The sequence below is a fragment of the Mumia quercus genome (genome assembly GCF_025506335.1).
GTDB classification, from domain to species: Bacteria; Actinomycetota; Actinomycetes; order Propionibacteriales; family Nocardioidaceae; genus Mumia; species Mumia quercus.
In genome coordinates this window covers 55596-111907 of sequence record NZ_JANZYO010000003.1, presented here as the reverse complement: position 1 = coordinate 111907, position 56312 = coordinate 55596, and the positions used below count along the sequence as shown (strand labels likewise).

Sequence of the window (56312 nt, the reverse complement as noted above, 5' to 3'; positions counted from 1 at the left end):
GACAGCGTCTTCGGGCAGTCGCTGACCGACCTCGAGGTGATCGCGGTCGACGACGGCTCGACCGACTCGAGCCTCAAGATCCTGCGCGAGTACGCCACCCGGGAGCCGCGCCTGAGCGTGCTCCACCAGCAGAACGAGGGCCAGGGCTCGGCCCGCAACCACGGGGTGACGCGCGCGCGGGGGACTTTCCTGACCTTCGTCGACGCCGACGACACCATTCCCCCGGGCGCATTCGCGTACATGGTGCGCTCGCTCGAGAAGTCGGGCTCGGACTTCTCGGTGGGGTCTGTCCGCCGTACGAAGAACGGCCGCCTCAGCAACCCCTGGTGGGTCAAGATCGTGCACGGCCAGGACCGGATCGGCGTGACGATCGACGACTTCCCCGAGGCGTTGCTGGACGTCATCGCCGCCAACCGGATGTTCCGTCGGGAGTTCTGGCTCGACAAGGTCGGCGGCTTCGAGGCTGGGATCGCCTACGAGGACCACGTCCCGATGGTCGCCGCGTACGTCCGCGCCTCGACCTTCGACATCCTCAAGCGCCCGACCTACCACTGGCGGATGCGCGAGAACCGCACGTCCACCAGCCAGCAGAAGCACGTCCTCAAGAACCTCACCGACCGGATCACGGTCAAGGCGCAGGCCCAGGCGATCGTCTCGCAGGAGGCCTCGGCGTCGGTGTACGCCAGCTGGGTCGCCCGCGTCCTCGACACCGACCTGTCGCTCTTCATCTCCCACGCCGACGCCGCCACCGAGGAGTACCGACGTGTGCTCCAGGACGCGATGCGCATCTACGTCGACGAGGCGACGCCGGAGGCGTGGGCGCTGGTGCGTTTCCACCAGAAGGTCCGGACGTGGCTGGCCGCGGACGGCGCCTGGGACGCGATCGAGGACTTCGCCGCGTACCTGCGCGAGTGGGGCAACGTCCCGCCGACGAAGGTCGTGGACGGCCGGGTCTTCGCGGACGTGCCCCTCGCCGAGATCGTCGGCCGTGACGTCCCCCTCCACCTGAGGGAGCTCGGAGCGAACGAGACGGCGCTCCACGCCCGTCTCAAGCGCGCCCGGTGGGAGGGAGACTCCCTCGTGCTCGAGGGGTGGGCGTACGTGCCCGGCGTCGACCTCGCCGACGCCGTCCCGACCGTCCGCGTCGTGCTGCGCTCCGAGACCGGAGACGAGATCCCCCTCCCCGTCGAGCCGCTGGTCGACGTCGAGGCCACACGGACCGCCGACACCTTCAACGCGTCGTACGACACCTCGGCCTTCCGTGCCGTCGTGGATGCAGCAGCACTGCCCTCCGGCAGCCGGTGGACGCTCCAGATCACGGTCGACGCCCGCGGCGTCGTCCGCTCCGGCCCGGTCCACCAGCCGGTGCCGGGATCGTCGGCCGCCGGACACGCCTTGTCGGCCCGGCGCCTCGGCGACCTGCTCGTGGTCGCGCAGTGGGACCCGACCGACGGCTTCGTCCTCACCGCCGAGCCGCCTGTGGGCGAGCTCGTCGACGTGTTGGTCGACGGCCGCACGGTCGTGGGGACCGTGGCCAGCGACGCGCCGCTCACCCACGTCGTCGCGTCGTCGCCCGGTGCTGCCAAGGACGTGCAGACCCGCGTCTCGGAGACAGGGTCGGGCTACGCGTTCTCGCTGGAGCTCCCGCCGACGACCGCCGACGGGATCCCGTTCGCCGCGACCTGGTCTCTGCGCGTCGTCACCCCCGGTGGGCGCAAGCCGCTCGTCTGGGCGCAGCACCTGCCGGCCCGTGTCGGAGCGCGCGCGACGGGCTCGGTCGCCGCCGAGCGCTCGAGCCGGGGCGAGACCCTGCTGCGCGCCGACAGCCCGCGCGCCGACGTCCGCAGCGCCGAGCTCACCGAGGACGCGCTCACGCTCGTCGTCGAGACCGAGGGCGTGTCCGCCGCCGAGCTCGCGACGCTGAGACTCGCCAACGACCGCATCCTCTTCCACGCCGACGACGTCACGCCGGCGGGCGCGGACGCCTTCACCGTGCGCATCCCCGCCTCCTACCGGCCCTTCGGGGGCGCTGCGGTGCCGCTCGACCCGGGGCACTACGCGCTCCTGCTGACCTTGGACGACGGACGCGAGGCCAAGGTGTCGGCCACCGCCGCGTACCTCGAGTCCTGTCCCGTCGAGACCCGCACGGACGCTCTCGGCGTCCGGTTCACGGTCGCCAAGGACGGCGGCGCCCGTGCCACGGTCTTCGCGCCTCTGACCGACCTCGAGCGCTCGAAGTACGGGCAGCGTCAGCTGCGCACCTGGTACCAGGAGACCCCCCACGAGCCGGAGGACAGCGTCCTCCTGCAGTGCTACCGCGGCGAGTTCGCCACCGACAGCCAGCGCGCGATCCACGAGCGGCTCCGCGAGGTGAGGCCCGACCTCACGCTGTACTGGGGTGTGGCGAGCTGGTCCACCGAGGTGCCCGAGGGCGCGGTCCCGTTGCTGATCGGGTCGCGGGCGTGGTTCGAGGCGCTCGGCCGCTCGCGCTACCTCTGCAACAACATCGACTTCGACTCGTTCTTCCGCAAGGGCGCGCACCAGCGGTTCCTCGAGACGTTCCACGGCTACCCCTTCAAGTCCATGGGCCGCACGTTCTGGGAGGGCAAGAACCTCTCGGCCGGCCGGATCCGCCGCGAGATCGACCGCCGCAACGCCGAGTGGGACGCGATCCTCGTGCCCAGCGAGGAGTGCGCCGAGTTCTACCGCCGCGAGTACGACTACGCGGGCGAGATCCTGGTGACCGGCTACCCGCGCTCCGACGCGCTCGTCAACGCCGACGCCCCGGCCCGTCGGACCGAGGTCCTCGCCCGGCTGGGCATCGACCCGGCCAAGAAGGTCGTCCTCTACGCGCCGACGTACCGTGACGCCCTCACGACGCGCGTCTTCGCCGCGAAGCTCTTCGACGAGCTCGACCTCGCGCAGTTCTGCGCCGGTGTCGGCGAGGACGTCGTGCTCCTCCTGCGGGGCCACAACAACAACCAGCGCGAGCTCGACCGCGAGCGTCGCTTCGGTCAGGTGGTCGACGTCACCGACTACCCGGAGATCAACGACCTCGTCCTCGCGGCCGACGTGGCGATCCTCGACTACTCGTCGCTGCGCTTCGAGTGGGCGCTCACGGGCAAGCCCGCGGTGTTCTTCGTCCCCGACCTCGACACGTACTTCGAGGGCCGTCCTCCGCTGTTCGACTTCGCCCCCACGGCACCGGGTCCGCTCCTGCAGACCACGGCCGAGGTCGTCGATGCCGTCCGCGACGCCGACGGCGTCCGCATGGAGTACACCGAGGCCATCGAGGCGTTCAACGTACGGTTCAACCGGCTCCAGGACGGCCACGCCACCGAGCGCGTCGTCGAGGCGTTCTTCGAGCGATGACCGACGCGGCACGCCAGACCGGATCCGCGGACGCGACGACGGCGCCGGCGCGGCCCGTCAGGGTGCCGCTGTGGGACAACGCCCGGTGGATCGCGATCACCCTGGTCGTGGTCGGGCACGCGATCGAGGTGCCGAACCGCAGCGACCTCGCGTTCGGGCTGTACTTGGCCATCTACTCGTTCCACATGCCGTTGTTCGCCTTCATCTCGGGGCGCTTCTCGCACGGCGGGGCACTGACCTCCCGCGAGACCCGCGGGATCCTGACGCACATCGTCCTCCCGCTGGTCATCTTCCAGTGCGTGTGGACGCTCTTCGCGTGGTGGCGGCTCGGCGTGCTGCAGATCGACTTCATCACGCCTCGGTGGATTCTGTGGTTCCTGCTGGCGCTCGCGCTCTGGCGGCTGACACTGCCGCTCTTCGCGCTGATGAGGCACCCGTTCCTCGTCAGCGTGCTGGTGGCGTGCGTCGCGGGCTACTCCCCCGGCGCCGGCACGCTTGCGGCGACCAGCCGTACGCTCGTGTTCCTCCCGTTCTTCGTCGCCGGCTGGTGCCTCCACGAGCGCGGCGGACTGACCACGCTGCTTCACGTGCTGTCGAAGTGGTGGGTCCGCTGCCTGGCGGGGGTGCTGGTGGTGCTGGTCACCGTGCTGGCGGTCACGAGGGCCGACCTGATGCGCGAGCTGATGCTCCGCAAGTGGTTCCAGGGCGAGTGGAACTACGCCCGCCTGGGCAACGAGGAGTGGTGGGCCGGCTTCGAGCGGGCCGCCGTGATGGCGGTGTCCTTCGTCATGATCGCCGCTGTCCTCGCGCTCGTGCCACGCCGCCAGACGTTCTTCACGCCCTGGGGCGCGCGCACCATGAACGTCTACCTGCTGCACCTCTTCCCGATCGTCGTCGCCACCGACATGGGCCTCATCTCGGTGGACCGTGACAGCGTCGAGACGATCGTCGGGCTCGTCGTCATCGCGATCGTGTGGTCGGCGGTGCTCTCCACACGAGCGGTCGACGTCGTGTTCGGACCATTCACCCATCCACGTGCGCGGTGGCTCCTCCGCGACGAGGACGACGCACCGCCTGGCACCGGCCGCAGGAGCACGCGCGCGGGCTGACTGCGTGACGGGTGGCGGAGAACCCGCCGACGTGCAGGATGGCTGCATGACGGGGGACACTCTGGACACGATCGGCCTGCGGCGCGAGGTGCCTCAGGCCTCCGACCGCCTCGACTACCTGTCCGCCTACGAAGCAGCCGTGGCTGCGCTGGCCGTCGCGCTGACCGACGTGGTCGTCGTCGGCCGTGCGGACGCGACGGCGCTCGGCAACACGTTCGCCGAGCGGTACCCGGACGCGACCGTGCAGGTGCTCGCCAACGGGAAGCCGCCCGACGACACCACGGAGCAGGAACCGCTGCCGAACGTGCACGTCCACCGCTGGCATCGCACGGACGACCTTCCCCCGATCCTCTCCGCGCTGCCCCGTCCGCAGCTGCTCGTCCTGTCGCTGCGACGCAGGACGGCGGGCAAGGTGGGCGCGCTCCACCAGGTGCACGGGTACGTCGTTGCCGGCGGGGTCCTCGCTGTCGAGCACATCGACCGCTCTCGCAAGGACACCTCCACAGCGAGGTACGGGGACTCGGTGCGGGCCGTGCTCGAGGAAGCAGCCCGCCGCTCGACGCGTCCCCCGGCGAAGCACGGCTGGGTCACCTGGATCGACGCGCTGGCCCAGTCCCTGGAGGACGTCAGCTACCACGGGCAGCTCGCGCTGGTGACCAAGCGCGAGACGGTGCGGCGCATGCTGCACACCGCCGAGACCGCTGGGGTGCTGGAGGCACGTTATGGGGACGACAGCCCGCTGGCCGTGCTGGACTCCAGGCCGGGGTTCACCTTCGAGAGCACGGCGGTCGTCACCTCCCACGGGCGGGGCCCCGCGATCGCGCACGGCCCCTTCGCGATCCCCCCGCTCGAGATTCGGCACTACACGCGCGCGCTCTCGTACCCGCGGCAGCTGCTCTCCTACGACGACTACTGGCTCCCCGACAGCTTCCGTCACCAGCACGCTCCTCGGCTGAAGCACCGCGGTCTGCTGCGCGCCAACCCCGACCTGGCGCTGGAGCGCGAGACCTGGCGGCCGTCGCAGACGCGTCGTTGGGACGGGCCGGTGTACTACCTCGACACCGAGTTCCCCGGGCACTTCGGCCACGTGGGCACCGAGGTCATCTCCCGGATGTGGGGGTGGGAGCGCGCCCGTGAGGAGTTCCCCGACATCCGTCCGCTCGTCAGTCTGCGGGACGAGCAGACGGCAGTCCCGTCGTTCGTGCGTGCGCTCTTCGACGCCTACGGCATCCCCTCGTCGTCGCTGGTCGTGCAGCAGGGAGACGAGGCGCTCGAGCTCGCGGACGTGGTCACGGCCGACCCCGAGTTCGAGAACCCGCTGTACGCCGCCCCCGCCATCGCCCAGACCTGGGAGCGGATCCGCGCCTCGTTCGCCTCGGTGGAGCCGCCCGTACGAGCGGAGCGGATCTTCGTCACGCGGCGGTCGAAGCGCCTGTGCCTGCAGGCGCCGCAGGTCGAGAAGTTCTTCGCCGACCACGGGTTCGCCATCGTCAGTCCGGAGAAGTACTCCTACGGCGAGCAGGTCCAGCTGTTCGCCCAGGCCCGCATCGTCGCGGGCTACGGCGGCAGCGGGATGTTCACGATGATGCACGCTCCCGACGCCCGGGTGATCCTCATCTCCGGCGACGGCTACTCCGCGCAGAACGAGGCGCTCATCGCGGCGGTGAACGGAAACGACGTGCACTACTTCTGGGGGAAGACGCAGCGGACCGAGCCGGACCCCAACCAGCGACGCATCCCGTTCGGAGACGACTTCACCTTCAACCTGCGACGCTACCGCCGGGCGCTGCGACGACTTCTCAAGTAGGTTCGCTGCCTCGCTATCCTGACTCGATGCACAAGATTCTCGTGACCGGTGGCGCCGGGTTCATCGGGTCCAACTTCGTGGAGCACCTCGTCCGCGAGACCGATGCCTCGGTCAGCGTGCTCGACAAGCTCACCTACGCCGCCAACCGCGAGGCCATCGACGCCCTGCCCGAGGGACGGGTGCGTCTCGTCGTCGGTGACGTCGCCGATGCCGGCACCGTCGACCCGCTGGTGGCCGAGCACGACGCCGTCGTCCACTTCGCCGCGGAGTCGCACAACGACAACTCGTTGAACGATCCGAGCCCCTTCGTGCACACGAACCTCGTCGGCACCTTCACCCTCCTGGAGGCGGTGCGGCGCCACGGCACCCGCTTCCACCACGTCTCCACCGACGAGGTCTACGGCGACCTCGCGCTCGACGATCCCGAGCGCTTCACCGAGTCGACGCCGTACAACCCGTCCAGCCCGTACTCCTCCACGAAGGCCGGCTCCGACCTCCTCGTACGCGCGTGGGTGCGGTCGTTCGGCGTGGCGGCCACCCTGAGCAACTGCTCCAACAACTACGGCCCGTACCAGCACGTCGAGAAGTTCATCCCCCGCCAGATCACCAACGTCCTCGACGGGCGTCGCCCCAAGCTGTACGGCCAGGGCCTCAACGTCCGTGACTGGATCCACACCGAGGACCACTCGCGGGCGGTGCGCACGATCCTGGAGGACGGCAAGATCGGCGAGACCTACCTCATCGGCGCGGACGGCGAGAAGAACAACCGGGAGGTCGTCGAGACGATCCTGGAGATCATGGGGCAGCCGACCGACGCGTACGACCTCGTCACCGACCGGCCCGGGCACGACCTGCGGTACGCGATCGACTCCACCAAGCTCCGGACCGAGCTGGGCTGGGAGCCGCGGTTCACCGACTTCCGCGCAGGCCTGGAGGCCACCGTCGCGTGGTACCGCGACCACGAAGAGTGGTGGCGTCCGATGAAGGACTCCGTCGAGGCGCGCTACGCCGAGGCTGGACAGTGAGCTCGGGCCTGACCGTCCGTCCGACGTCCATCGAGGGCCTGCTCGTCGTCGAGCTCCCCCTCCACGGCGACACCCGTGGGTGGTTCAAGGAGAACTGGCAGCGCGAGAAGATGCTGGCGCTCGGGCTGCCCGACTTCGGACCTGTCCAGAACAACGTCTCCTACAACGCCAGCGCCGGCGCCACACGCGGGATCCACGCCGAGCCGTGGGACAAGTTCGTCTCGCTGATGACCGGCAAGGCGTTCGGCGCGTGGGTCGACCTACGGCCCGGCCCCGGCTTCGGGACCACCGTCACCGTCGAGCTCGACCCGGGAGTCGCGGTCTTCGTGCCGCGCGGCGTCGGCAACTCCTACCAAGCGCTCGAGGACGGGACGACCTACGCGTACCTGGTCAACGAGCACTGGCGTCCGGACGTCGTCTACACGGCGGTGGCGCTCGACGACCCGGCGCTCGGCATCGACTGGCCGATCCCGATCTCCGACGCGGAGGTCTCCGACAAGGACCGCGCCAACCCGCTCCTCGCCGACGTCACCCCGATGGAGCCACGGCGCACGCTGATCCTCGGGGCGTACGGCCAGCTGGGGCGGGCGCTGCGCGCGGTGCTTCCCGACGCCGACGCCGTCGACCTCGACACCTTCGACATGACCGACCCGGCCGCGTACGAAGCGGTGGACTGGACGCGGTACGACACCGTCGTCAACGCGGCCGCCTACACGGCGGTCGACGTCGCAGAGACCGAGGAGGGGCGGGTCGCCGCGTGGGCGGCCAACGCCACCGCGCTCGTGCACCTCGCGACGACCGCGGCGCGGCACCGGCTGACCGTCGTCCACGTCTCGAGCGACTACGTCTTCGACGGCACGCGAGAGGTCCACGACGAGACCGAGCCGTTCTCGCCGCTCGGCGTCTACGGTCAGAGCAAGGCGGCCGGTGACGCCGTGGTCTCGACGATCGCGCGGCACTACGTCGTCCGCACGAGCTGGGTCATCGGCGACGGCGGCAACTTCGTCCGGACGATGGCGCGCCTGGCCAAGGACGGGGTCAGCCCGTCGGTCGTCGACGACCAGTACGGGCGCCTCACGTTCACCGACGAGCTCGCCCGAGGCATCGTCCACCTCCTCACGAGCCGCGCTCCGTACGGGACCTACAACCTCAGCGGCGCGGGCACCCCCACGTCCTGGTACGAGATCGCGCGCGACGTGTTCGCCCGGTGCGGCCGCGACCCGGAGGACGTCACGCCGACGTCGACCGAGGCGTACGGCGAGGGCAAGGACCTCGCTCCCCGACCGAGGCACTCGGTGCTCGACCTGACCAAGATCGAGGCCACCGGGTTCGTGCCGCGCCCGGTGAGCGAGTCGCTCGACTCCTACCTCGCGTGACCCGGGGATCGGGCAGCACGTCTGGTTAGAGTGAAGGACAGCCCGGCCACGGAGAGGGGGACCACGTGAGCCCGTCGGTGAAGTCGTTCGCCGTCGCCCGGGTCAAACCGTTGCTCAGCGACACCGCCTGGGCGTGGCTGCGCGACCCGCTGGGGCGTCGAGGTGCTCCCCCGCCGTCCTCGCCGGCCGCGCGGCTCTCGGACATGGACCTCACGCAGCTGGCGCAGCACTTCAAGACGGACAAGTGGGGCAGCCACCGCTACACCCCGCACTACGAGCGCCACTTCGCGCCGTGGCGCGACGAGGCGATCAACGTCCTCGAGATCGGCATCGGCGGTTACGCCCGCGAGGGCCGGGGCGGCAAGTCGCTGCGCATGTGGAAGCACTTCTTCCGCCACGCGCAGATCGTCGGCCTCGACATCCAGGACAAGTCGTTCGTCGACGCCCCGCGGATCAGGACGTACCAGGGCAGCCAGACCGACCCGGAGGTCCTGCAGCGGATCATCGACGAGACCGGGGAGCTGACGATCGTCATCGACGACGGCAGCCACCGCTCGGACCACATCCGCGACACCTTCGCGTACCTCTTCCCCCGGCTCGCCCACGGCGGCATCTACGCGATCGAGGACACCCAGACCTCCTACTGGCCCGAGCGCGGCGGCAGCGAGGACCTCGACGACCCCACGACGACGATGGCGCTGGTCAAGTCGCTCGTCGACGGCCTCCACCACGAGGAGTTCGTGGACGAGTCGTACGAGCCGACGTACACCGACCTGCACGTCGTGGCCGTCCACTGCTACCACAACCTCGTGATCATCGAGAAGGGCGACAACCGCGAGGGCACCCGCCGTCGCGCCATCCTCAAGAGCCGGTACGCCGACGGGTGATCGACTGGCGTACGGCATGGGACCAGGCGCTGTACGGCGACGCAGGGTTCTACCGGACCGAGTCGCCTGCCGCGCACTTCCGCACGTCGGTGCACGCGTCGACCGCCTTCGCAGCCGCCGTCCTCGCGTACGCGCGTCGCCACGACCTGCACGCCGTGGTGGACCTCGGCGCCGGCCGCGGCGAGCTGCTGACGGCCCTGGACGCGGCCGCGCCGGGCGAGCTGGCCCTGCTCGGGGTCGACCTGCGTCCCCGCCCTGCGGAGCTGCCCGAGCCGATCGGCTGGAGCGCCGAGATGCCCGCGCACGTCGACGGCCTGCTGTTCGCCAACGAGCTGCTCGACAACGTCCCGTGCGAGGTCGTCGAGCGCGACCAGGACGGAGCTCTCCGGACGGTGCTGGTCGACCCGGCGAGCGGTGCCGAGGAGCTGGGCGCTCCCGTGCGCGACCCGGAGGTCCTCGAGTGGCTGGCGGCCTGGTGGCCGCTCGACGAGCCCGGCGAGCGAGCCGAGGTCGGGCTCAGCCGGGACGCGGTCTGGCGTGAGGCGGTGTCGCGCCTCGAGCACGGCGCGGCGCTGGCGGTGGACTACGGGCACCTCCGGCAGGACCGCCCCCCGTACGGAAGCCTGCGCGCCTACCGAGGCGGCACGGAGGTCGAGGTCCGCCTCGACGGCACGTGCGACGTCACCGCGCACGTCGCCGTCGACGCCGTGGCCGCCGCGGTCGGTGGGACGCTCGCACGACAAGGCGGCGTCCTGCGCGATCTGGGCGTCGACGGGAGCCGTCCCCCGCTCTCCCTCGCGTCGACCGATCCTCAGGGCTACCTCCGCGCCCTCGCTGCGGCCTCGGAGGCGGCCGAGCTCACCGCCTCGGGCGGCCTCGGCGACTTCTGGTGGATCGAGACGCGCGTCGGGTGACGCTCGGACACGTCACGGCGCCCGGACGACGTCCAGGTCGCCGTCCGCGTACGCCCGGCGCAGCACCTTCTTGTCGAACTTGCCGACCGAGGTCCGCGGGACGGCCTCGATGAACGTCCACGCGTCAGGCAGCTGCCACTTCGCCACGGAGCCCGACAGGTGCTCGCGCAGCTCCTCCGGCGTGACGGTCGCGCCAGGGCGGACCACCACGGTTGCCAGCGGACGCTCCTGCCACTTCTCGTCAGGGATGCCGACGACGGCGGCCTCGACGACGTCGGGGTGGGCCATCAAGGCGTTCTCGAGATCGACCGACGATATCCACTCGCCGCCGGACTTGATGACGTCCTTCGCCCGGTCGGTGAGCGTGACGTAGCCGCGCGGGTCGATCGTGCCGACGTCGCCGGTGTGCAGCCACCCGTCACGAAACTTCTCGGGGTCGTCGTCGCGGTAGTACGCGCCGGTGATCCACGGCCCCCGCACCTCCAGCTCCCCGACCGCCACACCGTCCTGCGCGAGCGGCTCGGCCTGGTCGCCGACGATCCGCGCCTCGACGCCGCCGAGCACCCTGCCCTGGCACGCGCGGTAGCGCCATGCCTCGTCCTCGTCGACGCCCACCGGCGGGATTCCCGACGTCGCGACCGGTGAGGTCTCGGTCATCCCCCAGGCCTGCTGGACGCGGACGCCGTGGCGTTCCCACAGCGCCTGCTGCAGCGCCAACGGCACCGCGGAGCCTCCGCACAGCGCGAGCCGGATCGACGACAGGTCCGACGGATGCTCGTCGACCCACCCAAGGAGGTCGTTGAAGATCGTCGGGACTCCGCCAGCGAGAGTCGGCCGTGTCTCCTCGATGAGCCGTACGAGCGGCTCTGCCTGCAGCCACCGGTCCGGCATCACGAGCGACGCACCGACGAGGACCGCCGCGTACGGGAGCCCCCACGCGTTCGCGTGGAACATCGGCACGACCGGCAGCACCCGGTCGGACGGCCCGATGCCCGCGTTGTCGCCCATCGCCATGGACATCGAGTGGAGGTACGCCGAGCGGTGGCTGTAGACGACGCCCTTGGGGTTGCCGGTGGTGCCGCTGGTGTAGCACATGGCGGCGGCGTCACGCTCGTCGATCTCGGGCCATGCGAACGAGTCCGGCTCCACCGCGAGCGCCTCCTCGTACCGGACGACCTGCTTGCCCGAGGACTCCAATGGACCGAGGTCGACGGACTCCGAGCCGGGCCCGGCCACCAGCACGTGCGTGACGGTCTCGAAGGTCGGTAGCAGCGCGGCGAACGGCGTCAGCAACGAGGCATCGACGATCACGACCGTGTCCTCGGCGTGGTTGACGACGTAGGTGACCTGCTCCGGGAAGAGCCGGATGTTGATCGTGTGGAGGACCGCCCCCATGGACGGCACCGCGAGGTACGCCTCCAGGTGCTCGGCGTTGTTCCACATGAAGGTGCCGACGCGCTGGTCGCCGTCCACGCCCAGGCGGCGCAGCGCGTTCGCGAGGCGCGCCGCCCGCCGGCCGACCTCCCCGTACGTGCGCGACCGCGTCCCGTCGGCAGTCGCCGTCACCACCACCGCCTCGGCGTGGGCCGTCGTGCCGTACTGCATGATCCGCCCGAGTCCGAGCGGGACGTCCTGCATCGTGCTGCGCATCGCGACCTCCAAGCGTGTGGCCTGGAGCACAGTGTGCCTGAGGTGGCCCGGGGTCGACCAGGCCCGCGCGTTGGTTCCTCAGTGGTCACGCGCGCGACGTCGGTGACCACTCACGCACCAACGCGTCGCTCGGCGCTCCCTTAACACGTCCACCTTCGACTTGTCTGCGATTTTCACGAACTCAGGTTGCCGCCTCCCGGCGCGTCCGCGAACGTGAGGGACACCTCACGTGGCGACCCGACGACCCGACGTCGCTCGAGAACGGTTGACCACCAGCGAAAGGAAGATCCCTTGCGCTCGAATCGCCTCACCCCCTGGTCCAAGATCCTGGCCGCTGCCGCAGGGGCAGCACTGGCCGGGTCCCTCCTCGCCGCGAGCGGGACGTCAGCAGGCGCCGACCAGCGCGACGACGCCCTCGAGAAGGCGCTCGCCGCCGCCGCGGACGACGCGCCCGCGGCACTCCAGACCCCGTTCGAGGCCGCCGGCGGAGCCCGCTGGACGACCCACCCTGAGTCCTTGACGTTCTACCGCCAGCTCGACCGGTCCAGCGACCGCGTCGTGGTCCGCAACATCGGCCGTACGACGCAGGACCGCCCGCTCCAGCTCGTCTCGGTCGGGCAGCCTGCCCCGAAGAGCCAGACCGAGGCCGCCGACGGCTCGGTCGCCATGTTCGTCTGCTCGGTGCACGGCAACGAACCGTCCGGCCGCGAGGCGTGCATGAAGCTCGCCCGCGACCTCGCGACCAGCAAGGACGCCGCCGTCACCCGGTTCCTGTCCCGCACCACGGTGCTGTTCCTCAACGCCAACCCCGACGGATGGGTCGCCAACACGCGCGGCAACGCCGACGGTGTCGACGTCAACCGCGACTACCTCGCACTCGAGACGCCGGAGGCGCGCGCGGTGACCAAGGTGATCCGCGACTGGAACCCGGACATCCTCAACGACCTCCACGAGTACGGCCCGAGCCAGTACTACCGGACCGACCTCCTCCACCTGTGGCCCCGCAACCGCAACGTCGACGACACCATCCACAGCCTCAGCCAGGAGATGAGCGAGGAGTACTCCGCGGCGCAGGCTCGCGGCGAGGGCTTCACAGCAGGCATCTACGGCCACTACGTCAAGGACGGCGAGCCGTTCCTCCAGGTCGCCGGTGACGAGCAGGTCCGCATCCTGCGCAACTACGCCGGGCTCGTGAACGTAGTCGGGATGCTGAGCGAGACGGCGACCCGACCCCTGAACGACGACGAGGCGGCCGACGTCCGCGTGCTCAACAACCGCCGGGTCGACACGAACTACGCCAGCGCGGTCGGATCCACGCAGATGGTCGCAGAGAACCGCGAGACGCTGATCCGGGAGACCGCTGCGGCCGCGGAGCGGCAGGCCGAGCTGGGCGCGTCGCAGGGCGGCGTCGTCTACTTCGGCGGTCAGGACGACATGATCCCGACCGACCCGGACCAGGTCGAGCCGGAGCCGATGTGCGGCTACCGGATCACGCCGGAGGTCTTCCAGCAGGTCCGTCGGGCGCTCAACCTGCACGACCTCGCGTGGACCCGCAGCGCGGGCTCGTACGTGGTGAGCCTCGCGCAGCCCAACCGCGCGCTCGTGCCGCTGATGTTCGACGAGCGGTCGGAGTACCGCCTCGCCCAGGGCACTCCGCTCGAGAGCTGCTGACACAGCGCGGCGCCCGCGTCCACCGTCGTGGTGGACGCGGGCGCAGTCGGTCAGCGGACCCGCAGGACCACCTTCGCGCGCGACCCGCCGTACGACGACGAGCCGGCGTACACCACCCGGATCACGTGCTTACCGCGCTTCTTCAGCTTCGGCAGGCGCACCGTCACCCGGCCACGCTTGCTCACCGTCAGCGTCGCGTTCACGAGACGCTTCTTCCCGTCGAAGACGGTCACGCGTCCGGTCGGGCGCAGCGACGTGCCTCGGGGCGTCACCGTGGCGGTCAGCTTCGCCCGCTGCGTGCGCGTCACCGTCTTCTTCGCCAGGCGCGCCTTCGTGACCGTGCTCGCCTTGGTGATCCGCAGGCTCGCCCGCGCCGCGGCGGTGGTGGGCGAGTAGTCCGCCTTGTACGACGCCGTGATCGCGTGGGTGCCCACGGCGAGGCCGGCCGGGACGGTCACCGCCGCCCCGCCGCGAGACAGGCGGACCGTGCCGAGCGCGCGCGAACCCGCACGGAAGGTCACGCTGCCCCCGGCGTACGTCCCTCCGCGGGTCATCGCCACCGTCACGCGCGACTGCCTCCCGTACGTCGTGCGTGCCGGGCTGAGGGTCAGCCGGCCACCCACGGCCTGCGGCTGCTCCGCCAGGGTGACCTGCCAGCGGGCGGTCCCCAGCGCCGCCTTCGCCGGAACCCCGAGCACCCGAGACCCTGCAGAGGTGGCCGCGAGCTCGACCGAGCTGAAGAAGGAGAGGTGGTCACCGCCGCCGTAGATGACAGGGGCGGTGGCGATCACGACGCCGCGCTCGGTCCGGGCGGGCTGTCCTGGGTGCCGATAGGTTGCGTCGGCGCGCAGCGAGCCACCGTCTCCGCTCCGGATCCAGCTCACGTCGGAGAGCGTGACGTCCCGGCGCGGGCTGGCGTACCGGACCGTGCCTCCCGTCTGGACGTGGCCGACCCCCTTCACAAGATCGGTGAGCGGGTATCGCACCTTGGCCGGATCACTGGGATCGACCACCGCACCGGCCGACGGCGTGACGGTCCCTCCTTCGGCGACCACGGCCGCGCGGAGCGGGTCTGCACCCCAGGTCAGCGACGAGCCGACGGCGGCGTAGCGACGTGCCGGGAGGACCGCGACCCGCCCTGTGCCGGTCACGGTGGTTCCGCCCGCGACGAGCTTCCCCGTCACCGTGAGGGTCCCCGTGGGAAAGGGACCACGCAGGCTCCCCGCGTACTGCTGAGGCTTGGAGCCGGCGACGGCCTCGAGAGCGACCGTCTTGCCGGCCACGGAGGCGGTCATGGTCCCCGATGCCTCGTCACCGCCCACGGTGAAGGAGATCCACAGGTCGCCGTCGGAGAAGATCTCGCTCCAGCCGTTGTACGTCAGGGTCGTCGCGGCGTTCGCCGGCGGGGCCGCGACGAGGACGCCGAGGGCGAGAAGCGCAGACGTCAGCAGCGCGAGCAGGCGCCGAGACGACGTGGAGACAAGAGACAGCACAGACCCTCCAGACAGGTGTAGGTTGCGCGTCCCCCGACCGCGTCGTCATTGTGTCACCCCATGGGTCAGCCCAGGCGGCCTCGCTGGCGGGCGGTACGCCGCTAGGCTGATCGGCATGTCCGCGAGCGAGGCCGGAGGCGACCAGCCCAGCACCCCGACCCGGCTCACCGTCGGTGTCGGCGCGGGGGCTGCCGGGTTCGGGCACGAGCGTGGCGGTGGCGTCGACCTCGACACCACCGACATGGTGCTCAACGTCGGCCCGCAGCACCCGGCGACCCACGGCGTGCTCCGTCTGCGCCTGACCCTGGACGGAGAACGGATCGTCGGGTGCGAGCCGATCGTCGGCTACATGCACCGCGGCGTCGAGAAGCTCTTCGAGGTCCGCGACTACCGCCAGATCATCGTCCTTGCGAACCGGCACGACTGGTTGTCCGCGTTCTCCTCCGAGCTCGGTGTCGTGCTCGCTGTCGAGCGGATGCTCGGACTGGAGGTGCCCGAGCGCGCCACCTGGGCCCGTACGCTGCTGGCCGAGCTCAACCGCGTCCTCAACCACCTGCTGTTCCTCGGCTCCTATCCGCTGGAGCTCGGCGCGATCACGCCGCTGTTCTACGCCACCCGCGAGCGCGAGACGATCCAGGAGGTCATGGAGGAGGTCTCCGGCGGCCGGATGCACTACATGTTCAACCGTGTGGGCGGCCTCAAGGAGGATCTCCCCGCCGGATGGCTCGGGCGGGTCACCTCCGCCGTCGGCGCCGTACGCGGGCGGCTCGGCCAGATCGAGGACATGCTCCTCGACAACGAGATCTTCGCCGCCCGGACCAAGGGTGTGGGTGTGCTGAGCCCGGAGCTGGTCCACGCGTACGGGGTGTCGGGGCCCATCGCCCGTGCCTCGGGCGTCGACTTCGACCTGCGCCGGGACGAGCCGTACCTCGCGTACGCCGAGCTGGCCGCCGACAAGCACCTGCGCGTCGTGACGCGGACCGAGGGCGACAGCTACGCGCGGTTCGCGTGCCTGCTCGAGCAGGTGCGGGTCTCGCTCGACCTCGCCGACGCGTGCGTCGCGCGGATGCACGACCTGCCGGTCGGGCCCGTCAACGTCAAGCTGCCCAAGATCCTCAAAGCGCCCGAGGGGTCGACGTACGCCTGGACCGAGAACCCGCTCGGCATCAACGGCTACTACCTCGTGTCGCGCGGAGAGAAGACGCCGTGGCGGCTCAAGCTGCGCTCGGCCTCGTTCAACAACATCGCGGTCCTGCCCGAGGTCGTCCGCGGATGCGTCGTGGCGGACCTCATCTCGATCCTCGGCTCGATGTTCTTCGTCGTCGGCGACATCGACAAGTGAGTGTGGCATCCGTGGCGGTGCTCGGTGCGGGTTCAGTGCTCATATCCGGCACCAAACCCGCACGTTGTTGCCTGTGGACGGCGCTCCGCCCCCGCCATCTCGGCCGTCGCCTGCGTGTTCGGCGGGCCGCCCGGCACGGATCCCCCTAAGGTCGGGGGGTGGAAAGCGTGTGGGCCGTAAGCGACATCCATGGACACCGCAAGGAGCTGGAGGCGACGCTGACGGCCGCCGGTCTCCTCGACGACGGGCACTGGGCCGGCGGTGAGGCGCGGCTGTGGTTCCTCGGCGACTACGTCGACCGGGGCCCCGACGGAATCGGCGTGATCGAGCTGGCGATGCAGCTCCAAGAAGAGGCTCCGCGATCCGGCGGTCAGGTCTCCGCCTTGCTCGGGAACCACGAGATCCTCATGCTCGGCATGCAGCGGTACGGACCGACGCCGGTGCCGAGCGACTCCCGCTACAGCTTCGAGGTGAACTGGATCGGCAACGGCGGCGTCGTCCGCGACCTCGAGCGGCTGGAGCAGCGCCACCTCGACTGGCTGACGTCGCTTCCGGCGGTCGGCAGCGACGCGGACCACCTCCTGCTCCACTCCGACACCAGCGCCTACCTGCTGTGGGGCGAGCAGGTCGACGACATCAACGACGCGGTGCGGGCCGAGCTTCAGATGCCCGACCTGACGACGTGGTGGGAGATGTGGCGTCGCCTGACCTCGCGCTACGCCTTCGCGCGCGAGGACGGTGTCGAGACGGCGACGCGCATGCTCGACACCCTCGGCGGCCGTCGCATCGTGCACGGCCACACGATCGGCGCGCTCATCCGCGGCGGCTCGGTGACGCCCGAGGACGAGCCCGTGCTCTACGCGGACGGGCTCGCCCTCGACATCGACGGCGGCATCTACCTGGGCGGACCGTGCCAGCTCGTCCGCCTGGACGAGCAGGACTGATCCGTCCCGTCAGCCCAGCAGGCCCTGGTCCTCGAGGTACTCCTTGGCGACGTCGGCCGGCTTCTCCCGATCGACGTCGACCTTCGCGTTGAGCTCGGCAAGGTCCTCGGTGGTGAGGGCGGTCGAGAGCTCGTTGAGCGCGGTCGAGACGTCCGGGTTGTCCTCCAGCCACTGCGAGTTCACCGCAGGGATGAGGTTCTGGGCGGGCTGCAGGCCCTTGTCGTCCTCGAGGAGCACGAGCCCATCGTCCTCCAACGCGCCGTCGGTCGTGGCGACCTGCACCAGCTGAACCTCGCCGCCGGTCGCGGCGTCCTTGCCCTCACGGCTGCCGAAGCCGAGCGGGAGGACCTCGGTGATGTCGATCCCGTAGACCTCGCGCAGCCCCTTGGCGCAGTCCTGCCGGTCCTTGCAGTCCGGGGCAGCAGCCAGCTTCACCGGAAGCTTGGCGGCACCGAGGTCGGAGAGCGTGGTCAGGTCGTTCTTCTCGGCGAACTCCTTGGTGACCGCGTAGGCGTTCTGGTCGGTCGCTGCGGCAGGCTCGAGGAGGGTGACGCCCACGCTCTCGGCCAGGGTGTTGACCGCGTCGAGGGTCTGCTCGACGTTGTTGCTCGTCACCGGCTTGGCCGTGGGGCCGTTGGCCTGGGTGTTGAGGTAGTCGCCGATCCCGGCGAGATACTCGGGGACGACCTGCACCTTGTTGCTCGACAGCTGGTCCATGTAGACCGCCCGGGTGTCGACGAGCTTCTGGGTGACGTCGTAGCCCTCGTCCTCGAGCATCTGGCCGTAGAGCTCGGCCAAGATCTGCATCTCGGTGAAGTTCTGGCCGGACACGGTCACCGGTCCCTTTGCCCGGTCACCCGACTGCGGGTTGGGATCGTCGCCGCCACAGGCGGGCAGCGCGACCAGCGCGACCCCGCAGGCGAGAGTGGCTGCTACGCGGCGGACGCGGCGCAGTGTCGTGCTGTCCATGGAGTCCCTTTCGTTGTCACGACCCGGTGGTCGCGGTGTCTGTCGACGGTGACGCGATCTGCGGTGTGTGGACCAGACCATCATGGCCGCTCCCGCTGACACGGCGCATCGGGTCGACGGCGCGCTCCACGAGCGCCGCGATCCCCTCGAGCACAAGGGCACCCAGCGCGACGAGGATCGCGCCCCCGATGACGTAGCGGTACGTGTTGTTGCTGAACCCGTACGTGATGGTGTTGCCGAGTCCCGGACCGGCGACGAGTGCGGCGATCGTCGCGGTCGCCCACAGCTGGACGACCGCCAGCCGGACACCGTTGGCGACCAGGCGCGCAGCGAGGGGCAGCTCCACCTTGCCGAACACCTGCCACTCGCTCATCCCCGTGCCGCGTGCGGCCTCGACGACCTCCGGGTCCACCTCGCGGACACCCACGTACGCGTTCGTGATCACCGGCGGAAGTCCGAAGAGGACGAGCGCGATCAGCGTGGCCATCCCCGCACGCCCGTACGGGCCCAGGACGTCGGTCCCGACCGGTCCGAGCGACAAGAGCGCGAGCACCGCGAAGACCGGGATCGCACGCCCGACGTTGGAGACGTTGATGGCGAAGGTGCCGCCGCGCCCCCGGTGCCCCAGCCACAGGCCGAGCGGGAGCCCCACGAGGGCGACGACGAGCAGCGCGGTGACGGTGAGCAGCGCCTGCTCGACCAGCTGCTTGCCGAGGCCGTCGTTGCCGGACCAGCTCGCAGGGTCGAGGAGGAAGGCGACCGCCTCGCCGAGCTCGTTCATGTGGCCACCCCCCGCGTCCACGGTGTCACGAGCCGGGTGAACGCCACCAGGACCAGGTCCAGCAGCACCGCGAGCACCACGCACAAGACGCTGGTCGTGAGGACCTGCGCCTTGAAGCTGTCGTCGATCCCGTTGGCGAGCATGTTGCCGAGCCCTCCGTACGCCACGATCGTGCCGAGCGTCACCATGGCGACGGTCGAGACGGTCGCGACGCGCAGGCCGGCCATGACGATCGGGGTCGCCAAGGGCGCCTCGACTCGCGTCAGCAGCCGCAGCCGTCCGTACCCGAGACCGGTCGCTGCCTCGATCACCTCGTCGGGCACGGCATCGAGCCCGGCCAGGACGTTGCGGACGAGGATCGCGAGCGAGTAGAGCCCCAGGCCGACGATCACCGTGGTCGGGCTCAGCCCCGTTGCCTGGGCGAGGAGCGAGAACATCGCGAGCGACGGGATCGTGTACACGATGGTGGTGCTGCCCATCAGCAGCGAACGCATCCGCGGGCGGTTGCGGGCGAACAGCGCCAGAGCGACAGCCAGCACGAGTCCGAGCGCGACCGAGGTCACCGTGAGGTAGACGTGCTGCACCGTCGCGTCGACCAGCTCCGGCGCGTACTTCTCCACGTACTCGGGGCAGATCCACGCGTTCACGCTGCGCGCGTAGCACGGAGGGTCGGCCGCGAGGAGTGGGGACGGGGTCACGCCGGCGGCTAGGCTCACGACATGCACCGTACCGAGGACGCCATGATCGTGCTCGAGGGCGTGGGCAAGCGCTACGAGGACGGGTCCGTCGCCGTGCGCGACCTCTCGCTGTCAGTCCCGCGGGGGTCGCTCGTCGCTCTCGTCGGCCCCTCCGGCTGTGGCAAGTCCACGACCCTGAAGATGGTCAACCGGCTCATCGAGCCGACGTCGGGCCGCATCCTCCTCGACGGGCAGGACATCCTCAAGGCCGACCCGGTCTCGTTGCGGCGCGGGATCGGCTACGTCATCCAGCAGGTCGGGCTGTTCCCCCACCAGAGCGTCCGCGAGAACGTGGCAACGGTGCCGACGCTGCTGCACTGGGAACGCAAGAAGGCGCGGGCCCGTGCCGATGAGCTGCTCGACCTGGTCGGTCTCGACCCTGCCTCGTACGCCGACCGCTATCCGCACCAGCTCTCGGGCGGCCAGCGCCAGCGTGTGGGCGTGGCCCGGGCGCTCGCCGCCGACCCGCCGGTCCTCCTCATGGACGAGCCGTTCGGCGCGGTCGACCCGATCGTCCGCGGGCGGCTCCAGGACGAGTTCCTCCGCCTGCAGCAGGAGCTCGGCAAGACCGTCCTGCTGGTCACCCACGACATCGACGAGGCCGTACGTCTCGGTGACCGCGTCGCGGTGCTCGCCAACGGCGGCGACCTGCGTCAGTACGACTCCCCTGCCGCGGTCCTCGGAGCACCGGCCGACGACTTCGTCGCGGAGTTCGTCGGCGCCGACCGCGGTCTGCGACGTCTCGCCGTCACGCCGATCGACGTCGACGAGCTCGAGACGGCTCCTGTGGTCCGCGAGGACACGCCGCTCGACGAGGTCCGGCGCCGCGCCGCCGCCTCCGACGTGCCCTGGGCGATCGTCGTCGACGCGTCCGACCGTCTCGTCGGCTGGATCGGCGCCGAGCACCTGGCCTCGGCCGACACGCTGCGTGCGCGCCCCATGGAGGCCACGCTGCACCGCACCGCCACGCTCAAGGACGCATGGTCGGTCATGCTGCGCTACGACGCCGGCTGGGTCGCCGTCCTCGACGACGACCGGCGCTTCCTCGGCGTCCTCACGCCGGAGTCGCTCCACGCGGCACTGCGCCGGTCGGTGCGCACGACGGAGCCGTCCAGCATCGGGTGAGCGGGCTCAGGCCTGCTTCGCCTCGGGGAGCTCCTCGTCGTCGCCGGAGTCGGCGTCCTTGGCGTCCGCGGCAGCCTCGTCGGCCGCCTGCGCCCGCGCGGCCGCCGTGGCCTCCCAGCTGAGCAGGTCGACGATCGTGGGCACGTCCGCACCGTCCCACAGGGTCATGGTGCTGGGTGCGTCCTCGTCGTCGGTCTCGGAGCGGAGCGCCTCGACCTCGCGCTGCAGCTCCTCGCGCCGCGCGTCGGACTCGTCGGCACGCGCCTCGGCGAGACGCAGCGTCCCGTTGAGCTCGGTGATGCGACGGGTGGTGATCGAGAGCGTCTCGTTGACCGCCTCGATGAACTCCATGTTCTCGCGGGTCCGGTCGACCGTCATGTCGCGGTACGCCTGGGCCTGCTCGGCGCGGTCCTTGTACCACGCACGACGGGTGGCGAGCACCTCGTCGGCGATCACCCGCGCCGCCGCGACGCCCACGACCACCGCTGTCACCGACGCCGCTACGAGCACTCCCTGCGAAGCCGTGGCGACTGCGACGGCGACGAAGACTGCAGAAGCCGCCAGCATGGCGCTGGCGACGAGGAGGCGCACGGAGCGCTGGCGGCGGCGATCGTTCGACATGGAGAGAACCCTACGCTACGGCGAACGCGTTCCCGCTGACCGACACCAGGCGTTCAAGCCTTCGCGGCCTCGTCCGGATCGTCCTCGTCGTGGGGCACCTCGCAGGCGCGTTCGAGGGCCAGCGCGGCGGCCATCGCGAGGAGGGCGGCCACGGCCGCGGCCACCGACCGGACGACGCGCTCGCGAGGCAGCGCGAGCTCGAGATCTCCTGCGAAGGACAGCGCGAAACCGACGTAGTAGCCGGCGATCAGCGCGGTCACGATCGCCGACGCCTTGGCCAGCGCGAGCAACCTCAGCGCCCGCGACGGGTGCATCGTCCGACGCTGCCGGTGCAGCGCCTGGAATGTCGTCCACGCGAGCACGCCGAGGATCGCGGCAAGGAAGAGCATCGTGCCGGCAGCGACCCAGGACACCGTGGGAACCACGGCGTCGCGCCACTCGAGGAACGGACGCACCGCGCGTCCGACAGCCAGCCCGACGACGCCGAGGATGGCGAGCTGGACGGCTGACGACCGGCGGAGCGGACGGTGACCCATGGAGATCAGACGAGGATCTCGAGGTCCTCGCGCCGCGTGACGCCGGAGGTGTCGAGACCCTGCGCGAGGTCGACGACGTAGCCGTGGCCGGGGATCTCGCCCTCGAGGTCGAGCTCGAGCCACGGGATGAGCACGAACGCGCGCTCGTGCGCCCGCGGGTGCGGCAGCGTCAGGCGCTCGTCGTGCGCGACTCGGTTGCCCACGACGATGAGGTCGACGTCGAGCGTGCGCGGAGCGTTCTTCTCGCCGCGCTCGCGGCCGAAGGCGTCCTCGATCGCGAGGCAGCGGTCGAGGAGCGTGTGGACGGTCAGCGTCGTGTCGATGAGGACGACCGCGTTGAGGAAGTCGCGCGAGCCGGCAGGCGCACCGACCGGAGCCGTCTCGTACACCGACGACACGGCCACCACGGTGACCTCAGGAGTGTCGGCGAGCGCGGCGACAGCCCCCTGCACGTTGTTGAGCCGCTCCCCCAGGTTGGACCCGATCGCGATCACGGCCTGCCGGATCGGGCGCATGCCGCCGGTCATCGTGTCCGCGTCAGGGATGTGCGGGTTGGGCGTCTCGGTCACGTACGACTCCGCTCTATCGTCACGGCGACGTCCGAGAACGCCACCGGTATCGGTGCTTCCGGCTTGTGGACCGTGACGCTCGCCCACTGCACCGGCGCGAAACCGAAGCAGATCCCGAGGATGCGGAGCGCGAGCGTCTCGATCAGGTCCACGGGGTCCGACGCCACGGCGTCCGCGACCCTCTCCGACAACGTACCGTAATGAACCGACGCGTCTAAGTCCCCTGTCTGAGCCGCCCGCTCCAGGTCGAGCCCCAGTACCACGTCGACGACGAACCGTTGCCCCTGCTCGCGCTCGAACGCGAGGAGGCCGTGGTAGCCGTACGCCTCGATCCCCGTCACGGTGATCCGGTCGAGTCCTTCCGGCGCGCTCATCCGTCCATCACCGGACCCGAGTGGTGTGACCAGAGCTTCCAGCCGGACGCGGTCTCGACCAGGACGTCGGTCGCGACGCCGCGTCCGCCGGCGAACACGGTCGGCGCCTCGCCCTCGGCCTCGGCGAGCACGTTCTCGACGCACGACACGACCGCGACGCCGTCGCGGCGCGTCACCTCGACGTCGGTGAGGATGAACTGGATGTAGCCGACGTTGGCCATGAGCATCGCGAACGAGCGCAGGATCGCACCGTGCCCGAGGATCGGCTCCGCGCCCGGGTGCACGCACACCGTGTCGTCGCCGGGCAGCCACAGCGACGACATGAGGTCGAGGTCACCGTGCTCGATCGCGTCGTAGAACGCCTGGTGGGTCGCGAGGACCGGGTCGCGCCGCTCAACCATCGCGCCACCGCTCCGCCACGCGTACGGCGTCGGCGTTCGCTGCGACGTCGTGGACCCGTACGCACCACGCGCCGGCCGTCGCGGCGAGCGCCGTGATCGCGACGGTCGCGTCGTCACGCTCCCTCGGCGGACGCAGGGTGCCGTCGTCGTCGGCGAGCAGCTCGCCGAGGAACCGCTTGCGGCTCGCCGCGACCAGCAGCGGGTAGCCCAGCGACGCGAAGGCCTCGAGGTGGGCGAGGACGGACCAGTTCTGAGGGCCGCGCTTGGAGAACCCGATGCCGGGGTCGACGACGATCTGCTCGGGCCGCACGCCCTTCGCGAGGGCGAGGTCGACGGACCTGCCCAGCTCGGTGACGACGTCGGGCACGAGGTCGTCGTAGCGGGTCGCGTCGTCGCCGAGCATCGACGCGGAGTGGCCCCGCCAGTGCATGACGACGTACGGCACGCCCGTGCGTGCCGCCACCTCGAGGATGTCGGGGTCGGCGAGACCGCCCGAGACGTCGTTGATGACCCGGGCGCCTGCGGCGACGGCACGCTCGGCGACCTCGGCGCGCATGGTGTCGACCGAGACGACGACACCGCGGTCGGCCAGTGCGCGGACGACGGGCTCGACGCGCGCCAGCTCGGTGGCGGCGTCCACCCGCTGAGCGCCCGGACGCGTCGACTCACCTCCGACGTCGACGATGTCGGCGCCGTCGTCGACGAGCGCGAAGCCATGACGAACGGCGTCGTCGACGTCGAGCCAGCGTCCGCCGTCTGAGAAGGAGTCGGGCGTGACGTTGACGACACCCATCACCTGGCACCGGCCCGCGTCGGGGAGCAGCGGCACCCCGCGACGCGTGAACATCAGCGCCCCGTGATCAGGGCCATCGCCTCGGCCCGCGTCGCAGGGTCGCGCAGCTGGCCTCGCACCGCGCTGGTGACCGTCTTCGCGCCAGGCTTGCGCACGCCGCGCATGGTCATGCACAGGTGCTCGGCCTCGATCTGGACGATCACGCCGAGCGGACGGAGCGTCTCGATCAGCGCGTCGGCGATCTGCGTCGTCAGGCGCTCCTGCACCTGCGGCCTCCGGGCGTACACGTCGACCAGCCGGGCGAGCTTCGACAGCCCGACGACGCGTCCGTCCTCGGCAGGGATGTAACCGACGTGCGCGACACCGGTGAACGGCACGAGGTGGTGCTCGCACATGGACCACAGCTCGATGTCCTTCACCAGGATCATCTCGTCGTGGTCGACCTCGAAGGTGCGCGAGAGCGCCTCCTGCGGGTCGTGACGCATCCCGGCGAAGATCTCCTTGTACGCGCGCGCGACCCGCTCCGGGGTGTCCCGGAGCCCGTCGCGGTCCGGGTCCTCGCCGATTGCGATCAGCAGCTCACGGACAGCGGCCTCGGCACGCGGCGTGTCGAACTCGGGCAGCGCCTTGCCCTGGGCTTGCGCCACGTCAGCGAGCCCCAGGAGAGGGCGGCTCGGGGGTCCCACCGGTGGGGCCCGAGCTGGGTCCGTGGAGGTCGGTCCCACCCTGGCCCGGCGCGAGGACGATCGTTCCCTCGTCCTCGTCACGCTCGGGCTCGTGCCCGTTGATCTCCTTCGGGGAGAGGACCGGCGGCAGCGACGACGGCTTGCGGGTCTCCGACCCGGTCCACGCCGGACGCGGAGAGCGGCGCTTGAGCGGCTCGAAGATCGCAGCGACCTCGGCCTTGTCGAGCGTCTCCTTCTCGAGCAGCGCGAGCACCAGGTCGTCGAGGACGGCGCGGTTCTCGGCGAGGATGTCGAACGCCTCCTGGTGGGCGTACCCGATGAACTTCGTCACCTCCTCGTCGACGATCGCCGCGAGCTCCTCGGAGTAGTTGCGCGAGTGGCCGATGTCACGGCCGAGGAACGGCTCGGAGCCGTTCTCGCCCAGTCGCACGGCACCGATGCGCTCGGTCATGCCGTACTGGGTGACCATCGCGCGCGCGAGGTTGGTCGCCTTCTCGATGTCGTTGGCGGCGCCGGTCGTCGGGTTGTGGAAGACCAGCTCCTCGGCGGCGCGACCGCCCAGCATGTACGCCAGCTTGTCGAGCATCTCCGCGCGGGTCTGGCTGTACTTGTCCTCGTCCGGCAGGACCATCGTGTAACCGAGGGCGCGACCGCGCGGCAGGATCGTGATCTTGTGCACGGGGTCGCTGCCGGGCAGCGCGGCGGCGACGAGCGCGTGGCCGCCCTCGTGGTACGCGGTGATCTTGCGCTCGTGCTCGCTCATGAGACGCGTGCGCTTCTGCGGACCGGCGACGACGCGGTCGATCGCCTCGTCGAGCGTACGGTTGTCGATCAGCGCCTGGCTGCTGCGCGCGGTGAGGAGCGCAGCCTCGTTGAGCACGTTGGCGAGGTCGGCACCGGAGAAGCCGGGCGTACGGCGCGCGACCGACTCGAGGTCGACGTCGGCGGCCAGCGGCTTGCCACGCGAGTGCACCTGGAGGATCTGCAGGCGCCCCTTGAGGTCGGGCGCCTCCACGGCGATCTGGCGGTCGAAGCGGCCAGGACGCAGCAGCGCGGGATCGAGGACGTCGGGACGGTTGGTCGCGGCGATGAGGATCACACCGCCGCGGACGTCGAAGCCGTCCATCTCGACCAGCAGCTGGTTGAGCGTCTGCTCGCGCTCGTCGTGGCCGCCGCCGAGGCCCGCACCGCGGTGCCGGCCGACCGCGTCGATCTCGTCGATGAAGACGATCGCGGGAGCGTTCTCCTTGGCCTGCTCGAAGAGGTCGCGCACACGGCTCGCGCCGACACCCACGAACATCTCGACGAAGTCGGAGCCGGAGATCGAGTAGAACGGGACGCCCGCCTCGCCTGCGACGGCACGCGCGAGCAGCGTCTTGCCGGTGCCCGGAGGGCCGTACAGCAGGACGCCCTTCGGGATCTTGGCCCCGACGGCCTGGAACTTCTGCGGGTCGGCGAGGAACTCCTTGATCTCACCGAGCTCCTCGACGGCCTCGTCGGCACCCGCGACGTCGGCGAACGTGGTCTGCGGCGTGTCCTTGGCGATCAGCTTGGCCTTGGACTTCGCGAACTGCATGACGCGGCCGCCGCCGCCCTGCATCGAGTTCATGAGGAAGATGAACAGCAGGAAGATCAGCGCGAAGGGCAGCAGGAGCCCGAGCAGGTTGCCGAGGAAGCTGGGCTTGGGGATCTGGACGTCGTACGACTTCATCTCCTTGTCGGAGACGCTCTTGTCGGCGAGCTTGCGGAGCTGGTTGCCCTGGTCGCCCAGCCAGTTGGCGCGCACCTTCTTGTCATCGTCGAGCGTGGCGCGGATCTCGTTGTCACCGGCGCCGACGAACGTGGCCTCGGCCACCTTGCCCTGCTCGAAGTACCGCACCATCGTGGCGGTCTTGACCTCTTGGTAGCCGTTGTTGGACGACACCAGCTGGAGCAGGGCCAGAACCGCGATGACACTGATGATGATCCAGAGCCACGGGCCCTTGAAGATGCGTTTGACGTCCATGATCCGAGGCCGCGCCTCGCTCCTCCTGCGTAGGAATGGGTACGGGAACCGACGGTACACGTCCGCGCCACGAGGGCAGGACGAGTCTTGTCCCCTGGTGCTTCAACGATCGGCACCCGCGAACATGTTCCCAGGATCCGCACGGATCTCGTGCGGGCGTCCGCCCGGACTCAGGAGTAGACGTGCGGAGCGAGCGTCGCGATGTCGCGCAGGTTGCGGTAGCGCTCGTCGTAGTCGAGCCCGTAGCCGACCACGAACGCGTTGGGGATGTCGAACCCGACGTACTTCACGTCGACGGCCATCTTCAGCGCCTCGGGCTTGCGCAGGAGGGTGCAGATCTCGACCGAGGCCGGCTTGCGGGAGCGCAGGTTGGACGTCAGCCACGACAGCGTGAGACCGGAGTCGATGATGTCTTCGACGATGAGGACGTGACGGCCGGTGAGGTCGGTGTCGAGGTCCTTGAGGATCCGCACCACGCCGGACGACGTCGTGCCGGAGCCGTACGACGACACGGCCATCCAGTCCATCTCGACGTCGCGCTCGAGCGCACGGGCGAGGTCGGCCATGACCATCACCGCGCCCTTGAGGACCCCGACGAGCAGCAGGTCCTCGCCCTCGTAGTCGCGCGCGATCTGCGCGGCGAGCTCCCGGAGGCGGGCCTGGATGTCGGCCTCGGAGATGTACGTCTGGTCCAGCGCGAGGTCACCCTCGATCTGCTTCGCGTCCACGGAACCAGCCTCGCACAGCGGCCTGGGCGGCGCTGCGGGGGCCTCGCCGTCAGGCGGCTCCGAACACCAGCGCCCGGCCCCGCCGGCGGACGCTCAAGCCGCCGGGCAGTGTCGGGCCGCCCTGTCCGCACCAGGCGGTCACCAGGCGGTCGATCCCGGCCACGTGCGCGGCGGTGAGGTCACCCGCGGGCGCTCCGGCCGCGAGCGCGGACGCCCTCAGGACCCGCGTACGGACGGCGCGAGGAAGCGCGGCCAGCACCTCGACGTCGAGCGACCCGTCGTCGAGCGTCGCCTTCCGCGTCGCCGTACGAGCGAGGTCGTCGAGCGCGTCGGCGTCGTCGCGCAGCGCGGCTGCCGTACGGGCGAGGGCGGCGCCCACCCCTGGGCCGAGCTCGCGCTCGAGGACCGGGAGGACGGTGCGCCGTACCCGCACCCGGGCGTAACGCGGATCGTCGTTGTGCGGGTCGTCCCACCACGTCACACCGAGCGCCCGGCACACCTGTTCGGTCTCGGCGCGGGTGAGCGCGAGCAGCGGGCGTCGCCACAGGCCGGAACGCGCCGCCATGCCGGCCAGCGAGCGGGCACCCGAACCGCGCGCCAGGCCGAGCAGCACCGTCTCCGCCTGGTCGTCTCGGGTGTGACCGAGGAGCACGGCAGCGGCTCCGACCTCCTCGGCGTACGCGCGCAGCGCCTCCCGACGGGCGTCTCGAGCCGCGGCCTCCGGTCCGCCCCGGGCACCGACCTCGACGCGTACGACCTGCGCCGCGGCCCCGAGGGCGCGTGCCTGCTCCGCCGCGCGCTGCGCGACCTCAGCGGAGCCCTCCTGGAGCCCGTGGTCGACGACGAGCGCCTCCACGCGCCCTCCACGGGCGTCGACGACGAAGCACGTCAGCGCGGCGAGCGCCAGGGAGTCGGCCCCGCCGGAGACGCCGAGCACGACCGTGGCGTCCGCGGGGAGGTCGGCGAGCGCCTCGGAGACCGCACGGCGCCCGCGCGCGACCACCGGGTCGAGCGGTGGCGTGCGGCGGGTGGTCACGGCGTCGACGTCATCCGTGCACGCGCGCGACCCACTGGTCGGGCTTCTCGATCTCCTCTGCCGACGGCAGGTTGTCCGGTGAGCTCCACACAGCGTCGAACCCCTCGCGGCCGACCGACTTCTCGACCGCGCGGACGAAGGCGGCGCCGTCGCGGTACTGGCGGATCTTCGCGTCGAGCCCGAGCACCTGGCGGACGAACCTGTCCAGCAGCCCGCCGCCTTGGCGGCGCTTGTCGAAGCGGCGGCGGATCTGCCGCACGCTCGGGATGACCGACGGGCCGACGCCGTCCATCACGACGTCCGCGTGCCCCTCGAGCAGCGACATGACGCCGGTGACCTGGCCGATGATCTCGCGCTGGCGGTCGTTCTGGAGCACGTCCATCAACGACACCCGCTCACCGCGGACGAACCGGCCCGCCGCCTTCGACGCCTCGCCCAGCGAGCGCGAGATGCCCTCCGGATCGGTGTCGGTGGCGTCGACGAGCTGGTCGACGAGCCCTTGGACGTGCGCCCGCATCCACGGCACCGCCGTGAACTGCACGCGGTGAGTCTCCTCGTGGAGGCAGACCCAGAGCCGGAAGTCGTGGGTGTCCACCCCGAGCTCTCGCTCGACGTGGACGACGTTCGGGGCGACGAGCAGGAGGCGACCACCGACCGGCAGGCCGCCCTCCGGCCCCGGCGCGGTGAAGAACGGGTCGAACTGCCCGAGGACCTTGGTCGACATGAACGCCAGCGCGGCTCCGACCTCGGCGCCGGTCACGCGGGCGCCGATGGTGCGTCCGAGCCGTCCCGGCGACTGTCCCTTCGCGCGGGCGGACTCCTGGACCTTCTCGAGCATCGGTCGGAGCACGACCTCGAACGACGAGACGTTGGCCGCGACCCACCCGGGCCGGTCGACGACGAGCACCGGGGCGGTGGCGGACTCGGCAGACAGCCCGGTGAACTCGCGCACGGGGCCTTCCGAGCGCGCGGCGCCCTCACGCAGCTCGGCCACGACCTGGTCAGCCTCGGCACTGGCGATCTCGGGGCCCGGCTTCGTCATCCGCGAAGCGGTGGTCAGCGCGAAGTCCCAGTCGATCATGCTGTCCGTCATGCCGTCGAGCCTACGCGGAGGGTGGACGACGGCACGCTGCGCGCGTGTGGAAGGGGGTGATCCAGGACACCGTGAGGGCAAGCGTGTCCCCGTTCCAGCCCCGGAGGCCCTCATGAGCACGGTCGAACGAGAACCCGGTCCCACCGATGTCGACAAGGCGTTCCTCGGCAGCGCCACCTACCGCAGCCTCGGGGAGCAGAGGTTGTCCCCCCGAGAGGAGCGCTTCGAGAAGGCGCGGCGCACCTCGGGACTCTTCCTCGCGCCGCTCGCGACGGTCGTGATGCTCCTCATCCCCTTCGACCTCCCGCAGCAGCAGCACACCCTCGCCGCGGTCCTCGTCGGCGTCGTGGTCCTGTGGGTGACCGAGGCGGTGCCCATCCCGGTCGGCGGCTTCCTCGGGATCGCCGCCATCGTGCTGCTCGACGTGGTCCCCGCCGACGAGGCGCTCGCGCCCTTCGGCTCGTCGACCGTCTTCACCTTCATCGGCGCGTTCATCCTCGCCCAGGCGATGCTCAAGCACGGGCTCGCCAAGCGCTTCGCGATGTTCGTGCTCGACCTGCCCGGAGTCGGCACCTCCACGACACGGGTGATCGTCGCGTTCGGTGCCATCACCTGCCTGCTCTCGGCGTTCGTCTCGAACACCGCGACCGTCGCCATGCTGCTGCCGACCGCGATCGGGATCCTCACCGTGATCGCCAAGCTCATGCAGAGCCAGGGCGTCGTCGAGGAGGACTTCGACCCCCTGAGGCTCCGCGTCGGCGCCGCGCTGATGCTCATGCTCGCGTACGGCGCGAGCGTCGGCGGCCTCCTCACCCCGGTCGGGTCTCCCCCGAACCTCATCGGACGAGGGCTGATCGAGGAGGCGACCGGTGAGACGATCCCGTTCCTCGACTGGATGCTGCTCGCGCTCCCCGTCTGTGCCCTGATGTTCGTCGCGCTCGCGGTGGTCCTGCTGCTGGTGAACCGGCCAGAGATCAAGCGGCTGGAGGGTGTCGAGGAGTGGGTCGACACCGAGAAGCGTGAGCTCGGCCGCATCTCGCGAGCAGAGAAGAACACGCTGGTCGCGTTCGTGTTCACCGTGACGCTGTGGATCCTGCCGGGCGTCGTGGCGCTGGTCGCCGGGCCCGAGTCGGGGACGTACGAGTCGGTGTCCGGTCGCCTCGACGAGGGCGTCGTCGCCGTGCTCGGGGCCTCGCTGCTGTTCCTCCTCCCGATCGACTGGGAGCGACGCGAGTTCACCTTGCGCTGGAGCGACGCCACGAAGATCGACTGGGGGACGGTCGTCCTCTTCGGCACCGGCATCATCTTCGGTTCGCTGCTCGCCTCGACCGGACTGGCGGAGACGATCGGCAAGGGCGCGTACAACTGGCTCGGCCTGAGCAGCGCGCTGCTGCTGACGATCTTCGCGGTCGTGCTCGCGATCGCGGTCTCGGAGACGACGAGCAACACTGCGTCCGCCGCGGTCGTCGTCCCGATCATCATCCCGATCGCGATGGCAGCCGACGTGAACCCGTTCGTCCCCGCGCTGGCGGCCACGTTCGCCGCGTCGTTCGGCTTCATGCTGCCCGTGTCGACGCCGCAGAACGCGATCGTCTACGGCTCCGGTGTCGTCCCGATCACCCGCATGATCCGCTCGGGCATCTCCTTCGACGTGCTGGGCGCGATCCTCATCGTGATCCTGCTGCCGGTGATGGTCTCGATCCTCGGCCTGGGCGGGTAGCGCCATGACTCAACGCATCGCCGTCGTCCCCGGGGACGGGATCGGACCGGAGGTCGTGGAGGCGACCCGCACCGTGCTCGACGCGGTCGCGGAGGCCCACGGCCTCGACCTCGCGTACGACACGTACGACTGGTCGTGCCGCCGCTACCTGGAGCACGGGGCGATGATGCCGGAGGACGGCCTCGACGTGCTGCGGCCGTACGACGCGATCCTGCTGGGCGCGGTCGGATGGCCCGGCGTGCCGGACCACGTGTCGCTCTGGGGTCTGCTGATCCCGATCCGACGGGCGTTCCGGCAGTACGTGAACCTCCGCCCGGTGGCGGTCCTCGAGGGTGTCGCGAGCCCCCTGCGCGACGCCCGCCCCGGCGAGGTCGACCTCGTCGTCGTCCGGGAGAACGTCGAGGGCGAGTACAGCGAGATCGGCGGCCGCCTCAACCGCGGCTTCCCCGACGAGATGGCGGTCCAGGAGTCGGTGTTCACCCGCGCCGGCGTCACGCGCGTGGTCGACTACGCGTTCGCCCTCGCCCGAGCCCGCGGCGGCTCGCTCACGTCGGCGACCAAGAGCAACGGGATCGTCCACACGCTGCCGTTCTGGGACGAGGTCGTGGCCGAGCGCGCGGCGGAGTTCCCGGACGTGGACTGGGACGCCGAGCACATCGACGCGCTCGCGGCCAAGCTCGTGCTCGACCCGGGCCGGTTCGACGTGATCGTCGGCTCGAACCTCTTCGGCGACATCCTCAGCGACCTCGCGGCAGCGGTCGCCGGCAGCATCGGCGTCGCGCCGTCGGCGAACCTCGACCCGACGCGGACCTACCCGTCGATGTTCGAGCCGGTGCACGGGTCGGCACCCGACATCGCCGGCCAGGGGAAGGCCAACCCGATCGGCACGCTGTGGTCGGCCGCCTTGATGCTCGACCACCTCGGGCACGCCGAGGCCGGCGACGACCTGCTGTCCGCGGTCCGCGCGACGGTCCGCTCGTCCGCCACCCGCACGCCCGACCTCGGTGGTACGGCGCGGACGACGGAGGTCGCCGCTGCCGTCACGGCGCAGGTCAAGGGCTGAGCGGTCCGCCTGCTCGTGCGCCGCTCAGCCGGTGGCGCAGGAGCAGGCGGACAGCCGCGCCGCGATCCGGTCGAGCATGGCGCGGGCGTCGAGCGTCCGACGCTCGGGCACACGGTCGGTGAAGATCACGAAGCCGACCGGCGTCCCGTCGCGGGTGACGGTCGTGCCGGCGTAGGAGTGCACGCCGGTCAGCGTGCCCGTCTTCGCCCGTACGACACCGAGCGCAGGCTCCGTGCCGTCGGCGACGAAGCGCGTCGTCAGGGAGCCGTTGAAGCCCGCCACCGGGTAGCGGTCGAAGAGCTCGGAGGCGATGGTGACGACCTGCAGCATGGACGCGAGCGTCACCCGGTTGGCGCGCGAGAGGCCGGAGCCGTCGTAGACGCGGTTGCCGTCCCACCCGACCCCGAGGCCGGTGAGCACGTCGCGGACGGCGATCGTGCCGCCCTCGAACGACGCGGGCTGCTTCTCGGCGATCGCGACGTGGCGCAGCAGCACCTCGGCGGCCTGGTTGTCGCTGTGCTCGATCACCGACTGCGCGATCTGGGCGACCGTGCCGCTGGACACCGCAGCGATCTCCTCGGACTCGACCGGACGCCCCGTGCTCGTGACGCCGCCGGTCACCGTGAGGCCGCGCGCACGCAGCTGGGCGGCGAACGTCGCGGCGGCGTGGCGCGCCGGGTCCTTGACCCGGTCGTCGCCGTCCGTCCCCTGGTCGATCCACAGGGCGCTGACCGGCGACGTGACCTCGCCCGAGATGTAGGTGGGCTCCCACGTGGGGTTGGCCGCCGGGCCGGTGAACAACGAGGCGTCGTAGCCGAGCGACACCTCGGTGACGCCCTCGGCCTTGAGGGTGGCGGCCGTCTTGCGGGCGAGCTGGGCGAGCGAGGACTGCTTCGGGTAGGCGGCTCGGGCGTCGGCGTCGGACGTCTTCGCGAGGTACGGGTCCCCGCCGCCGACGAGCACCAGTCGTGCCGGGCCGGGCGCCGGCGCACCGGTCGTCGGTGCGGCGTCGGTCGCCGACGGCTCCTCGCCGGTCGTGTCGCGCACCACGGTCGTACGGAACCGGTGCTCGGGCCCGAGGGTCTCCATGGCCGCCAGCGACGTGAAGAGCTTCAGCGTGGACGCCGGTACGAACGTGCCCGTACCCGAGCTCCACACCTGCTCGCCCGTCGTCAGGTCGGAGACCGCGAAACCGACGTGCCGGCCGAGCGCGGGACGGCCGAGGAGCGGAGCGATCGCCTGCTGCACCTTGGCGGCGTCGAGGGGACGCGAGGCCGGCGCCGCGAGGACCGGGGCGAGCGCGGGCGCGTCCGGGGTGTCGGGGACCGCCGCAGCCGCCGGCTCTGCGGGCTCGCACGTCCCGCCGTCGCAGACCCAGCGGTCGAGGGCACCCGTGCTGTACGCGGCGACGCCCCCGCCGGTCAGCAGGAGGACGACCGCGAGGAGCAGGTACGGCCAGGCACGGCCGTGCTCGGGGGCGCGGAGAGGCATGCTTCGAGCCTATCCGGGCGGGCGAAGGCCACCGACCGTGATCGGCTGCCCGTCGTGGACGAGCCGCCAGTGCGGGTCCTGCTCGTACGGACGGCCTTCGGCCAGGTGGCGTGCGACACGTGCGCGCAGCGGCTCGGCGACCTCGTGGACGACCGGTGCCGCACCGATGTGCGGGTACGCAGCCGATCCGGCGGCACGGTAGCGGCTGACGACGACGTGGAAGCGCTGGGCGTCGAGGAGCGGCTGCCCGTCGTAGCCGAGCCCGGTGATGCGGGAGCCGACCGGACGCGCGAGGTCGACGTCGTACGTGAGCGGGGCGTCGACCCCGTAGACGACGTCGTAGTCGAAGTCCGCGGTGCCGTGCGGGGTCCTCGGGGTCGGCGCGTTGGTGAGGACGTCCGGATCATGGGGCCCCGGGCCCGTGGTGCCGAAGAAGAACGCCGCCGCGTGCTCGAGGTGCGCGCGCAGCTGGGCGCCGGTCATCTCGACGACGACCAGCCCGCTGTCGAACTGGCACAGGGCCGCGACCTGCCGGTGCCGGACCGGGCCTGCCGGGATCGCGGCGTACCGGTTCGTCGGGCACACGATGCTGAGCACGGGCCAACCCTCCGGCAGCACGTCGCGCAGACCCGCGGCCTGCGCCGCCGCGACCAGTGCGAGCGCGGACGTCGGGCGGTACCGCGCCGGCTCGGTCTCGATCGGGGTCGCCGCGTGGCCGACCACCCGCTCGCCGAGCGCGCGGACCTCGTCGTGCGCGGACGCGACCAGCGCCACGACCTCCGGGTCCTCCTCGGCGTCGGCGGTGTCGACGAGACGGGACGACGTCTCGGCCACCGTCCACACCCCGTCCGTACGCACGAGGTCGACCTCGACGACCGCCACCCGCATGCCCCAGCACAACGGCTCGGTGAGGAGGACGCGCCGCCCGTCGGGCCCGGTGACGTGGCGCTCGGGGAGCTCGACGTGCGCGTGCCCCGCCACCACGACGTCGAGACCCGCGACCTCACGGGCCAGGTCGAGCGCCGCGTTCTCCGGGGTCGCGGGATCCACGGCACCGGAGTGCACGACGGCGACGACGACGTCGGCACCCTCGGCCCGGACCTGGGCGACCAGCGGCGGAGCCGCGGCGACGAGGTCGGTGAACCTGAGGTGCTCGCGCACGTCCCGGTTCCAGGTGGTGACCTGGGGGGTGGTCAGCCCGATGATCCCCACCCGCACCGGTGGTGCTCCGTCCGCGACCACGACGTCGCGCAGCAGGGTCCCCTCCAGAGCCGGCGCGCCGGTCACGGTGTCGTCGACGTTGCCCGCGAGCAGCGGGGCGTCGAGCTGGGTGCGGAAGCGCTCCAGGGCGCGCAGGCCGTAGTCGAGCTCGTGGTTGCCCAGTGCCACCGCGTCGTACCCGAGATGGTTCATCACCGTCGCCATCGGGTGCGGCGGCACGGTGTCGTCGTCGCTCTCGGCGAGCCGGCGCGCGAAGTGGTGCGACAGAGGGCTTCCCTCGAGAACGTCACCGGCGTCGACGAGCAGCGCGTGCGGCGCGCTCCCCCGGAGGCGCCGTACGACGTCGGCCACGCGTGCGAGGCCGATCCGGTTGCCGTAGTCGTCCTCGTACGGGCGGTCCGTCCCGTAGTCGTGGTCGCGTACGTGCCCGTGCAGGTCGGTGGTGGCGAGCACGGTCAAGCGCGCGCTCACCGCAGGCGTACGCTGTTGCGTACGTCACAGTGTCCAACCCCGTGTCCGTCGTCCTTGCCCACGTACGAGAGACTAGACAGGTCTTTGCGTGCCGGGTGGACGTGCCCTGAGCGCGCTGCTCGGACCACTCGCACGAACCAATGGAGGAACAGTGCTGGAATTCGACGTGACGGTCGAGATCCCCAAGGGCGTACGCAACAAGTACGAGGTGGATCACAAGACGGGCCGGATCCGACTCGACCGCACCCTGTTCACCTCCACCCAGTACCCCGCCGACTACGGCTTCATCGAGGACACCCTCGGCCAGGACGGCGACCCGCTCGACGCGCTGGTCCTCCTGTCCGAGCCCACGTTCCCCGGCTGCCTGATCCGCTGCCGCGCGATCGGCATGTTCCGCATGACCGACGAGGCCGGTGGCGACGACAAGGTCCTGTGCGTCCCGGTCGACGACCCGCGTCAGGAGCACCTCCAGGACATCCGCCACGTGCCGGAGTTCGACCGCCTCGAGATCCAGCACTTCTTCGAGGTCTACAAGGACCTCGAGCCCGGCAAGTCGGTCGAGGGCGCCGAGTGGGTCGGCCGCCGCGAGGCCGAGGACGAGGTCGAGGCGTCGTTCAAGCGCTACACCGTCGAGGGCGACGAGCACTGAGCCCGCACTGACACCGTACGAAGGCCGCTGCCCTGAGGGCAGCGGCCTTCGTCGTCCTCGGCGCGGAGCGTGTCCGCCTCTCAGCGCACGCGCGCGGCGAGGTCGGGTGCGGTCCACGAGTAGACCGACACGACCTGGACGTTCTTGCCCGGCCTCGGCGCCTCGACCATCCAGCCGTCACCGAGGTAGAGCGCGACGTGGAAGATCGAGTCGGGGCCACCGCGGCTCCAGAACAGCAGGTCGCCCCGGCGGGCCTCGGCGACCGGGATCGCAGCCGACACCGCGTACTGGGCGCCGCTGAAATGAGGGAGTCCCCTGCCGGCGGCCTGCCAGGCCCGCATCGTGAGCCCGGAGCAGTCCCAGACGTCCGGGCCGGCGCCCGCCCACACGTACGGCTCCCCCACCTGCTCCAGGGCGAAACGAACGGCGGCCTCGACGCCCTTGGCCTGCTTCGGCGGCGTACCACCCGGCGGCGGCGCAGGGGCGGGGGCAGGAGCCGGCGGTGGGGCGGGAGTCTCGGTCGGCGGAAGCGTGGGGGCCCCGGTCTGCGGGCGGTTCGCCGCCTCCTGGGCCCGCTGCGCCAGCTGCTCGAGCGCCTTCTGCCGACGGGCCGCCAGCCGTACGGAGATGCCCTCGGCGTGGGCGAGGTCGCGGATGAGCTGGTCGCGCTCGCGCCGCAGGTCGGCCCGTGCGTCTGCCGCACCAGCGACGGCCTTCTCCGCGTCCTGCTTGGCCTTCGCCGCGGCCGCGGCGAGCTTCTCGCGGCGCGCGACCGCGGCCTGCGCCTCGCGCCTGCGTGTCGTGGCGACCGTCCGCTTGGACTCGTACGTCGCGAGAGCGGCGCGGCTGGCGTCGCCGACCGCGTTGTAGGTGCTCATCTGGCCCAGCAGCGAGCTCGGGCCGCCCTCGGAGAAGAGGCTGCGCATGCGGTTGTAGGGGGCACGGGCGGTCACGCCCGCCACCGTGAACCGCTCGATGACCAGCCGCTGGGCCTCGGCGGCGGACTCGGCGGACTTCGCGGCCTTCTCCGCCGCGTGCTCGGCCGCCTTGGCCTTCTGGAGCGCGTACTCGGCACCGTTGTAGGTCTCGGCGGCCTGCGCTGCCTCGACCTCGAGCGCCTCGACGCGCGCGGTGGCCGCAGCGATCCGGCCTCGGATGTCGTTCACGCCGTCTGCCTTGACGGCGGCTGCCGCCTGGGCGGAGCGGACGTCCTGGGCGGTCGGCGTCTCGTCGGCGTGGACGGCCGGGGCGCCCGCGAGCAGCAGCGCGACCGCGGCGAGCAGGGGCGCTGCCCTGCGCGCTCTGCGGTCCGTCGCGAGCCTCACGTCGTTCCCCCCGTCGTCGCAGGTCAGCGTCCTGGCCCGCTCCTCTCGCACTCTACGTCAGGGCGGCGTCGACCGTGGCCCTTGCGGCCTCTTGGACCTCCGCCAGGTGGTCGGCGCCGCGGAACGACTCGGCGTAGATCTTGTAGACGTCCTCGGTGCCCGACGGCCGTGCAGCGAACCACGCGTCGGCCGTCTCGACCTTGATGCCGCCGAGCGGGGCGTCGTTGCCGGGCGCGTGGGACAGGATGCGCGTGATGGGGTCACCCGCCAGCTCCGTCGCGGTGATCGCGGACGGGTCGAGCGCGCCGAGCCGCGCCTTCTGGTCCCGCGTCGCGGGTGAGTCGACACGGGCGTACGCGGGGTCGCCGTGGCGCGCGGTCAGTCCGACGTAGTGCTGGCTGGGGCTGCGCCCGGTCACCGCCTGGATCTCCGAGGCGAGCAGCGCGAGGATGATGCCGTCCTTGTCGGTGGTCCACACGCTGCCGTCGCGCCGCAGGAACGACGCGCCCGCGCTCTCCTCGCCGCCGAAGACGACCGAGCCCGAGATCAGCGGGTCGACGAACCACTTGAACCCGACCGGCACCTCGTACAGCGCGCGCCCGGCATCGGCCACGACGCGGTCGATCATGCTCGACGAGACGACCGTCTTGCCCACGCCCGCGGCCGCGTCCCAGCCGCGGTGCTCCGTGAGGTAGGCGATCGCCACGGCCAGGAAGTGGTTGGGGTTCATCAGGCCGGCGTCCGGGGTGACGATCCCGTGGCGGTCGGCGTCGGCGTCGTTGCCCGTGGCGATGTCGAAGTGGTCGCGCTGCGAGACGAGGGACGCCATCGCGTACGGGGAGGAGCAGTCCATCCGGATCTTGGCGTCGTGGTCCAGCGTCATGAACCCCCACTGCGGGTCGACCGCCGGGTTCACGACGGTGAGGTCCAGGCCGTACTGCTCGCCGATGCGCCCCCAGTACGCGACGGACGCGCCGCCGAGCGGGTCCGCGCCGATGCGGACGCCCGCCCGCGCGATCGCCTCCATGTCGAGCACCGAGCCGAGGTCGTTGACGTAGTGCGTAAGGAAGTCGTACGTCTGCGCCCGGCCGCGCGCCTCGCCCGTGGTCGCGCGCCGGACGCCGCGCAGGCCGTCGCGCAGCAGCGTGTTGGCGCGGTCCTGGACCCACCCGGTCACGTCCGAGCCGGCAGGGCCGCCGTTGGGCGGGTTGTACTTGAAGCCGCCGTCGCGCGGCGGGTTGTGCGACGGCGTGACGACGATGCCGTCGACCTGGCCGTGCGCGCCGAGCCCGTTGAGGCGCAGGATCGCGTGGGACACCGCCGGCGTCGGGGTGAAGCCGTCCTCGGTGTCGACGAGCGTCACGACGTCGTTGCCGATCAGCACCTCCAGCGCGGACTGCCACGCGGGCAGGGAGAGCGCGTGCGTGTCGCGGGCGAGGAGCAGCGGACCGTCGATGCCGGCCTGCGCGCGGTACTCCACGATGGCCTGCGTGGTGGCGAGGATGTGCGCCTCGTTGAACGCGGTGTCGAGGCTCGATCCGCGGTGGCCGCTCGTCCCGAACGACACCTGCTGGGCGGGGTCCTCGGGGTCGGGCACGCGGTCGTAGTAGGCCGCGGCGAGGGCGTCGAGGTCGACGAGGTCCTGAGGCTCTGCCGGCGTACCGGCCCGTGGGTCCACCATGGAAGAACTCTAGGCGTGGCGTGAGCCGCGCAGCAGCGAGGGCAGCGCGCGCGGAGTGGCGCCGAGGGCGAGCCGGACCGAGGCGAACCAGATGCCGAGGAGGCCCCCGAGGAACAACGACGCCCGCGGGACCCGGCTGACCCAGTCCACGACGCGCTGCCAGACCGCATCGTCGGCGCCGCGGAGCTCGGCGGCGAGGAACGCCCGGTCCTGGCCGGGGAACACCACGACCTCGACCTTCTCGCCGAGGTCCGGATCGACCTCGGTGACCGGGAACTCCGGCTGCCACAACGACACCACCCGCCCGTCGCCCAGGCGCGCGTGCTCGTCGTCGGCGAGAGAGAAGGTGATCCCCGCGCCTGTCCCCGAGTCGGCGGAACCCAGGTACGTGGCCGTCTCGTGCGGCTCGGTCACGGCCAGGCGCTCCGCGCGCGCCTGCATCCAGACGCTGTGGTGGACGCCGACAGCGGCGGCCCCGAGAGCACCGACGCCCACCACCGCCGCGACGGCCGCGCCCAGCACCACCCGAGGACGCGACACCTCCGGGAGAGCGCGTGCCACTACTTCCCTGCGCCCTGCGACACCGACCCCTGGAGCTGGCGCTGGAAGATGACGTACACGATCAGCACCGGCACGATCGTGATGACGACCGCGGCGAACAGCCGGCCGTAGTCGGTGTTGTAGCCCGCCCGCGAGGCGAAGGCGGCCATGCCCTGCGACAGCACGTAGTTGTCCCTGTTGGTGTTGAGCGCGACAGGGAGCAGGAACTGGTTCCACAGCCCGAGGAAGTTGAAGATCGCCACGGAGGCGATGCCGGGCTTGGCCATCGGCAGCATCACCTGGAAGAACTTGCGCCACTCCCCCGCGCCGTCGATCTCCGCCGCCTCCGACACGTCTTGCGGCAGCACCCGGAAGAACGGGTAGAGGAAGAAGACGGTGAACGGCAGCGCGAACGCGACGTAGGTGATGATCAGGCCCGGCAGCGTGTTGAGGATCCCGAAGCCCTTGAGGACGAAGAAGAGCGGGACGATCGCGAGGAAGATCGGGAACGTCAGGCCGACGAGCATCAGGTAGTAGATCAACCGGTTCCCCGGGAACGAGAACCGCGCCAGGACGTACGCGCACATCGACCCCAGGAGCATGACGAGGACGAGCGCGGTCCCGACCACCAAGACGGTGTTGACGAAGTAGCGGCCGATGCCCTCCGACGTCCACGCAGAGACGTAGTTGTCGAAGCTCCAGCTCGCCGGCAGCGTGAACGGCGAGGAGAAGATCTCGCTGCTGGTCTTGAACGAGGACAGCAGCGTCCACAGCAGCGGGACGATGACCAGCGCCGCCCAGAGGCCGAGGACGACGTGCGAGATCGACGTGACCGCCCGGTCCCCGGCACGCCCGGTCTTCTCGCGCGGGGCGTGAACCTCGCTGCTCACCGCCGCCTCTTCGCTCGCGTCCGTGCTGTGGCTGGTGCTCGCGGTCATCCGCGTACCCCTTCCGGTCGGCCGCCGACGAGGCGGTTGACGGTGAACACGAGCGCGGCGAAGACGAGCGTCGCGACCGCCATCACGACGCCCATCGCGCTCGCGAGGCCGAACTGTCCCTTCTCGAACGCCGTGACGAGCAGGCGCTGCGGCATGACGAGCGTCGAGTTCTCCGGGCCGCCGCCGGGGTTGAGGGCGACCATGTAGACGAACGCGTCGAGCGCGAGGATGCCGAGGTAGATGTACGCCGTCTGGACGTTGTCGCGGATCAGCGGCAGCGTCACGGAGAAGGCCGTACGGAACCTGCCGGCGCCGTCGATGCGCGCCGCGTCGTACAGCTCGCCCGGGACGCTCTTGATCGCGGCGACGAACAGCACCATGTAGAACCCGACGAAGCCCCAGATGATGACGAACATCGAGGCGGGCATCGCCGTCCGCTCGTCACCGAGCCACGGGAACGAGTCGAACCCGTCGAGGCCGACCGCCGTCAGGACCCCGTTGAGGAGGCCGTTGGACGGGTCGAACATCTGGAGCCAGATGAGGCCGATGACGATCGCCGGGATCGTGTACGGGAAGAACGACACGACGCGGTAGAAGCTCGATCCCTTGAGACCGCGGGTGGCCCCGTAGGTGGAGCCGCCGACCGTGATCATCGTGGCCAGCGCGAACGCGAGCACGACGGTCACGAACGGGACGACGAGCGCGAGCAGCACGTTGTTGCGCAGCGCGGTCATGAAGATGTCGTCCTCGAACAGCTTCTGGTAGTTCTCCACGCCGATGAAGTTCATGTCGGCGGTGAAGCCCGACCAGTCGGTGAGGGAATACCAGAAGGCCTGCACGAACGGCCACACCACGAACACCGAGAAGAGCGCCAGCGGCAGCACGAGGAACACCAGCACGAAGCTGATGCGGTCGAACGTCCACGACCGCCGCGACTTCTTGCGTGGCGGCGCCTTCTCGGTGTCCGTGGGGACGAGGGGGGACTCGATCACGTGACGGGGATCTTCTTGATCGAGTCGTCCTCACGCACCTTGTCCGTGATGTCCTGCAGGCGCGACGTCAGCTCCTTCACGCTCGACTTGCCCGCGAGGAAGCTGTTCCAGACGACGAGCTGGTCGACGTTGGTGCCGTAGAGGTCGACGAACGTCCAGGTGAAGACGTTCGGTCCGGCCGCCTTGAGCATGTCTGTCTGCGACACGAGGGCGGTGGAGCCGAAGCCGTCCGCGGGCACGGTGTCCTTGACGATCGTCGGCGCCAGCTTCGTCTTGGCGAAGTTGGTCGCCGCCTCCTTCGAGAGCATCGTCCGGAGCAGCTCCTTGCCGCCGGGGACGTTCTTGCCCTTCGACGGCACCTGGAACGGCTCGCCTGCCGCGGCGTGCAAGGCCTCCCAGGGCATCGCCGAGCTGTCGTCGACGATCATCTCGGGGAAGCCCTTCATGTCGAAGCCGGCCTTGGTCTGGTCCTTCATCTCGTTCTCGATCCAGGACCCGGACGGGTAGAGGAGCGCGTCCTGGTTGTTGCTCCACTGGGCCTGTGCGGCGGTGAACTGCGTGCCCGCGCCGCCAGGCTTCATGTAGCCGCGGTCCACGATCGTGCCCATGGCCTCGAAGACCGCCTGCACCGCCGGCATGGACCAGCAGTTCGGCTCGAGGTTGCCCAGCGCCAGCCGGACCTCGTCGCCGCCCTGCTTGATGGCCGAGGCGATGGCGAGCGTCTGGTAGTAGGTCGCCGCCTCCTTGCCCCACAGGAAGAGGTACTTGCCCGCCTTCTTCGCCTCCGCGCCGAGCGCGATGGCTTCGTCCCAGGTCTTGGGCGGGGTCCACCCGTTCTCCTCGAAGAGGCTCGAGGAGTACCAGACCGCGTACACCGTCATCACGTAGTTCAGGGCGGCGAGCTTGCCGTCGAACGTGCCGGGAGCCTCGACGCCCTCGTACAGGGTGTCCCGGATCTTCGTCCCCTCCAGGTTCTCCGCGTCCAGGACGTCGGAGAGGTCCTCCACCTGGTCGAGGATCGTGGCGAACCCGATCGAGTTCTCGCCGGAGTTGTCGATGAGGTCCGGCGGGTCGCCCGCGACGAAGCGGGGCTGGAGCTCCTGGGAGATCTCGGTCGTCGGCGAGACCTTGACCGTGGAGCCCTTGTGGTTCTTCTGCATGATCGTGGCGGCGAACGCGACGTAGTCGGTGCCGTAGCCGCCGTCGAAGATGACGGCGTCGGTGGTGGAGTCCGCGGCCATGCCGAAGGGGTTGTCCGCGCTCTTCTCGCCGCCCTTGCTCGAGTCGTCGTCGGAGTCGCTGTTGCTCCCGGCGCATGCCGCCAGCGTGCTGCTGAGCGGAATGACTGCCGCGGCGGCCAGCGCACCGCGGAGCAGGGTGCGCCGGTCGACCGTCTTCCTCTCGATACTCATCTGAAGTGCCTTCCCTGTGGTGGTGATGGTGGTGGGGTCGTGTCAGGCGTGGCGGCGGATGCGGTCGCCGTACCTGGCCTCGAGCTCGTGGTTGTGGTCGTCGCCGCCGGGGATGTTGGCGGAGAGGTAGATCGGCGGGACCGTGCCGGCGGCCGCCAGGCGCTCGGCCACCCCGATCGTCAGCAGCTGCGCGATGAAGGCCGCTGTCAGCGACGACACGGCGCCGATGCCGATGTCGTCTCCCGTGGTGAGGGTGGTGTCCCCGTACGGAGCGAGGTTGTCGATCACGACGTCGGCGACCTCGCTGAGCCGCTTCCCGCTCGGGTGCTTGGGCGTGACGCGGCTCGTGTGGGCGAGGCTCGTCACCGCGATGACCGGGTTGCCGTGGTCCTTGGCCGCCAGCGCCATCCCGACGATCGAGCCGTTGACGCCGGAGTTGGAGGCGATCACGAAGACGTCCTCGGGACTGGGCGACGTGATCTCCCACAGCTCCTCGACGGTCGACGGGTCCCGCTCGAGCTTGGGGTCGGACAGGATCGACACGTCCTGGCTGCCGAACATCGCCACGTCGCGCAGCGCGATGTTGTTGGTGGGGATGAGACCACCGGCGCGTCCGGCGATCTCCATCGCGAACGCCTGCGAGTGACCCGTGCCGAAGGCCTGGATGATCCCGCCCGACTCCAGCGCGGCGGCCAGCAGGTCGACGGCAGGCTCCAGGCCGCCCTCGTCGGCGAAGGCGGCCAGCTTCTCCAGGCGGCGGGTGGTCTCGTGGAGGAAGTCGTTCGTGGTCTCAGACATGCGGCTCGCTCTCTGGGCGTTCGGAGGCTGTGTCGGTGGCGGTTGCGGGGGCGGTGGCGGTACGGCGCGGGCGCGACCGCAGGGACGTCCGGTGCGGGAGGACGGCCATCGCCGAGGCGGCGAGCTTGGTCGTCGTACGCGCGAAGTCCCGTTGGGCCACGAGGAGGTAGAGGAGGTCCAGGAGGAAGAGCTGCGAGTGCTTCGCCGACAGGTCGTCGGGCTGGAGGTACTCCTCCGGCGCTGCGGCGACGACGTGATCGTGGGCGACCGCGGCCAACGGCGAGTCTGGGCTGTTGGTCAGGGCGACCGTGTAGGCGCCGGAGGAGTTGGCCTGGCTCAGCATCTGGATCGTCTCGCGGGTACGCCCGGTGTTGGAGATCCCGATGGCGACGCTGCTCTCGTCCTGGATGGAGGCGCTGGCCAGGCCCGAGTGCACCTCCGACCACGCGTGCACGTTGATGCCGATCCGGTAGAGGCGCGACTGCAGCTCGTCGGCCATGAACCCGCTGCCCCCGATGCCGTAGATGTCGAGGTGCCGACATCCGGCGACGGCCGTGGCGATGCGGTCCATCTGCTCGAGGTCCACCGAGCTGGCGGTCGCCTGCACGGAGCGCGTGTGGGCGTGGAGCAGCGCGTGGAGCACGTCGCGGGAGGAGTCCTCGGGATCGAAGGCGCGGCCGATGTCGGTGTGCCAGGAGGCGTGGACGTCTCCTCGACCGACGTCTGCGGCGACGCCCACGCGCAACGGCACGTAGCCGGAGTAGCCGATGAGGCGGCAGAACCGCGTGACGGTGGCCGGCGACGTCCCTGCACGCGCGGCGAGCTCGGTGATGGAGAGCTCCAGCGGCGCCGTGGGCTGCTCGAGCAGGAGCGCGGCGATCTTGGCCATGGCGCTCGACATCTGCGGGCGTCTAGCCTGGATCCGCTCGGCCACGCCGAGCGCGCTCGGAGCGACCGCTGTGGCGTCGATCCGTTCGCCCATGGCCCCACTCCGTGAAAATCCATCTCAAAGACTCGGAAATTCGTTGAAAACTATTCCCAGAGCGAGCGTGTGGTCAATATCACATGCGGTCTCGGATCGGTAACGATGTCGCTGATCCTCGCCGTGGACGCCGGCGGGACCTCGACGCGGGCCGTCGTGGTCGACCCCTCCGGCCGGGCGCTGGGCTACGGCCGAGGTGGTGGCGGCAACCCTCTCTCGTCGGGTCCAGCCGTCGCCGCGCAGTCGCTCGGCACCGCGGTCCGTGACGCGCTCGCGCAGGCGCGCACCGACGCCGCGACGATCGCCTCGGCCACGATCGCCATGGCCGGGGCGGCGACCCACCTCCCTCCGTCACAGGCGCGCAACCGCGTGATCGGCGAGACCCTCGCCGGCTGCGGCGTCACCACGGCGTTCGCCCTGCGCTCCGACCTCCTCGCGATGTTCTGCGCGGGGACGCCCGCGCTCGACGGATACGCCCTCGGGGCGGGCACCGGCGCGGCGGCGATCCGGGTGCGCGCAGGCGCGATCGAGCACGTGGTCGACGGGATGGGCTGGCTGCTCGGCGACGCGGGATCGGGGTTCTCGGTCGGCCACGCGGTCGCGCGCGCCGTCGTCGCCGCGCTCGACGGACGCGGGCCTGCCACCGCGATGACTGCCGGGATGCTCGACATGCTGGGGCTGTCAGCGGAGACGGCTACCTCCACGGGCCCGCGCCACCCGTTGCTCGACGCCATGGTGGAGCTCCTGTACGAACGGCCTCCCGTCCGGGTCGCCGAGTTCGCGCCGCTCGCCTTCGCCTACCCCGACGACGTCGTCGCGCGCGCGATCGTCGACGACACCGCTGCCGCGCTCGCGCACACCGTCGCCGCCGCGATCGCCCCCGACGTCGACGGACCGTTGGTGCTCGGCGGGAGCGTGCTGATCCGCCAGGAGGCGACCGCGAAGGCGGTGGAGTCCGCCTGGCGCGACCACGGCCGTACCGGTCCTGTCCGCCTGGTCGCCGAGGGCACGACGGGCGCCGCCGTCCTCGCGCTCCGCCACGCGGGCACAGAGGTCGACGACGCCGTCTTCGCGCGGGTGCAGCAGAGCCTGGCCGGGCTACGCTGACGCGTCGGCGGCCGGCGTCAGCGGCTTGCGGAGGGCGGCGAACGTACGCCCGGGCACGGCGCCGACCGTCCGCGCGTAGAAGTCGACCGGCCCCACCCACGCGATCTCGCAGTCCGTACGCCCCGCGTCGAGGTACGACGACAGGCAGGCCCGCAGCAGGGCCGACCCGACGCCGCGCCCGCGCTCCGCAGGCGACGACCCCATCGGCCCGAACCAGCCCGCGCGGTTGGTGTCGTACGCGGCGAAGCCGAGGTAGGTCTGGTCCTCCACCGCGACGAAGCAGCTGACCGGTCGACGGCGCAGCGCCGCGCCCGCCTCGGAGGCCCAGGTGTCGCCCCACGTCTCCCGCATCCAGGCTTCGAACGCCGGCCACTCCTCGGCGGTGAGGCGGCGCATCGGCACCTGCGCCGGCGGTGGCACACGGACGAGGTCGCGGTGCGCGGCGAGGTCGACGTCGAGGTTCGTCGCGACCGCGTCGTCCGGGCGGGCGTACCCGCACCCCTCGAAGAAGGCGGACGCGTCACGGTCCGCGGTGTCGACCCCTGGCCACCAGTACCGCGGCGCGCTCCCGCCGGCCTGGATGCTCGTGGCGCCGCGGGCGAGGACCGCGTCCTCGAGCGCCGAGAGGAGATGCCGGCCCAGCCCGTGCCGCCGGTGCCCGTCGGCGACGGCCACCACCGTGACGTACGCCCTGCGCGTCCCGTCGCGCTCGGCGACGGTGCCGGACGCTGCTCCGACGAGCTCGCCGTCGCGTTCGGCCACGACGGACAGGTCACGGTGCGGGTCGCCCCACAGGAGGTGCTCCAGGCCGACCACGTCGTCACCCGCCTCCTCGGCGAGCGCCGTGCGCAGCAGGTCGAGCACCCCGCCCCGATCCTCGGTGACGCCGATTCGCACCGTGGTCATGAGGGCTCGCCGAGCGTCGTCGGGACGTCCGCGCTGACGAGCGGGCGCACCGGTGTGCGGGGGCGCAGCCGCGCGGTCGGCCCCCAGACGACGGCCCACCCGCTCCCGGCCGGGTCGCCGGCGAGCATCACCGACTCACCTGGCTGCGGGGACGCGAGGTCGCGGCGCACCTCCCACGTGTACGTGTCCGCTCCTACGCGGACCACGACCGTCGAGGTGCGTCCGATCTCGGGCCCGTACGAGACGACCATGGCGGGCCCCGGCGTGCGCTGCCGCAGCAGCGACGGCAGAGCGAGCGGGGTGAAGCCGAGCACGAGCCGCACCGCGCCGTACCAGAGGAGGAGGAAGGTCATCGCCATCCCCGTCCCCGAGAACGACAGGATCACCCAGTCGAACGAGCGCCAGGCGATCGCTCCCTCGCCGATCGGCACGTCGGACACGAGGAACGCGCGTTCCTCGCCGGGGAACACCACGACCGCCACCTCGGAGCCGTCGTCCGGACTCCAGTACGCGTTCTGTGAGCGCCACAGCGGGAGGGTCGGTCCGTCGTGGAGGTCGACCTCCTCATCCCACCACGCGTACGTGCCGTAGACGTACCGCTCGCCGCCCACCAGCGCCTCTGCCCGTGCCTGCGTCCACACCCCGTTGTAGACGAGAGCAGCGAGGGCTGCGAGGAGGAGGGCGGCGACCGCGACAGCGGCGACCGACGCGGCCACGACGCGCCGGCGCAGCGGGACGGGGTCGAGAGTACTGACGTCGGGCATGGGGCTCCTCGCGGATCGGGCTGGCGGGAGACTATCCCGCCAGCCGATCCAGCGTCCCCGAAATATCAGCCGCGCTCGGGGGCGAGCAGCGCCCGGCGAAGCGTGCCGAGCCCGATGCTGCCCACGGCGAGCGCACGGCGGTGGAACTCCTTGAGGTCCGCGCCCGCTCCGCCGTTGGCAGCGACCCAGTCGTCGCGCAGCTGCTCCCAGAGGCGCTGCCCGACCTTGTACGACGGCGCCTGCCCCGGCCAGCCGAGGTAGCGGTTGACCTCGAAACGCACGAACGCCTCGTCCATGTTCACGTGCTCGAGCATGAACGGCAGGGCGTCGTCGCCCGTCCAGCGACCCGAGCCGTCCGGCTTCTGCAGGCCGAGGTGCACTCCCAGGTCGACGACGACGCGCGCGGCACGCATCCGCTGCCCGTCGAGCATGCCGAGCCGGTCCGCCGGGTCGTCGAGGTAGCCGAGGTCGGCCATCAGGCGCTCGGCGTACAGCGCCCACCCCTCGCCGTGACCCGAGTTCCAGTTGAGTCGACGCCACCCGTTGAGCTCGGCGCTGTTGTACGTCGCCAGCCCGACCTGGAGGTGGTGGCCGGGAACGCCCTCGTGGTAGACGGTCGTCAGCTCGCGCCACGTGTCGAAGTCGGTGACTCCCTCGGGGACCGCCCACCACATCCGGCCGGGACGCGAGAAGTCCTCCGTCGGACCCGTGTAGTAGATCCCGCCGTCCTGCGTCGGCGCGATCCGGCACTCCAGGGTGCGCAGCGGGTCGGGGATGTCGAAGTGGGTCGCCGCCAGCTCGCGGACGGCGCGGTCACTGGCTGCCTGCATCCACTCCTGCAGCGCGTCGGTGCCGTGCAGGCGCCGCGACTCGTCGGCCTCGAGGTAGGCGACCGCCTCCAGGACGCTGGCGCCGGGGAAGACCTGGTCCGCGACCTTCTCCTGCTCGGCGACCATCCGCGCAAGCTCCTCGACGCCCCACTCGTACGTCTCGTCGAGGTCGATCTCGACCCCGACGAAACCGCGCGACGCCAGCGCGTACCGCTCGCGACCCGCGGCGTCACCCGTCGGCGCCGCAGGGGCGAGCTCGTCGGAGAGGAACAGCGCCAGCGCCCCGTACGCCTCGGCGGCGGCACGCGCGCCTCGCTCGAGGTCGGCACGCAGGCCCTCGGGCGCGGCCGGGTGGCCGGCGAGCGTGCCGAAGAACCCGTCCGGTGCCGCGTGGCCGCGCGCCTGCTCGGCCACCTCCTGCGCCTGGCGTACGGCCGGGGCGTCCTTGGCGGCGATGCCCGCGCGCAACGACGCGACGTACCCCTCGACCGCGGTCGGCACCTGCGCGAGCCGCTTCGCGACGTGCTCCCAGTCGGCCTCGGTCTCGGTCGGCATCAGGTCGAAGATCTCGCGGATGCCCTGCGCCGGTGACGCGATCACGTTGAGGTCGCGGCGCCAGAACCCGGCGTCGTGCTGCTCCAGCTCGAGCTCGAGCGTACGGACGAGCTCGTCGCGGGTGATCTCGTCGGCCTGGTCGCGGACCTCCGTGTCGCCGACGCGGGCGAGCGCGCGGCGCGCCGCGTCCGCTCGTGCCTGGGCACCCTCGGGCGAGAAGTCGGTGTAGTCCCCCTCCCGCCCCGGCCGCCCGAGCTCGACGTGCAGCTCGGGGCTGAGCTCCATCATCTCGACGAGCCAGGCGTCGGCCAGCTGGTCCATGGGCGTGGGGGTACGAGGAGTGAAGTCGCTCATCCTCCGAACGTACGCGAGGCGGTCTCGCGCGCTTCGGCTGGACTAGCCTGACGCCCATGAGCCCCACTCCGCAGCTGCGTCCGGCGCGGAGCGAGGACGCGGCGGCGGTCGCCGCGATCTGGCACGAGGGGTGGGGCGACGGCCATCTCGGTCAGGTCCCGGAGGCGCTGGTCGCTGCCCGGTCGCGGGAGTCGTTCGAACAGCGGGCGCTCGCCCGCCTGGCCGACACGACCGTCGCGCTCGTCGGGGACGAGGTCGCCGGCTTCGTGATGGTGACGGGCGACGAGGTCGAGCAGGTCTACGTGGACCGCGGACACCGCGGCGGTGCCGTCGCCCCGACGCTGCTCGCGGAGGCCGAGCGTCAGGTGGCCGCAGCGGGTCATCAGCGCGCGTGGCTCGCCGTCGCGCCGGGCAACGACCGGGCACGCCGCTTCTACGAACGGCAGGGGTGGGTCGACGCCGGCGGCCTCACGTACGACGCCGAGGTCGCCGGTGGACGGTTCCCCGTGCCGTGCCGCCGCTACGAGAAGGGCGTCGCCTGACGGCGGTTGTCCACAGGCAGCTTCCTCCGCCGCGGCGCCCGACGGCTCGCGTACGCCACCCTGACGCCATGCACCGACTGGAACGGATCGCCCGCGCGAACGGTGGCTTCGTGACCCGCAGCGAGGTGCTCGCCGCCGGACACGACGACCACGACGTGGCGGATGCCGCCCTGTGGACGTCCGTACGACGGGGCGTCTACGCACCGAAGGCGCTCTACGACACTCTCGACCAGCGCGCACGGCACCTGCTGCTGCTCCGCAGCGTGCTCGCGACGCGCGAGGACGACGTCGTCGCCACTCACGACTCCGCGGTGGTCGCGCACGGGTTGGGCGACTACGGCGGTCGCGGGACGTACGGGCTCGATCTGGACGTCGCTCACGTCGCCCGCGTCGTCGGGACGACGAGTCGCCGGACGCCCTCGGTCGCGTACCACCGCGGTCCGGTCGAGCCCTCCTCGATCGTGGTGGTGGACGGCATCCGGTGCGTGGAACCGGTCCGCGCCGTCGTCGAGACGATGACCACCGTCTCGCTCGACGCCGCGACCGTCCTCGCTTCCAGCTGGCTGGCGCACGAACGGTGGGACGCCCGGCGTCGCGGCATGGTCGAGCTGTTCGACGAGGAGTCGACCAAGGCCGGGCTGCGGTCTGCGCTCCACGCACTCGGCCGACGACGGGGGGCCCGACGGGCCGCCGACGGGATCGCCATCGCCGACGCCCGGTGCGGGAGCGTCGCCGAGGTGCGCTTCCTCGTCCTGTGCTGGGAGCACGACCTCCCCCGCCCGAGCACGCAGCACGAGATCGCGTTCGGTCCCGACGCGTACGCGGAGGCGGACTTCGCATGGCCCGAGGCCGGGCTGGTCGTCGAGGTCGACGGGATGCTGAAGTACGCCGACGACCCGGACCGCCCCGGCGCGGCGAGGACGAGGGCGTCAGCGGAGAAGCGACGTGAACGCGCCCTGCGCGACGTCGGATGGTCGGTCATCCGGATCACCTGGGCCGACCTCGCGCCGGAGAACCGCGCGCGGACCGCTGCGTACGTACGCCGCGAGCTGGACAAGGCGGCACGGCTGCGTGCGCGGCGCCGCTGAGCGCACCCGCTGAGCGCACGAAGCCATGGTTTCTGGGACGAAGCCATCCCTACAAGGCGCGCTTCGTCCCAGAAACCGTGGCTTCGTCAGTGGGCGAGCACGCAGTCGCCGCAGTAGCCGCCGCCCGGCACGCGGTAGTAGAGGCAGCACGAGCGTCGTACGAACTGACCGTCGACGAGGTCACCGGTGCCGGCGAACGACTCACGCGCGAGCGCGGCGCGCGCGTACGCGGCGGCGGCGGGCACGAGGTCGGGCCGCGTCGTCCGGAGCGCTGCGCCCGCCCCGAACAACGCCGACGTCGCGTTTCCCCACAGGACCGTGCGTGACAGCGAGAAGCCGGTGGCGAAGCGTTCGACCAGCGGGCCGAGCGGCACCTCGTCCGCCGTCGTCGCAGACGCCTGCTGCACGGCGAGGGGCCACGGTCCGCTCTCGAACGCCCGCCACCAGATCGTGGTCAGCGTCAGCGGCGGCAGCCGTACCCCGAGCACGGCCGCGCCGACCACCGGCGACCGCAGCCGCGAGAACAGACCGAGCGACACCGTCGACGCCGCGACCCGCTCCTCGACCGGCGCGCCACCGAGACGGGAGAGGTACGCCGCCGTGTACGCGACCCGCTCCTCCAGCGGGCCCGGCTCGAGCAGGTCCGCGAGCGGGCGCCAGCCGGCGGCGACCGGATCGTCGGGCAACGCCTCGAGCGCGAAGTACGACCCGAGCGCGTCGAGCGCCTCGTTCACCGCCTCCTCCCGCGACCGGCGCGAGCGACGGCGATGCAGAGGGCGCCCCCGACCACCGCGCCGACGGCGTACAGGAGCAGGTCCGGCGCCCAGAACGTCGTTCCCAGCACGAGCCGTACCGCCGGGACGCGCTCTGCCAGAGCGGCCGGCACACCGGTGAGCTGGAAGAGCTCGACCGCCGCGCACACCGCGAAGCCGACCAGCGCGACGGTGACCGGCCCTGTGCGCGGACGCACCACCGCGACGAGCAGGACGACGAGCGTCGCGTAGAGCATGTCCCCGACCGGTCCCGCGACCGCCGCGGGGAGGAAGGCCCGCGCCGCCAACCCGGCGGCGACCACGCCGAGGAGGACGCACGACGTCAGGGCGCGAGGGCTCATCGGGTCTCGGGGTCGGACGGCACGCGCAGGAAGGTGACCGAGAAGTCCGCGGAGTCGTCGTACGGCACGAGGTCCCAAGTCGCGAAGCGCTGCTCGAGGAGCAGGCCCGCGGCCGCGGCGTCGGTGTCCAGGTCCGCGGGCCCGTACGGCCGGTCGGTCCGGAAGCCGATCACGATCCGGCCGCCGGGGCGGACGTGGGCCTTGAGGCGTTCGAGCACCGTCTGCTCGGAGCCAGGCGCGAGGAACACCATGACGTTGCCGGCGCAGACCGCGAGGTCGAACGGGTCGCCGTCGAGCTCCAGCGCCGCGAGGTCGCCGACGCGCCACTGCGGGCCGGGGTGGTCTTCCTCGGCGGCCTCGATCAGCGCGGGGTCGACGTCGACACCGACCACGTCGTGCCCCGCCGCGTACAGGCGCGCGCCGACGCGGCCAGGACCGCACCCGGCGTCGAGGATCCGCGACCGCGGGGGCACGAGCGCGTTGACGAGCCTGGCCTCTCCACCGAGGTCGACGCCCTCGAGCTCCATGGTGCGGAAGCGCTCGATGTACCACTGCGAGTGGCCGTCGGACGTCTCGGAGAACCAGCGCGGGGTCGAGGTCATGCCTCCATCCTGCCGCGCGCCGTCGCTCAGACCGCCCCCGGTGGGACGAGGGGCAGGTCGAGAGGCGCGCCGCGTTCGACGAGGGTGAGCAGCACGTCGACGTCGACGTGCTGCTCGAGGAGGTCGGCGAGCAGGTCGAGCCGCGCGGTACGGGCGTCGGCGAACCGCACGCCCGACGGCTCCCACCGCCGCCCGGTCGTCGCGGCGACCTCACCGAGGAACGCGTGACGCAGCGCGTCCGACTCGAGACTGCCGTGCCACATCGTGCCGAACACCGCTGCCCGCCGCGCTCCCCCGAGGAACTCCTCGTCGCCGCCTCGCGCGAGACGCCCGTGATGGATCTCGTACCCGCTCGCGTCGGCGCCGAGCGCGGTGCCGCTGGGCAGCCGGAGCACCTTCTCCTCGCCGAACGTCGTCGCGACGTCGAGCAGCCCGAGCCCGTCGGCGGCTGCTCCAGCAGCACCCTCGACACCCTCGGGATCGTTGATCGTCCGGCCGAGGAGCTGGAACCCGCCGCAGATGCCGAGCACCGGCCGCCCCGCCCGCGCGTGCGCGACGACCGCGGCGTCGAGACCCCGCTCGCGCATCCAGGCGAGGTCGGCCAGCGTCGCGCGGGTGCCGGGCACGACCACGAGGTCCGCCTCCCCGACGCGGCGCGCGTCGCTCACGAAGCTCACGTCGACGCCCGGCTCGAGGCCCAGCGCGTCGACGTCGGTGAAGTTGCTGATCCGCGGCAGGCGGACAACCGCGACACGCAGGGGGTCGCCGGTCGAGGCGCGCCGCCCCTCGACGTCCATCCCGTCCTCGGAGTCGAGCCACACGCGCGGGCTCCACGGGACCACGCCGAGCACCGGACGCCCGGTCGTACGGGCGATCGCGTCGTTCGCGGGCGCGAGCAGCGCCTCGTCGCCGCGGAACTTGTTGATCACGAATCCCGCGACCAACGCCTGGTCCGCAGGCGACAGCAAGGCGAGAGTGCCGTGCAGCGCCGCGTACACGCCGCCGCGGTCGATGTCGCCGACGATGACTACGGGCATCGACACGTGACGGGCGAGGCCCATGTTGACGAAGTCGCCCTCGCGCAGGTTGATCTCCGTCGGGCTCCCTGCGCCCTCGCAGACGATCACGTCGTAGCGGACGGCCAGGTCGTCGTACGCGGCGAACGCCGCCTCGGCGAGGTGGTCGCGCCCGCGGGTGAAGTCACGCGCGTCCAGCGTCCCTGCGGGGCGGCCCATGACCACGACGTGGCTACGCCGGTCGCCCTCGGGCTTGAGGAGCACCGGGTTCATCGCGGGCTCCGGCACTGCGCCGGCGGCCACCGCCTGGATCCACTGCGCTCTCCCGATCTCCGCGCCCGCCCCGTCCGAGCCGGTCACGACCATCGAGTTGTTGGACATGTTCTGCGCCTTGAACGGCGCCACCTTCACGCCCCGGCGCGCCAGCAGACGACACAGCCCGGTCGTCACCACGGACTTGCCCGCATCGGACGTCGTGCCAGCGATCATCAGCGCGCGGGCGGTCATGAGGCCAGCGTAGGGCCGCAAGAGCGCGGGCGGGGTGGTCTCGATACGGGCCTCGTTCCTCGGCCCTACTCGACCAGCCAGGGGGCGGCCCTACTCGACCAGCCAGGGGGCGGCCCTACTCGACCAGCCAGGGGGCGGCCCTACTCGACCACCGGGGGCAGCAGCAGCGAGCGGATGGTTGCGGTGAACGCGTGCACGTCGAGCCCGGGGTCGAGCGAACGTTGCGCGCCCATCCCGATGCCGAGGCTGAGCAGGGCCAGCGCGACCTGGTCGGCCGGCAGCGCCATCCGCATGCCGGTCCGCTCCGCGATGTCGTGCAGCATGGCCGCGATCGCCTCGCGGATCTGCGTGTGCCGCGCCGCCAGCTCGGTGGCGACGAACGGGCTGGTCCGCACGACCGCGGCGAACTCGACCTCGAGCGCAGTCCAGCGCGGCTGCCCGAGACGGACCTTGAGCCAGCCCTCGAAGGCGTTGATCGCGTCGTCGTACGTGCTGGCGACGCCGACCGCGTCAACCACCTCGGCCACCATCTCGCGGTGGATCTCGTCGAGCACCGCGAGGCCGAGCTCCTCCTTGCTCTTGAAGTTGGAGTAGACGGCGCCCTTGGAGAAGCCGGCCTCCAGCGCCACCCGGTCGAGGCTCGTCGCGCCGTACCCGTCGTCGAGGAACAGCGTGCGCGCGGTCGACACCAACGCCTCCCGCGTCCTCGCCTGGCGCTCCGCCCGAGTGGACATCGAACCTCCTCCGAGAAGAATATGACATCAAGAGTGTTGCATTCGGTTCAGATACCACTAGTATCTGAACGGTGATGACCCAAGATATCGTGATCATCGGTACCGGCTTCTCGGGCATGGGCATGGCCATGAAGCTCGAAGAGGCAGGGCGCGACGACTTCGTGATCCTGGAAAAGGCCGACGAGGTCGGCGGCACGTGGCGCGACAACACGTACCCCGGATGCGCGTGCGACGTCCCGAGCCACATGTACTCGTTCTCGTACGAGCTCAACCCGAACTGGTCGCGCTCGTTCTCCGGCCAGGCCGAGATCTGGGAGTACATGCGCAAGGTCGCCGACGAGCGCGGCATCCGCAAGCGCATCCACTTCGGCAAGGAGGTCGTCGGGGCGCACTGGGACGAGACCCGCGAGCGCTGGACGATCGACACCGCCGACGGCGACACGTACGACGCGCGGGTGCTCGTCGCGGGGGTCGGCGGCCTGCACATCCCCAACATCCCCCCGATCGAGGGCGCGGAGTCGTTCGCGGGACCGCGCTTCCACTCCGCCGAGTGGGACCACGACGTCGACCTGACCGGTAAGCGGATCGCCGTCATCGGCACCGGCGCGAGCGCGATCCAGTTCGTCCCGATCATCGCCGAGCAGGCGTCGCAGCTCACGCTCTTCCAGCGCACGCCCCCGTGGGTGCTGCCGAAGAACGACCGCGAGATCGGCCCCGTCAGGCAGACGATCTTCGAGAAGGTCCCGGGCGCGCAACGCGCGTACCGCGACGCGCTCTACTGGGCGTTGGAGTCGCGGGCGATCACGTTCAACGGCCACGTGCCCGCATTCCTGCGGCTGGCCGAGAAGATCGTCCACGCACACATC

The 56312-nt window shown here is 71.3% G+C and carries 52 protein-coding genes (2 of these 52 cut by a window edge); 18 read left to right on the top strand and 34 right to left on the bottom strand.

Annotated elements, in window-relative coordinates; all coding sequences use genetic code 11:
• The 7 genes from NYZ95_RS07135 to NYZ95_RS07105 all read left to right on the top strand — a co-directional run.
• On the top strand, positions 1–3372 hold the 3' portion of the coding sequence (locus NYZ95_RS07135) for a bifunctional glycosyltransferase/CDP-glycerol:glycerophosphate glycerophosphotransferase (protein WP_262850156.1). It extends 153 nt beyond the left edge of the window; 3372 of the gene's 3525 nt are visible here — the last part of the coding sequence; the start codon falls outside the window, past its left edge; the stop codon is at positions 3370–3372.
• Positions 3369–4481: an acyltransferase family protein gene (locus tag NYZ95_RS07130; RefSeq protein ID WP_262850154.1), complete on the top strand. Its 1113-nt coding sequence runs from the start codon at positions 3369–3371 to the stop codon at positions 4479–4481. Before NYZ95_RS07135 ends, NYZ95_RS07130 begins: the two co-directional genes overlap by 4 nt.
• Before the next feature lie 46 nt (positions 4482–4527).
• The gene (locus NYZ95_RS07125) at positions 4528–6288 is read left to right on the top strand and encodes a glycosyltransferase family 61 protein (protein ID WP_262850152.1); all 1761 of its coding nucleotides are present in this window, start codon (positions 4528–4530) and stop codon (positions 6286–6288) included.
• Positions 6289–6314: 26 nt separating this feature from the next.
• Positions 6315–7313: a dTDP-glucose 4,6-dehydratase gene (gene rfbB / locus NYZ95_RS07120; protein WP_262850150.1), complete on the top strand. Its 999-nt coding sequence runs from the start codon at positions 6315–6317 to the stop codon at positions 7311–7313.
• Entirely contained in the window at positions 7310–8689 is a 1380-nt protein-coding gene (locus tag NYZ95_RS07115; RefSeq protein WP_262850148.1) for a sugar nucleotide-binding protein, read from the top strand. The genes rfbB and NYZ95_RS07115 overlap by 4 nt, the downstream gene beginning before the upstream one ends.
• Before the next feature lie 65 nt (positions 8690–8754).
• Positions 8755–9576, top strand: a complete 822-nt coding sequence (locus NYZ95_RS07110; protein WP_262850146.1) for a class I SAM-dependent methyltransferase — start codon at positions 8755–8757, stop codon at positions 9574–9576.
• A complete protein-coding gene (locus NYZ95_RS07105; protein WP_262850144.1) occupies positions 9573–10490 on the top strand; it encodes an SAM-dependent methyltransferase in 918 nt (305 codons plus the stop codon). Before NYZ95_RS07110 ends, NYZ95_RS07105 begins: the two co-directional genes overlap by 4 nt.
• Before the next feature lie 12 nt (positions 10491–10502).
• On the opposite strand, the gene NYZ95_RS07100 is transcribed toward NYZ95_RS07105, so the two are convergent.
• Complete coding sequence (locus NYZ95_RS07100; RefSeq protein ID WP_262850142.1) at positions 10503–12140, bottom strand: long-chain fatty acid--CoA ligase; 1638 nt, start codon at positions 12138–12140, stop codon at positions 10503–10505.
• Positions 12141–12431: 291 nt separating this feature from the next.
• Here NYZ95_RS07100 and NYZ95_RS07095 point away from each other — a divergent pair, with 291 nt between their 5' ends.
• The gene (locus tag NYZ95_RS07095) at positions 12432–13811 is read left to right on the top strand and encodes a M14 family zinc carboxypeptidase (RefSeq protein ID WP_262850140.1); all 1380 of its coding nucleotides are present in this window, start codon (positions 12432–12434) and stop codon (positions 13809–13811) included.
• A gap of 50 nt (positions 13812–13861) precedes the next feature.
• On the opposite strand, the gene NYZ95_RS07090 is transcribed toward NYZ95_RS07095, so the two are convergent.
• Positions 13862–15304, bottom strand: coding sequence for an Ig-like domain repeat protein (locus NYZ95_RS07090; protein WP_262850138.1), 1443 nt, complete (start codon positions 15302–15304; stop codon positions 13862–13864).
• Between the two features lie 115 nt (positions 15305–15419).
• Here NYZ95_RS07090 and NYZ95_RS07085 point away from each other — a divergent pair, with 115 nt between their 5' ends.
• On the top strand, positions 15420–16646 hold the full coding sequence (locus NYZ95_RS07085) for an NADH-quinone oxidoreductase subunit D (protein ID WP_262850136.1): 1227 nt from the start codon (positions 15420–15422) through the stop codon (positions 16644–16646).
• A 167-nt stretch (positions 16647–16813) separates the two neighbouring features.
• Positions 16814–17590, top strand: coding sequence for a metallophosphoesterase (locus NYZ95_RS07080; RefSeq protein ID WP_262850134.1), 777 nt, complete (start codon positions 16814–16816; stop codon positions 17588–17590).
• Between the two features lie 9 nt (positions 17591–17599).
• On the opposite strand, the gene NYZ95_RS07075 is transcribed toward NYZ95_RS07080, so the two are convergent.
• From NYZ95_RS07075 to NYZ95_RS07065, 3 genes are read right to left on the bottom strand one after another with little or no spacing between them, the layout of a single operon-like run.
• Positions 17600–18559 (bottom strand): ABC transporter substrate-binding protein, encoded by a 960-nt coding sequence (locus NYZ95_RS07075; protein ID WP_262850132.1) that lies wholly within the window; start codon positions 18557–18559, stop codon positions 17600–17602.
• A gap of 16 nt (positions 18560–18575) precedes the next feature.
• Positions 18576–19340, bottom strand: a complete 765-nt coding sequence (locus tag NYZ95_RS07070) for an ABC transporter permease (RefSeq protein WP_262850130.1) — start codon at positions 19338–19340, stop codon at positions 18576–18578.
• Positions 19337–20056: an ABC transporter permease gene (locus tag NYZ95_RS07065; protein WP_262850128.1), complete on the bottom strand. Its 720-nt coding sequence runs from the start codon at positions 20054–20056 to the stop codon at positions 19337–19339. The genes NYZ95_RS07070 and NYZ95_RS07065 overlap by 4 nt, the downstream gene beginning before the upstream one ends.
• Before the next feature lie 3 nt (positions 20057–20059).
• On the opposite strand from NYZ95_RS07065, the gene NYZ95_RS07060 reads away from it, so the two are divergent.
• Positions 20060–21202 (top strand): ABC transporter ATP-binding protein, encoded by a 1143-nt coding sequence (locus NYZ95_RS07060; protein ID WP_372500458.1) that lies wholly within the window; start codon positions 20060–20062, stop codon positions 21200–21202.
• A gap of 6 nt (positions 21203–21208) precedes the next feature.
• Here NYZ95_RS07060 and NYZ95_RS07055 read toward each other — a convergent pair whose 3' ends face one another.
• The 11 genes from NYZ95_RS07055 to NYZ95_RS07005 all read right to left on the bottom strand — a co-directional run bounded on the left by NYZ95_RS07055 (position 21209) and on the right by NYZ95_RS07005 (position 30044).
• Positions 21209–21823 carry a hypothetical protein gene (locus tag NYZ95_RS07055; RefSeq protein WP_262850126.1) on the bottom strand — a complete coding sequence of 205 codons (615 nt, stop codon included), beginning with the start codon at positions 21821–21823 and terminating at the stop codon, positions 21209–21211.
• A 53-nt stretch (positions 21824–21876) separates the two neighbouring features.
• Complete coding sequence (locus tag NYZ95_RS07050; protein WP_262850124.1) at positions 21877–22359, bottom strand: DUF3180 family protein; 483 nt, start codon at positions 22357–22359, stop codon at positions 21877–21879.
• A 5-nt stretch (positions 22360–22364) separates the two neighbouring features.
• Positions 22365–22928, bottom strand: a complete 564-nt coding sequence (gene folK / locus NYZ95_RS07045; RefSeq protein ID WP_262850122.1) for a 2-amino-4-hydroxy-6-hydroxymethyldihydropteridine diphosphokinase — start codon at positions 22926–22928, stop codon at positions 22365–22367.
• Entirely contained in the window at positions 22925–23302 is a 378-nt protein-coding gene (folB, locus tag NYZ95_RS07040) for a dihydroneopterin aldolase (protein WP_262850121.1), read from the bottom strand. The genes folK and folB overlap by 4 nt, the downstream gene beginning before the upstream one ends.
• A complete protein-coding gene (locus NYZ95_RS07035; protein WP_262850119.1) occupies positions 23299–23703 on the bottom strand; it encodes a nuclear transport factor 2 family protein in 405 nt (134 codons plus the stop codon). The genes folB and NYZ95_RS07035 overlap by 4 nt, the downstream gene beginning before the upstream one ends.
• The gene (folP, locus tag NYZ95_RS07030; RefSeq protein WP_262850118.1) at positions 23696–24550 is read right to left on the bottom strand and encodes a dihydropteroate synthase; all 855 of its coding nucleotides are present in this window, start codon (positions 24548–24550) and stop codon (positions 23696–23698) included. The genes NYZ95_RS07035 and folP overlap by 8 nt, the downstream gene beginning before the upstream one ends.
• Positions 24550–25119 carry a GTP cyclohydrolase I FolE gene (gene folE / locus NYZ95_RS07025; protein WP_262850931.1) on the bottom strand — a complete coding sequence of 190 codons (570 nt, stop codon included), beginning with the start codon at positions 25117–25119 and terminating at the stop codon, positions 24550–24552. Before folE ends, folP begins: the two co-directional genes overlap by 1 nt.
• A 25-nt stretch (positions 25120–25144) precedes the next feature.
• Positions 25145–27187 (bottom strand): ATP-dependent zinc metalloprotease FtsH, encoded by a 2043-nt coding sequence (gene ftsH / locus NYZ95_RS07020; RefSeq protein ID WP_262850117.1) that lies wholly within the window; start codon positions 27185–27187, stop codon positions 25145–25147.
• Between the two features lie 170 nt (positions 27188–27357).
• Positions 27358–27915: a hypoxanthine phosphoribosyltransferase gene (hpt, locus tag NYZ95_RS07015; RefSeq protein WP_262850116.1), complete on the bottom strand. Its 558-nt coding sequence runs from the start codon at positions 27913–27915 to the stop codon at positions 27358–27360.
• Positions 27916–27964: 49 nt separating this feature from the next.
• Positions 27965–28951, bottom strand: a complete 987-nt coding sequence (gene tilS, locus NYZ95_RS07010) for a tRNA lysidine(34) synthetase TilS (protein ID WP_262850114.1) — start codon at positions 28949–28951, stop codon at positions 27965–27967.
• 10 nt (positions 28952–28961) lie between these two features.
• The gene (locus NYZ95_RS07005; protein WP_262850113.1) at positions 28962–30044 is read right to left on the bottom strand and encodes an Rv3626c family coenzyme F420 biosynthesis-associated protein; all 1083 of its coding nucleotides are present in this window, start codon (positions 30042–30044) and stop codon (positions 28962–28964) included.
• A gap of 112 nt (positions 30045–30156) precedes the next feature.
• On the opposite strand from NYZ95_RS07005, the gene NYZ95_RS07000 reads away from it, so the two are divergent.
• Both NYZ95_RS07000 and NYZ95_RS06995 read left to right on the top strand, forming a co-directional pair.
• On the top strand, positions 30157–31764 hold the full coding sequence (locus NYZ95_RS07000) for an SLC13 family permease (RefSeq protein ID WP_262850112.1): 1608 nt from the start codon (positions 30157–30159) through the stop codon (positions 31762–31764).
• A 4-nt stretch (positions 31765–31768) separates the two neighbouring features.
• Positions 31769–32827, top strand: coding sequence for a tartrate dehydrogenase (locus NYZ95_RS06995; RefSeq protein ID WP_262850111.1), 1059 nt, complete (start codon positions 31769–31771; stop codon positions 32825–32827).
• A 24-nt stretch (positions 32828–32851) separates the two neighbouring features.
• Here the strand turns inward: NYZ95_RS06995 and dacB are convergent, their stop codons facing one another.
• Complete coding sequence (dacB, locus tag NYZ95_RS06990; protein WP_262850109.1) at positions 32852–34318, bottom strand: D-alanyl-D-alanine carboxypeptidase/D-alanyl-D-alanine endopeptidase; 1467 nt, start codon at positions 34316–34318, stop codon at positions 32852–32854.
• 9 nt (positions 34319–34327) lie between these two features.
• Complete coding sequence (locus NYZ95_RS06985; protein ID WP_262850108.1) at positions 34328–36010, bottom strand: bifunctional metallophosphatase/5'-nucleotidase; 1683 nt, start codon at positions 36008–36010, stop codon at positions 34328–34330.
• Between the two features lie 154 nt (positions 36011–36164).
• Between NYZ95_RS06985 and NYZ95_RS06980 the strand changes: the two genes are divergently transcribed.
• Entirely contained in the window at positions 36165–36659 is a 495-nt protein-coding gene (locus NYZ95_RS06980) for an inorganic diphosphatase (RefSeq protein WP_262850929.1), read from the top strand.
• Between the two features lie 80 nt (positions 36660–36739).
• Here NYZ95_RS06980 and NYZ95_RS20370 read toward each other — a convergent pair whose 3' ends face one another.
• The 8 genes from NYZ95_RS20370 to NYZ95_RS06940 are packed head-to-tail and all read right to left on the bottom strand — an operon-like array spanning position 36740 to position 45327.
• Positions 36740–37984: a C40 family peptidase gene (locus NYZ95_RS20370; protein ID WP_262850106.1), complete on the bottom strand. Its 1245-nt coding sequence runs from the start codon at positions 37982–37984 to the stop codon at positions 36740–36742.
• Positions 37985–38036: 52 nt separating this feature from the next.
• Positions 38037–39665 carry a phosphoglucomutase (alpha-D-glucose-1,6-bisphosphate-dependent) gene (gene pgm / locus NYZ95_RS06970; protein WP_262850104.1) on the bottom strand — a complete coding sequence of 543 codons (1629 nt, stop codon included), beginning with the start codon at positions 39663–39665 and terminating at the stop codon, positions 38037–38039.
• A 9-nt stretch (positions 39666–39674) separates the two neighbouring features.
• On the bottom strand, positions 39675–40226 hold the full coding sequence (locus NYZ95_RS06965; protein ID WP_262850102.1) for a hypothetical protein: 552 nt from the start codon (positions 40224–40226) through the stop codon (positions 39675–39677).
• The gene (locus NYZ95_RS06960; protein ID WP_262850100.1) at positions 40226–41143 is read right to left on the bottom strand and encodes a carbohydrate ABC transporter permease; all 918 of its coding nucleotides are present in this window, start codon (positions 41141–41143) and stop codon (positions 40226–40228) included. The genes NYZ95_RS06965 and NYZ95_RS06960 overlap by 1 nt, the downstream gene beginning before the upstream one ends.
• Positions 41140–42135 carry a carbohydrate ABC transporter permease gene (locus NYZ95_RS06955; protein ID WP_262850099.1) on the bottom strand — a complete coding sequence of 332 codons (996 nt, stop codon included), beginning with the start codon at positions 42133–42135 and terminating at the stop codon, positions 41140–41142. Before NYZ95_RS06955 ends, NYZ95_RS06960 begins: the two co-directional genes overlap by 4 nt.
• Positions 42132–43547, bottom strand: a complete 1416-nt coding sequence (gene ngcE, locus NYZ95_RS06950) for an N-acetylglucosamine/diacetylchitobiose ABC transporter substrate-binding protein (protein ID WP_262850097.1) — start codon at positions 43545–43547, stop codon at positions 42132–42134. The genes NYZ95_RS06955 and ngcE overlap by 4 nt, the downstream gene beginning before the upstream one ends.
• Before the next feature lie 42 nt (positions 43548–43589).
• Positions 43590–44345 carry a sugar isomerase domain-containing protein gene (locus NYZ95_RS06945; RefSeq protein ID WP_262850095.1) on the bottom strand — a complete coding sequence of 252 codons (756 nt, stop codon included), beginning with the start codon at positions 44343–44345 and terminating at the stop codon, positions 43590–43592.
• Positions 44338–45327 (bottom strand): MurR/RpiR family transcriptional regulator, encoded by a 990-nt coding sequence (locus tag NYZ95_RS06940; RefSeq protein ID WP_262850093.1) that lies wholly within the window; start codon positions 45325–45327, stop codon positions 44338–44340. Before NYZ95_RS06940 ends, NYZ95_RS06945 begins: the two co-directional genes overlap by 8 nt.
• 105 nt (positions 45328–45432) lie before the next feature.
• Here NYZ95_RS06940 and NYZ95_RS06935 point away from each other — a divergent pair, with 105 nt between their 5' ends.
• A complete protein-coding gene (locus tag NYZ95_RS06935) occupies positions 45433–46434 on the top strand; it encodes a BadF/BadG/BcrA/BcrD ATPase family protein (RefSeq protein WP_262850091.1) in 1002 nt (333 codons plus the stop codon).
• On the opposite strand, the gene NYZ95_RS06930 is transcribed toward NYZ95_RS06935, so the two are convergent.
• The 3 genes from NYZ95_RS06930 to NYZ95_RS06920 all read right to left on the bottom strand — a co-directional run bounded on the left by NYZ95_RS06930 (position 46426) and on the right by NYZ95_RS06920 (position 49843).
• The gene (locus NYZ95_RS06930; protein WP_262850089.1) at positions 46426–47340 is read right to left on the bottom strand and encodes a GNAT family N-acetyltransferase; all 915 of its coding nucleotides are present in this window, start codon (positions 47338–47340) and stop codon (positions 46426–46428) included. The genes NYZ95_RS06935 and NYZ95_RS06930 overlap by 9 nt on opposite strands.
• Positions 47337–48104: a hypothetical protein gene (locus tag NYZ95_RS06925; RefSeq protein WP_262850087.1), complete on the bottom strand. Its 768-nt coding sequence runs from the start codon at positions 48102–48104 to the stop codon at positions 47337–47339. Before NYZ95_RS06925 ends, NYZ95_RS06930 begins: the two co-directional genes overlap by 4 nt.
• A 65-nt stretch (positions 48105–48169) precedes the next feature.
• Positions 48170–49843: a DUF885 domain-containing protein gene (locus tag NYZ95_RS06920; protein WP_262850085.1), complete on the bottom strand. Its 1674-nt coding sequence runs from the start codon at positions 49841–49843 to the stop codon at positions 48170–48172.
• 56 nt (positions 49844–49899) lie between these two features.
• Here NYZ95_RS06920 and NYZ95_RS06915 point away from each other — a divergent pair, with 56 nt between their 5' ends.
• Both NYZ95_RS06915 and NYZ95_RS06910 read left to right on the top strand, forming a co-directional pair.
• On the top strand, positions 49900–50385 hold the full coding sequence (locus NYZ95_RS06915; RefSeq protein WP_262850083.1) for a GNAT family N-acetyltransferase: 486 nt from the start codon (positions 49900–49902) through the stop codon (positions 50383–50385).
• Positions 50386–50453: 68 nt separating this feature from the next.
• The gene (locus tag NYZ95_RS06910; protein WP_262850081.1) at positions 50454–51473 is read left to right on the top strand and encodes a putative endonuclease domain-containing protein; all 1020 of its coding nucleotides are present in this window, start codon (positions 50454–50456) and stop codon (positions 51471–51473) included.
• Positions 51474–51559: 86 nt separating this feature from the next.
• Here the strand turns inward: NYZ95_RS06910 and NYZ95_RS20365 are convergent, their stop codons facing one another.
• The 5 genes from NYZ95_RS20365 to NYZ95_RS06885 all read right to left on the bottom strand — a co-directional run bounded on the left by NYZ95_RS20365 (position 51560) and on the right by NYZ95_RS06885 (position 55446).
• On the bottom strand, positions 51560–52207 hold the full coding sequence (locus NYZ95_RS20365) for a (2Fe-2S)-binding protein (RefSeq protein ID WP_262850079.1): 648 nt from the start codon (positions 52205–52207) through the stop codon (positions 51560–51562).
• Positions 52204–52587: a ribosomal maturation YjgA family protein gene (locus tag NYZ95_RS06900; protein ID WP_262850077.1), complete on the bottom strand. Its 384-nt coding sequence runs from the start codon at positions 52585–52587 to the stop codon at positions 52204–52206. The genes NYZ95_RS20365 and NYZ95_RS06900 overlap by 4 nt, the downstream gene beginning before the upstream one ends.
• Complete coding sequence (locus NYZ95_RS06895; protein ID WP_262850075.1) at positions 52584–53189, bottom strand: class I SAM-dependent methyltransferase; 606 nt, start codon at positions 53187–53189, stop codon at positions 52584–52586. Before NYZ95_RS06895 ends, NYZ95_RS06900 begins: the two co-directional genes overlap by 4 nt.
• A 26-nt stretch (positions 53190–53215) precedes the next feature.
• On the bottom strand, positions 53216–54712 hold the full coding sequence (locus NYZ95_RS06890; protein WP_262850073.1) for a cobyric acid synthase: 1497 nt from the start codon (positions 54710–54712) through the stop codon (positions 53216–53218).
• A 140-nt stretch (positions 54713–54852) separates the two neighbouring features.
• Entirely contained in the window at positions 54853–55446 is a 594-nt protein-coding gene (locus NYZ95_RS06885) for a TetR/AcrR family transcriptional regulator (protein ID WP_262850071.1), read from the bottom strand.
• 74 nt (positions 55447–55520) lie between these two features.
• On the opposite strand from NYZ95_RS06885, the gene NYZ95_RS06880 reads away from it, so the two are divergent.
• Positions 55521–56312: the 5' portion of a flavin-containing monooxygenase gene (locus NYZ95_RS06880; RefSeq protein WP_262850927.1), read on the top strand. It continues 711 nt past the right edge of the window; the window shows 792 of its 1503 coding nt (coding positions 1–792); the start codon lies at positions 55521–55523; its stop codon lies off the right edge, out of view.

Bases quoted from the DNA above. Each gene is read 5' to 3' on its own strand.
- folB (WP_262850121.1), bottom strand. From the start codon at position 23,302: ATGAGCGCGCCGGAAGGACTCGACCGGATCACCGTGACGGGGATCGAG.
- NYZ95_RS06925 (WP_262850087.1), bottom strand. From the start codon at position 48,104: ATGCCCGACGTCAGTACTCTCGACCCCGTCCCGCTGCGCCGGCGCGTC.
- NYZ95_RS07070 (WP_262850130.1), bottom strand. From the start codon at position 19,340: ATGAACGAGCTCGGCGAGGCGGTCGCCTTCCTCCTCGACCCTGCGAGC.
- dacB (WP_262850109.1), bottom strand. From the start codon at position 34,318: ATGCCTCTCCGCGCCCCCGAGCACGGCCGTGCCTGGCCGTACCTGCTC.
- ngcE (WP_262850097.1), bottom strand. From the start codon at position 43,547: ATGAGTATCGAGAGGAAGACGGTCGACCGGCGCACCCTGCTCCGCGGT.
- NYZ95_RS07075 (WP_262850132.1), bottom strand. From the start codon at position 18,559: ATGGACAGCACGACACTGCGCCGCGTCCGCCGCGTAGCAGCCACTCTC.
- NYZ95_RS07055 (WP_262850126.1), bottom strand. From the start codon at position 21,823: ATGTCGAACGATCGCCGCCGCCAGCGCTCCGTGCGCCTCCTCGTCGCC.
- NYZ95_RS06920 (WP_262850085.1), bottom strand. From the start codon at position 49,843: ATGAGCGACTTCACTCCTCGTACCCCCACGCCCATGGACCAGCTGGCC.
- NYZ95_RS06910 (WP_262850081.1), top strand. From the start codon at position 50,454: ATGCACCGACTGGAACGGATCGCCCGCGCGAACGGTGGCTTCGTGACC.
- NYZ95_RS06890 (WP_262850073.1), bottom strand. From the start codon at position 54,712: ATGACCGCCCGCGCGCTGATGATCGCTGGCACGACGTCCGATGCGGGC.
- ftsH (WP_262850117.1), bottom strand. From the start codon at position 27,187: ATGGACGTCAAACGCATCTTCAAGGGCCCGTGGCTCTGGATCATCATC.
- NYZ95_RS07100 (WP_262850142.1), bottom strand. From the start codon at position 12,140: ATGCGCAGCACGATGCAGGACGTCCCGCTCGGACTCGGGCGGATCATG.
- NYZ95_RS07130 (WP_262850154.1), top strand. From the start codon at position 3,369: ATGACCGACGCGGCACGCCAGACCGGATCCGCGGACGCGACGACGGCG.
- NYZ95_RS06900 (WP_262850077.1), bottom strand. From the start codon at position 52,587: ATGAGCCCTCGCGCCCTGACGTCGTGCGTCCTCCTCGGCGTGGTCGCC.
- NYZ95_RS06930 (WP_262850089.1), bottom strand. From the start codon at position 47,340: ATGACCACGGTGCGAATCGGCGTCACCGAGGATCGGGGCGGGGTGCTC.
- NYZ95_RS07035 (WP_262850119.1), bottom strand. From the start codon at position 23,703: ATGGTTGAGCGGCGCGACCCGGTCCTCGCGACCCACCAGGCGTTCTAC.
- NYZ95_RS07005 (WP_262850113.1), bottom strand. From the start codon at position 30,044: ATGACGGACAGCATGATCGACTGGGACTTCGCGCTGACCACCGCTTCG.
- NYZ95_RS06945 (WP_262850095.1), bottom strand. From the start codon at position 44,345: ATGTCTGAGACCACGAACGACTTCCTCCACGAGACCACCCGCCGCCTG.
- NYZ95_RS07000 (WP_262850112.1), top strand. From the start codon at position 30,157: ATGAGCACGGTCGAACGAGAACCCGGTCCCACCGATGTCGACAAGGCG.
- rfbB (WP_262850150.1), top strand. From the start codon at position 6,315: ATGCACAAGATTCTCGTGACCGGTGGCGCCGGGTTCATCGGGTCCAAC.
- NYZ95_RS06895 (WP_262850075.1), bottom strand. From the start codon at position 53,189: ATGACCTCGACCCCGCGCTGGTTCTCCGAGACGTCCGACGGCCACTCG.
- NYZ95_RS06935 (WP_262850091.1), top strand. From the start codon at position 45,433: ATGTCGCTGATCCTCGCCGTGGACGCCGGCGGGACCTCGACGCGGGCC.
- NYZ95_RS07060 (WP_372500458.1), top strand. From the start codon at position 20,060: ATGCACCGTACCGAGGACGCCATGATCGTGCTCGAGGGCGTGGGCAAG.
- NYZ95_RS07125 (WP_262850152.1), top strand. From the start codon at position 4,528: ATGACGGGGGACACTCTGGACACGATCGGCCTGCGGCGCGAGGTGCCT.
- NYZ95_RS06915 (WP_262850083.1), top strand. From the start codon at position 49,900: ATGAGCCCCACTCCGCAGCTGCGTCCGGCGCGGAGCGAGGACGCGGCG.
- NYZ95_RS06885 (WP_262850071.1), bottom strand. From the start codon at position 55,446: ATGTCCACTCGGGCGGAGCGCCAGGCGAGGACGCGGGAGGCGTTGGTG.
- NYZ95_RS07085 (WP_262850136.1), top strand. From the start codon at position 15,420: ATGTCCGCGAGCGAGGCCGGAGGCGACCAGCCCAGCACCCCGACCCGG.
- folP (WP_262850118.1), bottom strand. From the start codon at position 24,550: ATGTTCACGCGTCGCGGGGTGCCGCTGCTCCCCGACGCGGGCCGGTGC.
- NYZ95_RS06960 (WP_262850100.1), bottom strand. From the start codon at position 41,143: ATGACCGCGAGCACCAGCCACAGCACGGACGCGAGCGAAGAGGCGGCG.
- pgm (WP_262850104.1), bottom strand. From the start codon at position 39,665: ATGGTGGACCCACGGGCCGGTACGCCGGCAGAGCCTCAGGACCTCGTC.
- NYZ95_RS06940 (WP_262850093.1), bottom strand. From the start codon at position 45,327: ATGGGCGAACGGATCGACGCCACAGCGGTCGCTCCGAGCGCGCTCGGC.
- NYZ95_RS07050 (WP_262850124.1), bottom strand. From the start codon at position 22,359: ATGGGTCACCGTCCGCTCCGCCGGTCGTCAGCCGTCCAGCTCGCCATC.
- NYZ95_RS06995 (WP_262850111.1), top strand. From the start codon at position 31,769: ATGACTCAACGCATCGCCGTCGTCCCCGGGGACGGGATCGGACCGGAG.